Source organism: Bradyrhizobium sp. UNPF46, from assembly GCF_006658625.1.
Taxonomy (GTDB): domain Bacteria; phylum Pseudomonadota; class Alphaproteobacteria; order Rhizobiales; family Xanthobacteraceae; genus Bradyrhizobium; species Bradyrhizobium nitroreducens.
In genome coordinates this window covers 57672-111986 of record NZ_LFJB01000008.1, presented here as the reverse complement: position 1 = coordinate 111986, position 54315 = coordinate 57672, and the positions used below count along the sequence as shown (strand labels likewise).

The window sequence follows — 54315 nt, the reverse complement described above, 5'->3', positions numbered from 1 at the left end:
TCTTGGGATAGTCGACGCGCGCCCAGGTCGGCTCCTGCATGGTCAGCCAGCGCCGATAGGCCTCCAGCCGCCACTGGAGCATCCAGGCGGGCTCATTCTTCTTCTGCGAGATGAATTTGACGGTCTCTTCCGACAGCCCCTTGGGGGCCTTGTCGGACTCGATCAGGGTCTCAAACCCATAGCGATACTGGTCGACGTCGATACCGCGGACCCGCTCGATCGTTTCCTGAACCGCCGCCATCGACCTGCCCTCAGGCCGGGATGCAAGTGTCGGGCACCGGACAAACGGCCGCGCATTGCGCCGTGTCGAAATGCCCCTCGCACTCGGTGCACTTCTTCGGATCGATTACGTACATGTCGCGCTTGAGACTGATGGCGGCGTTCGGACACTCGAACTCACATGCGCCACAAACCGTACATTGCGAGGCGACAATCTTGTAGGACATGTGTTCCGGCTCCTTGAGTAGACGATGTCGTCGGACATCTCCTTTCAAGCGCCGTGCCAATCGGAAAACGTCGGAAATTCAACGACTATTTGCCGAGGGCGACTTGTCGTGGCCCCGACAGCATGTCGCATCTGCGACAGCTGCCGTCAGAGCCGCTTGACCTCGATGCCGTGCTTCTTCAACGCGTAGCCGATCTGCCGTGGCGTGAGGCCGAGCAGGCGCGCGGCCTTGGCCTGAACCCAGCCGGACTTCTCCATGGCGGCGACGACGCTGTCGCGGTCGGTCACGTTGCCGGCCAGCGACGCGGCCGCGCTGCCCGACCCCGCCGGCTCGGCCGCCGGCGGAGATCCGCCGGCAACCCTCTCGCGCGGAACATTCGTAGGAAGCACAGTCAGCGGCACGATCGGCAGCGAGCGCTGCTGCGTGCTCTCCGATGTCCCGTTCCACAACATCGCGGACAGGCACTGGCTGTGACAGCACGCGAAATCGTTCCGGACGATTTCCGGGCCCGGCGCCAGCGTCGCCGTGCGCTGCACGCAATTCTCGAGCTCGCGCACGTTGCCGGGGAAGCCGCAGCTCATCAGAACCTCGATCGCGTGCCGGTCGAAGCTCAGCGCGCGGCCGTTCTCGCTGTTGAAGTTCTTCAGGAACTCGTTGGCCAGCAGCGGGATGTCGCTGCGCCGCTCGCGCAGCGGCGGCAGCATCATCGGCACCACGCTGATGCGGTAATAGAGATCGGCGCGGAATTCGTTGCGCGCAACCGCCTCTTCGAGGTTGCGATTGGTCGCGGCGATGACGCGGACATCGACCTTGATGGTCTGGTTGCCGCCGACCCGTTCGAATTCCTGCTCCTGCAGCACCCGAAGGAGCTTGGCCTGGAACGAGGCTGAGATCTCTCCGATCTCGTCAAGGAACAGGGTGCCCTTGTCGGCGAGCTCGAACCTGCCCTTGCGGGAATTCAGTGCGCCCGTGAAGGCGCCCTTCTCGTGACCGAACAGCTCGGACTCCAGCACGGATTCCGGCAGAGCCGCGCAATTGATCTTGATGAAGGGCCGCTTTGCCCGCGGCGACAACTCGTGAATGGCCTTTGCGATCAACTCCTTGCCGGTGCCGGATTCGCCGCGCAGCAGCACCGTCGAGTTCGACTTCGCCACCACCGCAATCTTTTCCAGCAACCCGCGCAGGGCCGGGCTGTCACCGATGATGCCTTCGACGTGAACCCTGCGGCGGTCACGCGTCGGCTTGAGCTCGGACAGCTCCTTCTGGAGCCGATAGCTCTCGTGCATCAGCCGTTCGCGGTCCTGCGCGACGATGCGGTGCAGCTTCACGGTCTGGCCGACCAGATTGGCGATCATGGTCAGCAGGCGGACATCGGAATCCAGCCGGTACAGCGGCCGCTCGTCCCAGACTCGGTCGATCGTCAGCGTGCCGACGACCTTGGAATCGATGCGGATCGGCACGCCGATGAACGATACGCGCGTGGTGTCCGACGCCCCCAGGGTCTCCACGTCCGTCGGACTGAAGGCAGGATGGGTCGCGATGTTTTCCGCGACCAGCGGCATGGCCGTCGCAACGATCTGATCGACCGCCTTCTGCGGCAGTCGCCCGCGATAGCGCTCGTCGCTGCCCTCGCTCCAGCCGGCCCCCACCGCTAGATCGGGGATGCCATCGTCGGAGAGGAGCGCGACGACGCCGTGGCGCATCTGCAGAAACGATTGCAGGAGATTGATCACGTTGGCGAGTGTCGTCTCCAGGCGCGTCGGCGCCGTTAATATCTTGGAAATCTCGAAAATGCCGGTCAGCGCGATCTCGTTCAGCGGCACGAGTGGCGCGGTGTGATCGGCGGGCGAACGTTCAACCAAAGGAGCAGCATGCAGCATGACGGACTCTCCGTTGCCTGTTACTTCCTCCCGGCCGCGTTCTCTGGAATTGGTATTATTCTCATTCATGTGACGTCGAGAGTCGCGCTCAACTTGTCGGCACTGCTGCAAAAAGATTCCGTCGCGCTTGCATGCTTTGTCATCCGTTTCGCGGAATTTACCGTCGGAATGGGCGTCACGCGCGAAAGCGGGATCGCCGCATTGATCTAGCGCAAATCGGCAAGCTTTCTTTGGCGATCCGCGCCGGCCGCTCGCTCACACGTGCTGCCCTCCGTTGATCGGTACTTCCGCACCTGTGACGTAGCTGGCCGCATCCGAGCACAGGAAGAAGATCACCTTGGCGACCTCGTCGGGTGTGCCGACGCGGTGCAGCGGGATGATCGGCGCCAGTTGGGCCTCGGTCTCCGGCGAGAGGATGTCGGTCTTGATCTCGCCGGGCGCAATCGCATTGACGCGGATTCCGAACGGCGCGTAGTCGTGGGCCATCTCGCGGGTGAGGCACGCGAGAGCGGCTTTCGACGTCGCATAGGCCGTGCCGGCAAATGGATGCACCCGCGAGCCCACGATCGAAGTGACGTTGACGATCGAACCGGCTGACCGCTTCAATTCCTCCACGAGGCCCTGCGCAAACAGGATCGGCGCGAGCAGGTTGACGTGGAACACGCTCATCCAGGTCTCCACCGGCGTCGTCATCGAATTCAGCCGGGAGCCGTCGGCGGCCTTCGGCGAAATCCCGGCATTGTTGACCAACGCATGCAACGGTCCGCCGTCGAGCCGCTCCTTGATCTCGGCGACCGCGAGCGACAGGGCGCGGTGGTCGCTCAGTTCGACCTGCACATGATTGTCGGTCCCGGAATCCCAGGGACACCGCTCGCCGTCGAAGGGCTGCCGGGAGCAGGTGATGATCCGCCAGCCGGCCTCGTAGAACAATTTTCCCGTCGCATGGCCGATGCCGCGCGAGGCGCCGGTCAGCACCAGCGTCTTCCGTTCGCCGGCTTGCGCGCGCGACCTGTCGCCGTGAAACGGGCACAAGGCGACATCGGGCGCGGGCGCGCCACTCGGCGCAACATCGCGATCCAGCAAATCGAGCGTCACGTCAGCTCCTCACCGCGTCCGATCGGACGCCCGACAATTACGACACGACCAACTTTGCAGGATTTGGGCCACGTCCGATCGCTGCGGTTTTCCCGGCTTGATGTCGACTCTTCGACACGATGGAAGGTTTGCAACACGCTCGCGTGTGCTTTCGGACCAGACGGGCGCGCGACGGCTTCGTGAACATTGACCGGCAGTTGAGAGCTCTTTTCCAATCGTTCCAAATGGCCCGGCTCTTGCTCTTCGGGTTTCGGGCCAGCTCACGCCTTGCTGCACATCTCTCTGCAACCCTGGTTTCACATGTCCCAGCCGAACGACCAACGACTCTTTGCTGTTATCCTCGGCACCAACGAGATCGCCTCCGCGATCGGCATCCAGCTCGTCCGCGCAGGATATTGTGTGGTGCTGTCGCACGATCCCGATCCGCCGGTGATCCGCCGCAAGATGGCCTTTCATGATGCGCTCTACACCGACACCGCGCAGCTCGAGGAATTCGTGGCGGAACGCGTGGACGACGGCGTGCAGGTCTATCAGGCACTGGGCCGGCCTCCGCGAATCCTGATCACCTGGCTCGGCCTGCTCGACCTGCTTCCGGTTCGCCATATCGACCTGCTGATCGACGCGCGTCTGCAGAAGCGCCGGATCACGCCCGACCTCAGGCGGCTCGCCCGGCTGACGATCGGGCTCGGCCCCGGCTTCTCCTCGACCTTCAATTGCGACGTTGCGGTCGAGACCCGGCCCGGCAAGATCGGGCTCGTCACCGACACGCGCTGGACCGACGCGGCCGACGGCGTCGCAAGTTCGCTGGGCGACGTCGGCGCAGAGCGCTTTGTCTACTCGCAGTTTTCGGGACGCTGGCACACGCCGATCGAGATCGGCACCCGAGTCTACCGGGATCTCGTTCTCGGCCATCTCTCCGGCGTTCCGGTGCTAGCGCCCCGCGACGGCATCCTGCGCGGCGTCGCCCGCGACGGCAGCGAGGTCCCGGCAGGCGTCAAGCTTCTGGAGGTCGACCCGCGCGGCCGCGATGCGCAGTGGACCGGAACGGACCGGCGGGGGCGCGCCATCGCAAATGCAACGACCGCCGCCATCCGGCTCCAGACCGCTCGCTCCTCGACACATTGGAATTCCGCATGATCATCTGTTCCTGCAACGTCATCAGCGATCACGACATTAGGGGAGTCGTGTCGACCGACGATGCGCTTTGCTCGGCTGCGCAGGTCTACGACTGTCTGGGCTGCGCGGTCAGATGCGGCCGATGCTCGCAATCGGTGAGGCGGATTCTCGAGGAGCGGCCGGCTCGCGACATGCGATGTTCGCGGGACCGGCGCCGTAGCGGCCCTCACCGAGTTAAGGCCGGAACGAACGGATTTGAAAGTATTGGCGTACAATGAAAAATGGCGCAGCAACCTGGAAGTGACGTCTGACTTCAATGCGTCGCACGCTACGCGCCCTGCTCGCGGGCGCAAGCCGGTGAAACGGCCTTTCAACGAGACGGATTGGAGCGACTTCACCGGCGAAGTGGCTACCCAAAGGTCAATACGTGCCGTGGTCGACGTCCGCGACGTCGCGGACCTGTACTTTCGCGCCATGACCGCGCATGGTCGGGATCTCCTTGGCTTGAATTGTCAGAACGGCGTCACGACGATGCATTCAAGAGGACCGGCTGTCACCGCGACCGGCTAGACCGCTTTCGGTCGCCGACGATCAAGCTGCAATCTCCTCCGCCCTGCGCCGCCGACCACGCAAGATCGCACGATCGATCCTGACACCCGCGACAGGATCCATGCGACGATGCACAACCTATTCGTCGATAGAGTGGGTCCCATGTGCTGCACTCGGCCATTGTCTCGCAACGGTGATGCGCCAGCACGCGCTCTGCCGATCAGGCTGCCTACATATCCTGCGTAGGGATGATTTTCGGAAACGCCACCAGCCGAGCAGCGGCTCTCGCGAAGCGAATCTCCGCACGAGAACGCAATGGAGAATTGCTATGAATGCACTCAAGATCTTGATCGCTGGCGCGCTGATATCAACGGCGACGCTATCGTCGGCCTCCGCCTCATGGTCCTTCGCCGACCAGGAGCCCGCAGCTTTTGCTGCAATGTATCCCAACCGGGATGTCCTGAACGGCGGTGCGTTGACCCCGGCAGGACGAATGGGACTCGAGCGCGCCGGTGGTGCGGCCCCCGTGTTTGACGCGGGCCAAGTTCGCGATCCTCACTGGGGTCGGCCAGCGGCCGAAGGAGCGAACATGATGTCACCTGCCAGGCACCGTTGATCGTCTCGCCCCGAACGGAGTGCGGCCACGCGATGCGGCGCACTCCGCGGCGGGGATGTGCATGCATCACGTCAAGCAACGATGAAAATGATCGTTCGATCGATGCTGCCGAGCCCGGCGCTCGCATGAACAAGGCGATGCGGCATCGAGAAATAAGTGGCAGGCGGATGAGACTTCTGCAAGCTGCGTCGTCAGCAGCCCGACGGCAGGACCGGTGGAACTCCGGGTGTCGGCGCCGCACCTGAGGCGTTAGCCGGCAGAACCGTGGCAGCGGCCCCGAGGTTCATCGTCATTCCTTCCGTACAGGCCGAGGTGTTGGGGCTCGGCGCGACGGCGTTCGGATCAATGCCCGTGCCGACATCATCGCTGATGGCGGCCGGAATCGTACCCGGTGGCGGTCCCGCCGGCACTTGCGGAATCGAGAGCGGCAAGCTTGTCGCGCTAGCTACCGCGCTACCCGGCGTAGAGCTGCAGGCGGCCGCCACCTCCGTTCCCAACGGCGCAACCGCAACAATGGTCCCGATCGAACTCCCGCTCTGTCCCTGGGCCGGGATGACCGAAGGCACGCCAGCCGGCGCCGACAGTCCAGTGCTCATGACGATCGGTGTCGCCGGCACCGGCGAGGGAGACGTCGTTGGTGGGGCGCAGACGACGACCGTGCCTGGCGTCGTCGGGTCCATCGCAAGCGGAACGGGTGCCAGCGTGGTGTCGGGCGCCCCCGGCACTGTGGTTGAGGAAAACGGACCCGGGCTGTTCAGCGGCGAGGTGACGATCGCGCCCGGTACGGTCGGCAGACTCATCGCCGTGCTGCCGGTCGTCACGACCTGGGCCCGACCGGGAGAGCACCCCAGCAGCAGGACGGCAAATGCCCCGAACGCAATGCGGATCATGTCTGCGCCCTCTGGGTCCCGTCATTCTTGCGGATAGCGACCCGAGTGCCCTCTGTCAGATTGACCGCCGGATTGAGCACGACCTGATCGCCGGGCCGTATCCCGTCACGTACTTCGATCGAGGTGCCGAAATCCCGTGCGATCGAAACCGCCTGCAAATGAACGACGCCGTTGTGCACGACTGCGAGGTGAAGGCCATTCTGATCGAACACCAGCGCATCGGCCGGAACCGACATCGACGGAGTCCTGCGCGGGATCAACAGCTCGACCGTGCAATAAATGCCGGGATTCAAGGCGCCGTCTGCATTGGGGACGTCGATCTCGGTCAGCAGCGTACGGCTGCCCGGCTGCAACGCGGTCGCGATGCGCGTGACTTTTCCCGGAAACGTCCGGCCCGGAATTTCCGGGACGCGAACCTCGGCATCGATACCCGGCGCGACGCCGAAGGCCTCGTCCTGCGGCACGAACACCTGGGTCCTGATGACGTTTGAATGCATCAGCGTGAACATGAAGGTCGAGCCGGCCTGAACGAGGCTGCCATTGTCGACGTTACGCTGAGTGATCACGCCGTCGAACGGGGCGACCACGCGTTGATAGGCCTTCTCCTGCTGAAGAACGCGGATCTGCGCCTCCTGGGCCGTGATGTTCGACTGGGCAACGCTCACGGCGGCCTGTTGCGCGCGCAGGGTGAGCCGATCGTTGTCGCCCTGCTGGGCAGTCAGCCAGCCCTGCTTGACGAGGTTGCTGTCCCGCGAATTGGTGGTCTCGGCAAGCTCCCGGCTCGCCTCGGCCTGCTGCAACGCGGCCTGGTTCTGTGCCAGCGTCGCCTGCGCCTGCGCGATCTGCTGGTCGAGCTCGGGCGCGGTAATCTCGGCGAGAAGGTCGCCCTTCTTCACGCGATCCCCGATATCGACGTAGCGCTTCTCGATGTAGCCGCTGGCCCGAGCGAAGATGTTCGCTGCCTCGAATGCCGTCGTCGTCGCCGGCAGAGTGACTTTGATGAGGTCGCCGCCGGCGCGAACGGTCGCCACCCGAACCTCGGGAACGGCGGTCCTGCTCTGCTCGACCGACGCTGCCAGATCGCGCGCGGCCTGATAGTGCCGCCAGCCGCCGACGCCGAGACCGCCCGCCAGGAGCACAAGCACGGCGCCGCCGAGCCAGGCGCTGCCGGAGCGGCGTCGCGGCTGCACCTCCTTGCCCGGCATATCCACGATGCGGCAGGTGTCCGCGTCAGGCCGCTCGTTCGTGCCGTCGCTGTTGATCCGCGCGCGAACATCGCTCATTCCGGTTGCTCCTCGAATACGCCGTGGTGTGGCTTGCCGTCATTGCCCTTGCGCAGCCAGGCGAAGAGGTAGGGCACGATCAGCAATGTGGTCGGCGTCGCGAACAGCAGCCCGCCGATGACGGCACGCGCGAGCGCCGCGTTCTGCTCCTCGCCCGGGCCTCCGATCGCCATTGGGATCATGCCGACGATCATAGCGGCGGCCGTCATCAGCACGGGACGCATTCGGGTGCGGCCCGCACTCAATGCGGCCTCGAACGCGGAGTGCCCGTTCAACTGCGCGTCGCGCGCAAAGGTCACGAGCAGGATCGAATTTGCCGACGCAACCCCGACCGCCATGATCGCGCCCATCAGCGAAGGCACGTTCAGGGTCGTTCCCGTGATGAACAGCATCGTCACGATGCCGCAAAGGGTCGCTGGCAGCGCCAAGATGACGACAAATGGGTCGCCGAAGTTCTGGTAGTTCACGACCATCAGCAGATAGACAAGGATGGCGGCAAACAGCAGCCCGATCCCGAGGTCGCGGAACGATTGACGCATGCTCTGAATCTGTCCGAGGACCTGGATCGAGCTTCCCGGCTGGAGCTGCTTCTGAAGCGTCGACGTGACCTTGTCGATATCGGCCGAGACGCTGCCGAGATCGCGCCCTTGCACGCTCGCATAGACGTCGAACACCGGTTGGACGTTGGCCTGGTTCAAATTGGTCGGCACGGTCCCCCGTTTGAAGGTCGCGACGTTGCTGAGCAGGCCCGGGACCGTCTGCCCGCTTGCAGCCATCGAAGCCGACACCGGCGTGTTCTCCAGCGCGTTGAGTGAGTTGGCCCTGTACTCCGGCGTCTGAACGGCCAGATAATACGGGATGCCCGACGCCGGGTCGGTCCAGAAATTCGGCGAGACCTGAGCGGACGAACTGAGGCTGACATTGATGTTGGTCGCCACCGTGCTGGCATTGAGTCCCAGCTGCGCTGCCCTTGTGCGGTCGATATCGGCGTAGAATGCGGGAGCGTCGACCTCCTGCTGAAGATGTGCATCGACGATTCCAGGAATTGCCGCCAGGCTCTTCTGCAGCTCCTTCGCCACCGACAGATTGTTGGCGCCGTAACCGACGGTACGGACGTCGATCTGCGCCGGCAGGCCAAAATTAAGGATCTGGGTGACGATATCCGCAGACTGGAAATAGAAGACGTCTTCCGGGAATGCGGCCGGCAGAACCTGGCGCAGCTTTTTGACGTAGTCCGCGGTTGGCCTGTGGCCTTCCTTGAGCGATACGAGGATCGTGCCGTCGTTCACCCCGATCGTCGAGCCGTCGGTGAACGCCAGATTGTACGGACGCGCCGGCAGTCCGATATTGTCGACGATCAGCCCGCGATCGCGATCCGGAATGACTTCGCGGATCTTGTCCTCGACCGCCTGGAAGATCGCCTCGGTGCGCTCGATGCGGGTCCCGGCGGGCGCACGAACATGCAGCTGGATCTGGCCGCCGTCGACCAGGGGGTAGAAGTCCCTGCCCACGTAGACAAACATCACGGCTCCGAGCGCCAGCACCAGGGCGGCGACGACCGGCACGATGCTCCGACGCCGGAGCACCGTCGTCAGGAGCGCAGAATAGCCGTCGCGCACGCGCTCGAAGCCGCGCTCGAACGCCGCCGAAGCGCGCGACAACATGCCGGACGGGCTTTCGCCCAAGCCGTGACGGCGCTCGCTCTTCAGCAGCAGACCGATCGTGATCGGAGTGAGCGTCCGCGACAGGGCGTACGAGGCCAGCATGGCAAACACCACCGCGAGGCCGAGCGGCGTGAAGAGGTACTTGGCCGGTCCTTCGAGGAATACGACGGAGGTGAACACACAACTGATGGCGAGCGTCGAGACCAGCGTCGGAACGGCGATCTCGGCCGCGCCGTGCAGGGTCGCCTCCGACAGCGGCATCCCCTCCTCGGTCCAGAGCCGATGCGTATTCTCGATCGTCACCGTCGAATCGTCGACCAGGATGCCCACCGCAAGCGCCAGCCCGCCCAGCGTCATCGTGTTGAGGGTCTCGCCCAGGAAATGCAGGACGACGAGCGAGGACAACATCGCAAGCGGGATCGAGATCAGGACCACGAGCGTCGACCGCCACGATCCCAGAAACACCAGGATCATCAGCGCCGTGAGGCCCGCCGCGATCGCGCCTTCGCGCAGCACGCCGTTGACCGAATGCGTTACGAAGACCGACTGATCGAACAACTCGGTGATCTTCAGCCCGGCTGGCGCCGACGCTCGAATCGACTTCAGGGCCTGCTTGACCCCATTGACCACGGCAAGCGTCGAAGCGTTGCCGTTCTTGATCACGCTGAGCAGAACCGAGCGGTGACCGTCTTCGCGCACGATATTCTGCTGGACCTGAGATCCGTCCCGAACCTGGGCGACGTCCTTCAACAGGATGGTCGCGCCGTTCGCAAACTTGACCGGGATCATGTTGAGATCCTTGACCGAGGCTGGCGTCGCATTGGTTCGCACGGTGTACTGGGTGTCGCCGATCTTCGCCGTTCCGGTCGGCAGCGTCAGGTTCTGGGTATTCACCGCATTGACGATGTCGAGCGGCGTCAATCCGCGCGCCAACAATTTGTTCGGATCGATGTCGACCATGATCTGGCGATACTTGCCGCCCGCAGGCGTCGGCAGTGTCACGCCCGGAACGGGAGCCAGTTGCTGCCGGATCCGATAGATGCCAAAGTCGTACAACTGTTGCTCGTTCAACTTGTCGGACTCGAGGCTGAGCTGCAGGACCGGCACACTCGACGCGTTGAACTGCACGATGACGGGCGGCTGAATGCCCGGCGGCATCAGGGCACGGATCGCGTTCGTCGCCGACACGATCTGTGAGATCGCGAGATCGAGATTGACGTCCGGCTGGAAATAGATCTTCTGAACCGACAGGCCATTGAGCGTCTGCGCCTCGATGTTCTTGATCCCGCTGACATTGGCGCTGATCGAATATTGGCTGTACGTGCTGACGCGCTGTTCCATCTCGGGCGTCGAGAGGCCGGTATAGCTCCAGATGACCGTGACGACGGGGATGCGAATCTCCGGAAAGATATCCGTCGGCATCGACCAGACCGCGATGCCGCCGAGAAACAGGACCAGCGCCGCAAGCACATAGAACGTGTGCGGAAAGCGGAGCGCAAAGCGGACAATTCCCATGATGACGACTGCCTGGAGCAGGTTGCGCGAGATCTCTGGGCCAAGTGGCGATCGATGCGCTGCGCTGCAAATGAAAACGAGTTCAGATATCCCGACGTCAGTGCGGACGAACAGCCGCTCGATTCATCGCGGTGTCTTGGCCGTTCAGGGCGCGACAAGCAGCTCGGGCCGCGAACGCAGGACCCGGCCGGTACGGTTGCCCGGCGTCAGGGACCGCGATGCACTCCGCTCTCGTCCGCGAGCGAGCGCGGGATCCTGCGTGGCACGGATCGCGGCCTGCTTCACCTTCGCAAACGCGCGGATCTCGATCTGGCGGACGCGTTCGCTGGAGATCGAAAGCTCGCGCGCGAGTTGATCGAGAGTCGGGGGACACTCCGCCAATCGCCTTGCCTCGAGCACCCTCCGCTCGCGCCTCGTGAGGCCATTCAGCGCAATGCGCAGGGCGTCGGTCCGACGTTCCATCTGATCCTGATCGACGAGGATGGTCTCGGCGTCGCTCGCCTCGTCGACCAGCAGGGCCTCCCACTCAGTACCTTGCTCGTCCCCACCAACCCGCGCGTTCAGCGACAGGTCGCCATGCAGGCGTCTATCCATTTCGATCACCTCACGCGCCGAAACTTCAAGGTTGCTCGCGATTGCCTCGGCCACATCAGGCGTAAGCCTCTCCATCCCGCCCCTGTTGGCTTTTCTCATTTCGCCGCGAAGCCGGAAAAACAGCTTCTTCTGGGCAGAAGTCGTTCCGATCTTGACCAGCGACCAGGAGCGCAGGAGATATTCGTGAATGGCGGCCTTGATCCACCATGTCGCATAGGTGGAAAATCGCGAGTTTCTGTCCGGCTCGAACCGGGACGCGGCGATCACCAGCCCGAGATTGGCCTCGGCCATGAGATCGGCGAACGGCATGCCGTATCCCTTGTAGCTTCGCGCGACCTTTGCTGCGAGCCGGAAGTGGCTGGTCACGAGCGCGTTCGCGGCCTCGCCGTCCCTCCTCTCCTGCCAGCGACGCGCGAGCTCCTGCTCCTGCTCGCGTTCGAGCAGGTCGTACCGGCCAATGATCGCGGAATATGGATTGAACACACCGGCCGTCGTCTGCCGGCCCGACACGTGCATATTGATCTTGCTCGAACTCGCGTGGCGCGTTGACATGCTGTGCTCCTAATTTCTGACCGTCGAACGGACAGTAAGAGGCCTCCGAATGCCGGCACCAGTAAATTGGACTTAACAAGCCTGAATTTGCTTTCAGAGATCGAGGCACGATTTCCGTTTCGCACGCATCCCGGTTGGCTCGGCAGTCACATCGACGCGAGGCTGGCGTGAAGCACGCGACCGGTTTCAGATGCGGTGGCTTCTCGTGGCGCCTCCCGCTTCTCTGCGAATATCTCCACCCGTCCGCCGGGTGCCGGGCAGATGGTCAGGCAGAAGCCGTGCAGCTTGACGATGGCAGCAACGAGGCTCAGTCCCAGTCCCACTCCCGGCGTGTTGCGCATCTTGTCGGAGCGATAGAATCGACGCAGCACGGCCTCTCGCTCCCACTCGCCGATGCCGGGTCCGGTGTCGCTCACGCGCACGAGCACGGCCCTGTCGTCCGACACCAGCTCGAGCGTCACCGTTCCGCCCGCGGGAGTGAACTTGACGGCATTGTCCACGAGATTGGCAATCGCTTCGAACAGCAGGTCCCGATCGCCTCGCACCTGCACTTTGCGGTCGATCTCGACGTCGATCTCGATATCCTTGTCTTCGGCGATAGGTTCGTAGACGTCGCATACTTGTCTCAGTATCTCGTCGAGCGCGACGTCGCCGAAACCGGCCTTACGGCTGCTGCTCTCGATTTCGGCCAGGCGCAGCAGCGCAGTCACGATTGCGAGCGATTGGTCGATTCCGACCATCGCCTTGTCCACGATGTCCTGAAGATCCTCCAACGTGGCGGCGTGCGTGCGCCCGCGCTCCAGCGCCAGGCGGACCCTCGTGAGCGGCGTCCTGAGATCGTGAGCGATATCGTTGCCGACGCCGGCCAGAGCGTTGATCGTGGTCTCCATCTCGTCGAGCATGCCGTTGACGATAGTGGCCAGCCGCGCGAACGGATCGTCCGCATTGCTCTTTGGCAGCCGCTCGCGGAGATCGCCGGCCACGATACGCTGAACCGTCTCGTTCACCTGCTCTACACGTCTCTGGGCGCGGACGCTCAGCCAGGCCCCGGCCAGCAGGCAGAGGCAGAACGCCGGCAGCAGCCCCAGCACCAGCGCCTGCCCGACGACGCTCGATATCTCGCCCGTCTCGTCGACGTTCCTCCCAAGCACGAGGATATGGCCATTGCTCAGCCGCCTGGCGCCGGCCTTGACAACGGCATCGCGAACCGCCGACGACCCGACCTGGGCGAGCCGGACGCTCCGGACCCGCCCGCCGAGATCGAGATGCGGCGGCAATCGTTCGATGTTGCCGGCGAGCCGGGTCCCCGCCGCATCGAACAGGCCTGCATATTGCACGCCCCTGGAGTCCTGCTTGAGATGATCGTAAATCGCGTCATTCAGGCGACCGGGCGGCAGCTCGGCCATGAAGTTGAGCTGGGTTGCGATCATCCGGTCGGATCGCACGACAAGGTAGTCGTCGATCTTCCAGTAGATGAAGGCGAACAGCCCCGCGACGAACAGCGCCAGTGCGGCCGCCGCCGCGGCGGCCCAGAGGAACGTATTCGAACGAATGAACTCAACCTGTCGCATTGATCCGCCGACCTGTCAGCGAACCCGCAGGACGAATCCCGAGCCGCGAACGTTGTGGATGAGTTGCGTCTCACCGGGGCCGTCGACCTTATGGCGGAGACGGCCCATATGCACGTCGATGAGATTGGTCGTCGCCGGGACGAACTTGTAGTTCCAGACCTCCTCGAGCAGCATCGCGCGCGTCAGCAGCTGATCGCTCCGGCGCATCATGTATTCGAGCAGGCGGAATTCGCGCGGCAGCAGATCGATCTCGCGCTCGCCGCGCCGCGCCGTGCGCTCGATGAGGTCGAGTTCGAGCGGCCCAGCATGCAGCGTGGTCTCTCGACTGTCGGTCGGACGGCGCAACAGCGCCTCCACCCGCGCGACGAGCTCGATCAGTGCGAACGGCTTGGTGAGATAATCGTCTCCGCCGGCGCGCAATCCGCGCACCCTTTCATCGACTGCGCCGAGCGCGCTCAGCACCAGCACTGGCGTTCTGACCTGGTCCTTGCGCAAGGCCTCGATCACGGTGAGTCCGTCCATTCCAGGCAGCATGCGGTCGACGATCAGAGCGTCGGGAGACGATTCGCGCGCACAGTCGAGTCCCCCGATGCCGTCGGGCGCCCACCGCACTTCGAAGCCGCGCTCCGTAAGCTCGGACACGATCACGTCGGCGGTCTCGGCGTCGTCCTCGATCAGGAGAATTTGCGTCATTGTATTGGCCCAACGCGCTGCGAGACGTTGACGCTTGTGGCGAAGCATGGGTTCGCTGGTGCGCGCCGACATGTTCAATGCCTTCCCGGCCGGAACACGCGGAGCAGCACCGTCATGCGATGCGCCACAGGCTCGTAATCCAGATAATCCCCCGCGAGATCGAACTCCATTAAATAGCGTGTCAGGGAATCCGGACGCCACGCCGCCGGCAAGGTCGCGCGGGCGATCGAACGTGCCGTCGCAATCATCATCTCTCATCTCCATGCAGCACCACACCCGGATATATGTGCTTCGTGAGCCCGGCGTTACGCGCCGGCATCGCGAACATTGCCAATTTGCACGATCGTGCTTGTCGGCAAGGCCGCGATCACGGGCCGTTGAAGGCGAGTGAGCCATTTGTGCGTTTCGTTCGCGCCGGACCGTCCGCACCTCATATGCAGGCCGGCCTGGACTGCCTGCTGTTACATAAGGAGAATCCCAATGACCACTCTCAAGCTGTTGTCGACCGGACTGATCGCGGTCGCGATGCTCGGCGGACCTGTCGCGGCGCATACGAGCCATGCCGTCGCGCGATCGTCCGCCATGCAAGCCAATTCGGTCGCATCGGAGGGGCTCGTCTACCAGGGCGGCCGCGTCTGCGTTCCCGCGCCGCGGGTCGGCGCGTTCGCGACGGCACCGTGGACCGGCGACAACGTTCCCTGTGAGCCGGGCACCGCCGGTCTTCAGTTCTGATGACGACGCGGTCGGCCGGGCACCTCGCCCGCCCGCAGCCGTTCAACGATGCAGGCGGGCCGGTCTCGGGCCCGCCTGTCGCCATGAGGAACACGCCTGCCTTTGTCCGGATCATTTGCTGATGCGCCGCCCTCCGCGCCTGACATCGAATTCAGTGGGATTGTCGCGCGGGCTCTCCAACTCTCCTCACGATGGCGCTTGCCGACGGCACAACGCTGCAGCGATGGCAATCGGCCGGCCGGCATACGGACACGAAAGGAGTCTCCCATGAAAGCGGTATTGACGATCCTGGCAACGGTGGCGCTTGCCTCAGCGCTGACGGTTGGAACGGCTGAGGCACATGGCGGTGGCGGCGGCCACGGCGGGTTTGGTGGTGGCGGCTTCGGCGGCGGACACGCGGGCTTTGGCGGCGGCGCGCATTTCGGCGGCATGGGACATGCCGGCAGATTTGGCGACGGAGCCCGGTTCGGTGGCGAGCGCCTTGGCTTCGGCGGCCACGCCGGTGGCCTGCGCCAGCACGCGTTTCGTCGCTATGGCGGCGTCGGGACCGGATATGGTTTCTATGGCGTCTATCCGGATTGCTATGACTGGTATGAGCTACATCCGGCCCAACCGCGCCCCCTGAGCTGCGGGTAGGCCGCGTGCATAGTGTCGATCGGCCTGGACACAAAGAGGCGCAGTGCCAGCCGATCGCACATGCTGTCGATGTTCCGCCCTCGCTCCAGGCGATCTCTCCGCCCTCTTAAGCCAAAGGGCGTTGCGAGGCCATGGGTGGAGCCCGCATGAGAAGGCTCCGCCGGTGCGGGCCAGCTTGTCGAACACCACAGCCCTGCGAGCCAGATCTTGTCGGTTGCGTCGGGTCAAAGCGAGATCGGCTGTCCACGACGCCCAGTGCGGAACCTCGTCCTCGTGCGTTTTCACCGCGGCACGTGCATTCCGGAAATACCGGCGCTCCCGCAGCTTTCTATCTTCCTGCGAAGATCGGTTTCAGTCGGAGAACGCAGATGCGCGCACAACTCCATCCGGAACCCAGCGCCTCCTCGCACTTGGCCCTGCGCACCGTTGCAGTCGCCGTCCTCCTTGCATCCCTGATGATCGAGACTGCATGGCCGACGTCCTCCGGACAAGCGTAGCTGCGCCGGCCCCGGACCGAGTGCACCAATCAACACCGATCCGGCCGGTACGGCGAAGCCAGGCTTCGAAAAGGAAACATATCAGTGAAACGATTTGCCATCGCCGCGCTTGCCACCCTCGTCGTCGCTTCGCTGGCAGGCGGCGCCATCCTCTATCTCAAGCGATTGTCTCCGGCCGAGGCTGCAATGCCGGTGCCCGAGGCCGCCGTGCCGGTCGTCGCGAGTGCCGTAAGTGGAAAGGATGTTCCGATCTATCTGCACGGCATCGGCACGGTAGCCGCCTACAACACTGACGTTGTGCGCAGCCAGATCCAGGGCCAGCTGATCAGGATCACGTTCAAGGAAGGGCAGACCGTCAAGGCCGGCGATCTGCTGGCGGAGATCGATCCCCGTCCCTATCAGGCACAGATCGAGCAGTTCACGGCCAACCGCGCGCGCGATCAGGCCCAGCTCACAAATGCCGAAGCCAATCTGTCGCGGGACACCCAGCTTGGGGACAAGGGCTATGCGACGCCGCAACTGGTCGACACGCAGAAGGCGCAGGTCGCGCAACTGCAAGCAGCCGTCCAGGCGGACCAGGCCCAGATCGATCAGGCCAATGTCCAGCTCAGCTATACCCGGCTGACCTCGGCCATTTCCGGCATCACCGGTGTCCGGCAAGTCGACATCGGCAACGTGATTCATCCGACCGATCCGAACGGCCTCGTCGTGGTCACCCAGATCGAGCCGATCTCGCTGCTGTTCACGTTGCCGCAGGCTGATCTGACCGCCATCCAGGACCGGATGGCGAAAGGGCCGATGAAAGTCATCGCCTACAGCCAGGACAACGGGATGAAGCTGGATGAAGGCGACCTGCTGCTCGTCGACAACGAGATCGCGGGTACCACGGGCACTATTCAGCTCAAGGCCACATTTCCCAATCATCAGCACCGGTTGTGGCCGGGACAGCTGGTGAATGCGCGTCTTCTGCTGGAGACGCGCAAGGACGCCATCAGCATCGCCGGCTCGGCCGTGCAGCAGGGCCAGAGCGGCACGTATGTCTATGTCGTGAAGCCGGACCAGACTGCTGAATTGCGGACCATTCACGTCGCCCAGATCACCGACGGGCAGGCGCTTGTCGATCAAGGCCTCAAACCGGGTGAGGTCGTCGTGATAGACGGCCAGTACCGTCTCAAGGAGGGCAGCCGCGTCAAGCAACTGCATGGCAAGGCCGCGCAGGAAGCCGACCTGCAAAGCGCGGTGCAGGACGCCATCCCATGAACCTCTCCGCACCCTTCATCCTGCGCCCGATCGCGACCGCTCTGCTCATGGCAGGGCTGCTGCTGTGCGGGCTTGCGACCTATCCGCTGCTGCCGGTCGGAGCGCTGCCGAACGTCAATTACCCGACCATCCAGATCTCAGCTCAATTGCCCGGAGCCGATCCGCAGACCGTCGCGTCCTCGATAGCCACGCCGCTGGAACAGCAGTTGAGCCAGATTCCCGGCATCACCCAGCTCACCTCCTCCAGCGCGCTCGGCGTAGCGCAACTCACGGTGCAGTTCGAGTTGTCGCGCACCGTCGACAGCGCGGCCACCGACGTGCTCGCGGCGATCAATGCCGCAAGCCCCTTTCTTCCGCCGAACATCCCCTACCCGCCGACGATCAGGAAAGTGAATCCAGCTGAGACGCCGATCATGCTGATCGCACTGTCTTCGGACTCGCTGCCGCTGACGACGGTCGATGCCTACGCCGAAAACATACTGCTGCCGAAGATTTCGCAGATTCCGGGCGTGGGTCTCGTCGGAATCGGTGGGCAGCAAAAGCCTGCCATCCGCATCCGGGTCAACCCGCAGGCGCTGGCCGCACGCGGCATCAGCCTAGAGGACGTCCGCAGCGTGATCTCTGCGGCCAATGTTGATCAGCCCAAGGGCACGCTCAACAGCCCGCGTGTCACCTACACGCTCAACACCAACGACCAGCTGCTCAAGCCGTCGGCCTATGAAGATCTCGTCATCGCTTACCGCAATGGCTCGCCGGTGCGCATTCGCGATATCGGCTATGCCATCGACGCGCCCGAAAACGACCTATTGGCGGGCTGGTATGACAGGCAGCCCGCGATCATCCTGGCGGTGCAGCGGGTGCCCGGCGCCAATGTCATCGAGACCGTTGACCGCATCAAAGCATTGCTGCCGACGCTGCAGGCTTCCGTGCCGCCGGCAGTCAAGGTGGCAATCGCCGCCGACCGCACCCAAACCATCCGCGCTTCCGTCGCGGACGTCCGGTTCACGCTGATGCTGACGGTAGCGCTGGTGGTGATGGTGATCTTCGTTCTCTTGCGCAACTTCTGGGCCACGATCATTCCAGCGGTCACCGTCCCATTGTCGCTAGTCGGCACATTCGCAGTGCTCTATGCGCTCGGCTACAGCCTCGATAACCTGTCTTTGATGGCGCTTTCGATCGCGGTCGGGTTCGTGGTCGACGACGCCGTGGTGGTGATCGAGAATATCGTGCGTCACCTCGAGGAGGGCATGACGCCGATGCAAGCAGCGCTGAAGGGCTCGGAGGAGATCGGCTTCACCATCGTTTCCATCACGCTGTCTCTGATCGCGGTATTCATTCCGCTGTTCCTGATGGGCGGTTACGTCGGAAAACTATTCCAGGAGTTTGCCATCACCATCACGGCCTCGCTGCTGCTGTCGCTGGTGATATCACTGACATTGACCCCGATGATGTGCGCGCGCCTGCTCAAGGACGAATCGCGCAAGAAGCACAACCGGATCTATCTCGCGTTCGAACGCGGCTTCGACGCCCTGCTCGCGCTGTATGCACGTGGCCTGCGGATCGTGCTGCGTCACCGCTCCGCCACGCTGATGGTGATGCTCGGCACCATCGCACTGACCGGCTACCTCTACGTGATCATCCCGAAGGGATTTTTCCCGCAGCAGGACACCGGCCAGATCGTGGGCATCACCGAGGCCTCGCAGGACATCTCGTTCCCGGCGATGTCCGAGCGCCAGCAAGCGCTGGTCAATGTGCTGCTGCAGGATGCAGCGATCCAGTCCGTAGCGAGCTATATCGGCCCGGGTGGCCCAACGGCGACCCTCAACCAGGGGCGTGTCTTCGTCATCCTGAAACCCAAACCGGAACGAAAGGCGAGCGCGGACGAGATCATCAATCGGCTCAAGCCGAAGCTCGCCCGTATCCAGGGCATCACCCTCTACATGCAGGCGGCGCAGGACATCACCATCGGCGCGAGGCTGTCGAAGACACAGTATCAATTCACGCTGACGGACGCCGATTCCAACGAGCTGACTCACTGGGCAAACATCTTCCTGGAACGGATCCGCAAGATCGACGGCGTCACCGATGTTGCCAGCGACCAGGCCAATGCCGGCCCGAAACTGGACGTCACAGTCGATCGCGAGGTCGCTTCGAGCTTCGGCGTCCTGCCCTCGACGATCGACAACACGCTCGACGACGCCTACGGCCAGCGCATCGTCTCCACCATGTTCACCTCGTTGAACCAGTATCACGTGATTCTGGAGGTCGATCCGCGCTTCCAGTACGGCCCGGACGCACTGAAGGACATCTACGTGAATTCATCGAGCGGCAAGCAGGTCCCCTTGAGTGACCTCGTCCACACTGCGATCAGGCCGGCGCCGATTCTGATCAACCACCAGAGCATGTTTCCGTCCGTTACGATCTCGTTCAATCTCAGGCCCCGCGTGGCCCTGGGCGATGCGGTAGCCGCGATCCAGAAGATGGAAAAGGACACCGGCAAGCCGGCGTCGCTCGCGACCTCGTTCCAGGGCAACGCGCAGGCCTTCCAATCTTCGCTGAAGGGGACGCCGCTCTTGATCGGCTCGCACTGGTCGTGATCTACATCATCCTCGGCGTGCTCTATGAGAGCCTGATCCACCCCATCACGATTCTGTCGACCCTGCCGTCGGCCGGCATCGGCGCGCTATTGCTTCTGATGGCCGCGCATATGGACCTCAGCGTGATCGCCATCATCGGCATCATCCTCCTGATTGGCATCGTCAAGAAGAACGGCATCATGCTGGTGGATTTCGCGCTCGAAGTGCAACGACAACGTGGCCTGAGCCCTGCGGATGCAATCTACCAGGCCTGCACGCTGCGCTTCCGGCCGATCCTCATGACGACGATGGCTGCCCTGCTCGGCGGCGTACCGTTGATGATCGGCACCGGCGCCGGATCGGAGCTGCGCCAGCCACTCGGCTATACCATCGTCGGCGGCCTCATGCTGTCGCAGGTCCTGACGCTCTACACGACGCCCGTGGTCTATCTCTATCTCGACCAGCTCGGCGCGTGGTTCTCAAGAGCAAAGTCCCCAGCGCCGGGGCGTCCCCCTCAGCCATCGGCCGAACACGACCCGCGGTTGAATCATGAGTCTGCTTGACAAGGTGGCGCGTCGCGGAAAAGGTCGTAGTTCCCGACAAAGGCGTCCCATTCGACGCCCGTGCGGTCACCGAGCGTGGCCTTGGCGACGCCGGCGATGATCGCAACCTCGCTTTGCAAATGCTCGGAGGCCGGTTTGTTGCGGCCGCCCGAAGCGTGCATCATTGACATCGAATCTTCCACTGTAATCGACTCCGGGCCGCCAGCTGGGATATCGATCTCGGTGCGGCCAAGGCAAGGCAGGATCAATACGTTCTTGCCGTGGATGAGGTGGCTGCGGTTCAATTTGGTCGAGAATCCTCCAGCAGCACGGTGCCCTTGCCGACGCCGATCGATTGCGGCAGGCCGACACTCGTCCTCAACCGTTGAAGGCCGCCTGCGCCTCCGGCAGATCCCAGATCTTGCCGATCGCAGCCGAGCCGGCCGCCGCGATCGCGGCCTCGTCGCCGTGAACATAATGGCCCGCGTCGATCAGCACGCGCCCGTCGACGATGACCTGATCGATGTTGGCGCGGTTGGCGAGCGCGACCAGCGCGCGCCTTGGATCATAGAGCGGCTGCAGATGGGGATGAGTGAGGTCGACAATGGTGAGATCGGCGGTCGCGCCGGGCGCGATCGTGCCAAGGTCCGGTCGGTTGATGACGGCGGCCGCGGTCGCCGTGACCGACTCGATCAATTCGGGGGAGTTCGCCACTTCGGGCCGCTGCGACACGATCTTGGAGATCAGCGAGGCGGCGTTAAGCTCGCCGAGCAAATCCATGTTGTAGCCGTCGGTACCGACGACGGTGCACACGCCATGCTCGGCAAAGCGGCTGAACGCGGCCGTGACGCCGGCACGCGCAAAGACGCGCGGGCAGTTCAGCACGGTGGCGCCGCGCGCCGCCATCAATTTCAGATCGTCGTCGGTCGAGGCGATGCAGTGCGCCGCTAGCAAATCCGGAGCCAGGAGACCAAGCCAGTCGAGATATTGCGCCGGCGTGCGGTCGCCGTAGCGCTTGCCGATGGTCTCGACCTCGGCGCGGCTCTGCGCCAGATGCGTCGTGACGGGAACGCCAAGCTCGCGCGCCCGTGCGGCGCAGGCGCGCAGCAGATCCGGGCCACAGGTGTCGGTAGCATGCGGACTCATGGCGAGGCCGATGCGGCCGTTGCCCCGGCCGTTCCAGCGCTGATAGAGCGTGTCCCAGGTCGCCATATCGGCCGCGCCGTCGTCGCCGGCATAGCGGACCAAGCCGTCCGCGCCGGCCTTGGCGTCGGAGGTGGAGAACAGATAGGGCGCCCCGTAGAAACGGATGCCCATCTCCTCCGCCGCGTCGAACATTTCCGGAATCGTGTTGCGGAAAGGCTCCATCACCGTGGTAGCGCCCCCCTTCAGGAGCTGGAGGATGCCAAGCCGCGCCACCGCAAGCCGCTCCTCCTTCGTCAACAGGTCAGCGCCGCGCTTGGTGAGCGGCAAGAGCACCGTGTACACAATGCTCTGATTGTTGCGGCGGCCGTTGCCGTCCTCGGTGTGGCTGCGCGCTACCGCCTCGCTGAAGCAGTGATTGTGCAGGTTCAACAGGCCCGGCAACACGAAGCGGCCGGGCTTGTCATAAACCTGCTCCGCGGCGGGTCGGTCGCGCGTAACCGCAGCGATCTTCCTGTCCTCGATCAACACCCAATGGTCGCGCAGGACATCCTGCGCGCCGTCCTTGCGTGACAGCACATAGCTGCCGAAGATCGCGATCGTGCTCATGCGGGGCGTACGTTCCAGAAGACGGCGGTGCCGTCGAGAATGCCGGTGATGCTCTTGCGATAGGCGGTCGGCTGCTTGTACTGGCCGATCGGAATATACGGAATCTCCTCGAAGGCCAGCGCCTGGATCTCGCGGCAGATACGCTGCTGCTCGGCGAGGTCGGAGGCCGCCAGCCATTGGCTGCGCAGCGCGCCCATCTTGTCGCTCTTGTACCAGCCGGCCACCTTGCCCTCGCCGCGCAGATTGGTATTGCCTGCCGGATTGAGCCAGTCGATGCCCTGCCAGTTGGCGACCGCCGCGCTCCAGCCGCCCTGCCCGATCGGATCCTTCTTGAGCTGCCGTTGCAGTACCACGGCGAAATCGAGGCCGGCATATTCGACGTTCATGCCGGCCTTTCGCAAGCTGTCGACCGCGATCTCGCCGAGCGGCTTTTGCGCCAGCGAATTGGTCGGGACGAGCAGCACGATCTTCTCGCCCTTGTAGCCGGCGGCCGCCAGGTCCGCCCTGACCTTGGCGTAGTCGCGCAGCCCGCGGAAGACATCGAGCCCGACGTCACTCGCCATCGGCGTATCCGGCGCGAAGAAACCGATCGGCGAATACTGATGGGCGGGATCGCTGCCCGCGACAGCCGTCATGAAGTTCGACTGATCGATCGCGCCCAAGAGCGCGCGGCGGACGGCGGGATTGTCGAACGGCGGCTGCAGATGATTGAGGCGCAGCATGCAAGTGTAGCCTCTGGGATCGAGGATCCGCGTCTCGATATCCTCGGCCGCGCGCAACACCGGCAACAGATCATGCGGCGTGGTTTCCTGCCAGTCCTGCTCGCCGGTCTGCAGCGCGGCGACGCCGGTGCCGGCGTCGGGCGTGGTCGTCCACACCACGCGGTCGTAGTGAACGATCTTGGGACCCGCGGTCCAGTCCGGCTTGCCGTCGCTGCGCGGCTGATAGCGGTCGAACTTCGCATAGGCGTTGCGCGCGCCCTGCACGCGCTCGTCGGCGAGGTAGCGGAACGGACCGCTGCCGATCACTTCGGTCAATGGCTTGAACGGATCCTGGCTCGCCAGCCGCTCCGGCATCATGAAGCAGGCGTTGATGGCGGCCTTGCCGAGTGCCTGCGGCAGGAGCGGAAACGGCCGCTTGAGGCGGAAGCGGATGGTGCGGTCGTCCGCCGCCGAGAGCTCGTCGGTCGCCTCCATGAGCTCGCCGCCAAAGCCGTCGCGCACCGCCCAGCGGCGGATGCTCGCGACGCAATCGCGCGCCAGCACCTTTTCGCCGTCGTGCCAGAACAACCCATCGCGCAGGGTGAGATCCCATTGGCGGCCGTCGCCGGAGACGACATGGCCGGACAGCATTTGCGGCGAAACTTCGAGCGATGAGCCCATGCCATAGAGCGTGTCGTAGACCATGAAACCATGGTTTCGAGACACCTGTGCGGTGGAGTAGATCGGATCGACGAAGGCGAGATCGATCACCGGAATGAAGCGCAGCGTGGTCTGCGCTTCAGCGCGCACAATCCCCGGCAGCGACAGCGCCGGCACGGCGGCCGCGGCCTTGAGCAGCGAACGACGGGACAAGGGCATCGAAACAAGACTCCTAGGACGCGAAGCGGGCGAGGCGGCCGATCGGCGCGCCCAGCACCTCGTCGTCACGCATGACGGTGTGGCCGCGCACGATGGTGGCGAGCGGCCAGCCGGTGATCGGCTTGCCGGCGAACGGCGTCCAGCCGCAGGGCGAAACGATCCAGGACTCTTCGATGGTGCGCTTTGCCTTCATGTCGACCAGCGTGAAGTCGGCGTCATAGCCGGCCGCGAGCCGCCCCTTGCCGACGAGGCCGTAGACCCGGGCAGGACCGGCCGCCATGAGATCGACGAGCCGTGACAGAGACAGCCGTCCGGCATTGACGTGGTCGAGCATCACGGGAACCAGCGTCTGCACGCCGGTCAGCCCAGCCGGGCAATCCGGCCACGGCAGTTCCTTAGCGGCACGCGAATGCGGCGCATGATCGCTGCCGATCGTGTCGACGACGCCGTCGCGCAGCGCGGCCCAGCTCGCCTCGCGATGCCGCTCGCCCCGGATCGGCGGGTTCATCACGCCAAAGCCCTTGAGTGTGTCGTAGCAGTCTGGGGCGACCTGCGTGAGGTGATTGACCAGCACCTCGACCGTCGCGACGTCGCGGTGGTCGCGCAGATAACCCAGCTCCTCCGCGGTCGAGACGTGGAGAATATGCGCGGGGCGGCCGGTCTTGCGCGCCAACGCCATCAGGCGGCGGGTGCCGAGGAAGGCGCATTCTTCGTCGCGCCACTCCATATGCGAGCGATGCGGCATGCCGCGCGAAAACATGGGCTTGCGCGCCTGGAGACGGTATTCGTCCTCGCTGTGGAAGGCGATGCGGCGGCGGCCAGCGCGCATGAGCTTTTCGAGGTGCTCGTCGTCTTCCACGAGCAGTGACGCGGTCGAGGAGCCGGCGAACACCTTGATGGCGCAGACTCCCGCCTCGCTTTCGAGATGGGCAAGCTCGCCGATATTGGTCTTGGCGCCGGCAATGTACAGGCCGATGTCGCACCAGCTCTGCTGCTCGGCGTAGCCGCGCTTCCAGTCGAGCCGCTCCTGATCGACGATGGGCGGATTGGTGTTGGGCATGTCGAATAGGGTGGCGATGCCGCCGAGCACCGCGGCGCGAGTGCCCGTGCCGAGCGTCTCCACCTTGGCATCGCCGGGATCGCGCAGATGGACATGGCTGTCGATCAGTCCGGGCAGCACGTGAAGTCCGCTGGCATCGATCACATGATCGGCAGTGTCGGCCGATGTCGCCGACAGCGTCGTGATCAGGCCGCCGGTGATGCCGACATGGGCTGCCTCCTCGCCCCAGGGCGTGACGCAGGTGCCGTTCCGGATCAGGAGATCAAAATGCATCATTTGCCTTTCATTGTCTCAACAGGACCGCGCCGATGGCTGCGGCGACGGCCTGCTGCGACGGCTCGACCACGGGCACGCCGATCGCCTGCTCGATCGCGGCGCGATGCGAGGCCATGCCGGCGCAACCCATCACCACGACGTCGGCGCCGCGCTGAGCGACCAGCGCGCGGCCCGCTTCGATAAGGCGCTCACGGATATCGGCACTTGCGGTTTCCACGGCGCTCGCGCCCACCGACCAGCTTCCGGCATAGCGGGCCTCTACGCCCATCTGCCGCACCATGCGCTGCTGGCGGCGGATGCTCTGCGCCGACAGTGCGATGATGCCGAACCGCTCGCCGAGCGTCAGCGCGCGCAGAATGCCCCACTCGGCGATGCCCATGACGGGACGTCCGCCGGCGGCTTCGCGCACCGCATGCAGGCCGGGATCGCTGAAGCAGGCGATCACGAACGCATCCGCATCGTCCCTCGCGACGCGGTTCACCAGCGGCATGACGACACTGTCGGCATCGCGCTGCGAGGCGATGCCGGGCGGACCTTCGGCAAGACCAACAACCGTGATCTCGGGCCCGCCCACAATCCGCAACGGTGCCACCGCTTCATCGATCGCCGCCGTGACCGACGCCGAGGAGTTCGGATTGATGGTCAGGATGCGGCGAAAGGACGATGTCATGGCTCGGTTCACCTGACTTGGCTCAAAAGACTTGGTTCAAAAGACTTGGCTCACATGACTTGACTCAATGATTGCCCGACTCGTGGCGCTGGAAGTTTGCGGCGATCTCGCGGCCGGTGGTGATCCAGAGATCGGGACAGGATTTTGAGTAGGTCAGGAATTCGCGCAACAGACGAAGCCGCATGGGACGTCCGCTGCATTGCGGATGCAGCACCGTCGTCACCATCGCTCCCCAGTCCCTGACCTCGTCGAGTTCGTCCTTCCAGAGCGAGAGCACGTGCTCCCTGGGGAAGATCGAGCGCGGGCTGAAGCGCGCGGAGAGACCATGCATCCAGTCGTCATAGCTCGCAGTGACCGGCAACTCGATCGTACCCGGCTTACCGTCGGCGAGACGATGGCGATAGGGCCGCACGTCGTCGCGGAACGACGAAGTGTAGACGATGCCGTGGCGCACCAGCGCCTTGCGCAACTCCTCGGTGAACTCGCCATAGGGCGCACGGTAGCCGATCGGCTTGACGCCGAGCCGGCGCTTCAGCACCTCGAAACCGCGCTCGAGCTCTTCCTCGATCCAGGGGTCGCCGGGATCGGGCAGGAGATGATGGTAGCCATGATGGCCGATCTCGTGGCCGGCCTTGAGGATCGACTCGGCCATTGCCGGGTGCGCATCCACCGACCAGCCCGTAACGAAGAACGTCGCCTTGAGATCGAGCTGGCCGAGCAGCTCCAAGAGCTTCGGCGTGCCGACGCGCGCTTCATAGCCGCCATAGCTCATGGTGATCAGGCGCTGGGCGTGGACCGCGTCCTTGCTGGTCCAGGCGCTCTCCGCGTCCACGTCGAACGACAGGAACATCGCCGACGTATAGGGTTTTGGCCAGGGATAATCCGGTGCAGGGTCCGCCGTATTGGCCGGGACGAGCGGGATGCTCGCGAGTGCCTTACTGTCCAGCATTGATGGTCGCCTTCTCGATTCCGTTGTCGGTCAACTTCCATTTTGCAAGCAGAGCACGATAGGTGCCATCCGCAATCAGCGCATCGACCGCCTGCGCCATCGCCTCTTGCAATGTCTTCTCCTTGACCGGCAGGGCGATCCCGGTGAACTGCTGCGCGATGGTCTCGCCGACTGGCGCGTAGACGCCAGGTTCGAGATCCATGAGATAGGGCAACGTCTCGTTGCCCTGCACGGCGGCGTCGATGCGGCCCTGCCTGAGCTGGTTGCGGGCGTCGCCCGAGCCGTCGGTGCCGACGAAGACGATCGGGTTGCTGACGCAATTCTTCTCGCTCCATGCCGCGATCTGCGCCGGAAATGAGGTGCGGCGGCTGGCGCCGACCTTCTTGCCGCAGAGCGCGGCCATGTCCTTGAACTCAGCTGCGCGGGACTGCTGCACGAAGAAACGCGGGCCGCTGCGCAGGTAATCGACGAAAGTCGCCGTCTCGTGCCGGCTCGCATAGTCGGTGAAGCCCGACAGCACCGCATCCACCCGGCCGGTCGAAATCGACGGCATGAATTCGGCAAAGCTGGTCTCCTGCCATTCGATCTTGACGCCGAGCTTGCGGCCGAGCGCCTCGCCGAGTTCGACGTCGAAGCCGGACAGCGCATTGGTGGCGGGATCGCGGAACTCCATCGGCGGATAGTTCGGCACGACTGCGACCTTGAGGCTGCCGCGCTTGACGATCTCCGCCGGCAGCTCGCCCGCCACCGCCGATACACCCGTGGCCAGCAGCAGCACCGCCACAACAACAGCAACCCTCTTCATCAAAACGCCCCCATGTCAGATCACCGCCGAGAGAAAAGCCTTGGTGCGCGCCTCGCGCGGCGCGCCGAGAACTTCCGACGCCCGCCCCTGCTCGACGATCGCGCCATGGTCCATGTAGACGACGCGGTCGGCGACTTCCCGCGCGAAGCCGAGCTCATGCGTCACCACCATCATGGTCATGCCGCTCCGCGCGAGCTCCTTCATGACCGCCAGCACCTCGCCGACGAGCTCGGGGTCGAGCGCGCTGGTCGGCTCGTCGAACAGCATCAGCATCGGCTTCATGGCGAGTGCGCGGGCAATCGCCACGCGCTGCTGCTGGCCGCCGGAAAGCTGCGCCGGATAGGACTCCGCCTTCGCCGACAGGCCGACGCGCCTGAGCAGCTCGATCGCTTCAGCGCGCACCTCGTCCGGCTTGCGGCCCTGCACCTGCACCGGGCCTTCGGTGATGTTCTCGATCGCCGTCTTGTGCGGGAACAGGTTGAAGCGCTGAAACACCATGCCGGTCTTCAGCCGCTGCTGCGCGAGCTGCCGTTCGGTCAGGCGATGTAACCGCCCGCCCTCTTCCCGCACGCCGAGCAATTCGCCGTCGAGCCAAATGCCGCCGCTGTCGATCGCGGTAAGCTGATTGATGCAGCGAAGCAGCGTGGTCTTGCCCGAACCGGAGGCGCCGATCAGGCACATCACCTCGCCGGCCCACACATCCAGCGAAACACCCTTGAGAGCCTGAAACTCCCCGAAGGCCTTGCTGACGGATCGGATCGCGACGAGGGGTTTTGTCATCGGGCGAACTGCAGCGTACCGCGGGCAAAGCGTCGCTCGAGCAGCATCTGGAGCGGCGTCAGGATCGACACCACGAGAAGGTACCAGAGACCGGCGACGATCAGGAGCTCGATCACGCGCGAATTGGCGTAATAGATGTTCTCGGCGTTGTGCAGCACCTCCGGATACTGGATGACGCTGGCGAGCGAGGTGGCTTTGACCAGGCCGATGAATTCGTTGCCGATCGGCGGGATCACCACCCGCATCGCCTGCGGCAGGATGATCCGGCGCAGCGCACGCAGCCGCCCCATGCCGATCGCCTGCGCGGCCTCATATTGTCCAATGTCGACCGACAGCATGCCTGCGCGCATGACTTCGGATGTGTAGGCGCCCTGATTGATGCCGAGGCCGAGCAGCGCCGAGAGGAATGGCGTCATGACGTCGACGGCGCGCGCCGACCACAAGCCGGGAATGCCGATCGTCGGAAACACCAGTGCAAGGTTAAACCACAACAGCAATTGCAGGATCAGCGGCGTGCCGCGGAACAGCCAAGTATAGCCCGTAGCGACCGATTTCAGCACCGGATTAGGCGACAACCGCATGATCGCGACCACGACCCCGAGGAAAATGCCGAGCGCCATGGCGAGCACCGCCATGACCATGGTGTTGACGATGCCTTCCAGGATGACCTTGGCGGTCAGGAAGCGGCTGACATAGGACCATTCGATCTGGCCGTTGGCGAAGGCGCGCGCGACGGCGGCGAGCACCAGAACGATCAGAGCCGCGCTGAACCAGCGGAACCAGTGCGGCTCACGCGCGACATGCATCCCGGAGAGATCGGGAAATCCTTCCGCGAGTGCGGGTGCCGCCTTCATTGCGGCGCCGCGTTCATCAGGGGCTCGGCGACCGCGTTCGAACCCAAGCCCCATTTGTCGAGGATGGCCTTGTACGAGCCATCGGCGATCATGGCCTTGAGCTTCTCCGCTACTGCCTCGCGCAAGGCCGCGTCATCCTTGCGAAACATGATGCCCTGATAGCCTTTCGCGAAGGGCTCGCCGACGATACGGTATTTGCCGGCCTCCTGCGATTGCGCATAGGGCAAGGTCTCGCTGCCCTGCACCGCGGCGTCGATCCGTCCTTGCTTGAGCTGGTTGCGCACGTCGATCGAGTTCTCGCCGGGAACGTATTGGATCGCAGGATTGCCGACCGCCTCGCAGTTCTGCTTGCTCCACTTGTCGATCTCGACGGGGAAGCTGGTGCTGCGCGTCGTGCCGACCTTCTTGCCGCAGAGATCGGTGGCAGCCTTCGCCTCGCTCCCGGCCATGACGAAGAACTGCGGCCCTGTGGTCAGGTAATCGATGAAGTCGGCCGTCTCGCGCCGCGAGCTGCGGTCGGAAATGCCCGAGATGATGAAATCGGCTCGCTTGGTCTGGAGCGAGGGGATCAGCTCGGCGAAAGGCGTCTCGCTCCAGACGATCTTGAGACCCCCGAGCCGCTTGGCGAGCTCGCCCGCGAGATCGATGTCGAGCCCCACGAGCTCGTTGGTCGCGGGATCGCGATACTCCATCGGCGCGTAAGTCGAGTTGACCGTGAGCCGCAACGTGCCGGCCTGCTTGATCTCTGCCGGCAGCTCGGCCGCCTGTGCCGAACCGATGGCGAGAAGCGCCGCGAAACCGGAGAACATCGAGAGGCGTGTCATGTCAACTCCCTGCCCGCACCGTGACCGGCGTTTCAAATCAATCCGCATCGAGAACGGCCGGCTCGATGACGCCGGCACGCTCCGTGATCACTCTGTATTGCTCCGGCCGCCGGTGAGCGGCGAAGTTGAACATCTTGTCCTTGCCCTGGCGGCAGAGATCGAGATCGATGTCGGCGACGATCACCTCGTCCGCCAGGCTCGCAGCTTGCGCCACGATGCGACCGTTCGGGTCGACGATGCAGGAACCTCCGATCAGCCCGGAGCCGTCCTCCTCGCCCGCCTTGGCTACCGAGATCGCCCAGGTCGCATTCATGTAGGCGTTGGCTTGGGTGACCAGCGTCGAATGGAAGGTACGCAAGGACGCATCTTCCGTGCTACCGCCATTGGGATCATAGGCCGCGGAATTGTAGCCGATGCAGACGAGCTCGACGCCCTGAAGGCCGAGCACGCGCCAGGCTTCCGGCCAGCGGCGATCGTTGCAGATCATCATGCCCATGATCGCATTACCCCAGGCCGAGCCGGCGCGAAACGCGGGAAAGCCGAGGTCGCCATATTCGAAGTAGCGCTTCTCAAGCTGCTGGTAGCGCGCGCCCGGCCGCGGCTCGACCGAACCCGGCAGGTGCACCTTGCGATAGCGACCGAGAATCTCGCCGGCGCGATCGACCAGGATCGCGCAATTGTAGCGCCGGCCATCTGCGGTCTGCTCGGCATAGCCGACATAGAAGCCAACCCGTAGCGCGCGGGCACGATCGAACAGCGCTGCGACGGCCGGGTTGGGCATGCCGCGCTCGAAATACGCGTCGAGCGCGGCGCCTTCGAGCAACCAGCGCGGAAAGAAGGTCGTGAAGGCGAGTTCGGGAAACACCACGAGGTTCGCGCCCCGACCGGCGGCCTCCTCCAGCAACGCCAGCATCCGGGACAGCGTATGCGCGCGCGTATCGGCTCTTTGCGTCGGCCCCATCTGGGCGGCGGCGGCGCGAAGGACACGAACCAAGATTGCCTCCAATCTGTGCGCGCTGCTGCCTCAATAGGCGAAGGAACTCTTTGATCCAGCGAGCAAATCCATCGCCATTACGCGGAAACCAAGCAGCAAAAGCAATCATTCGTGCTATGATTTTTTGGCCTACAGTATAATTGGTAATTATATGAATCTGCGCCAACTCGAGATCCTGCGAGCGGTCATTCGCCACCGGACCACGGTCGCGGCCGCCGATGAACTCGCGCTCTCGCAACCTGCGGTCAGCAATGCGCTCAAGACGATGGAAGCGCAGGCCGGCTTTGCGCTGTTCGAGCGCGTCAACAACCGGCTGTTTCCGACCATGGAGGCGATGGCGCTCTACAAGGAGAGCGAGGCGATCTTCGCGCTGCACGCCAAGCTCGAAAATCGCGTGCGGGACTTGCGCGACAACCGATCCGGACATTTGTCGATCGTGGCGACGCCGCCGCTCGCCTACAGCATCATTCCCTCCGCATTGTCGGGCTTTCTGCATCGCCGGCCGGAGACACGCGTGTTCTTCGACGTGCGCCGCTATGAAGGTATCATCGAGGGCGTCCTTAGCCGCGTTGCCGAACTCGGTTTCGCACTCGGCCTCAGCTACCATCCGGGCATTGCGCATGAAGTGGCCCATACCGGCGAGATGGTCTGCGTGCTGCCGCCGCAGCACCCGCTTGCCGCGCAACCCGTCATCTCGGCGTCCGACCTGGTCGGCCTGCCCTTCATCGGGCTCGAGCGCGGCACGCGCCTTGGCGAGGCTGTGCGGGCCAGTTTCGCACAGGCCGGCGCGTCCTTTCAGCCGACCGTCGAGGTTCGCTACTGCAATACGGCCTGCGTGCTGGCGGCTGCGGGTGTTGGCGTTGCGGTCGTCGATCCATTCTCTCCGCGCCAGAACAGCGGCAATGGCCTGATCGTCAAACCCTTCGCGCCCACGACACTTGCGGTCGCCTATATGCTGTGGTCCGAGGCCGCCCCTCTCTCGCGTTTGGCAAAGGCCTTCCTGGACGAGGTCCGCGCGGCGAGCCAAATGCTCACCAAGGGGTAAGTCGTCCTTGATGGTCTTGGGCGCTTCGATCCCTGAAGTGAGACCTTGCCGATGACTTCGAATTTTTCTCTTGCTGCCGGCTTCCACGCCGTCGTGATCGGCGGCGCCGGCGACATTGGCGCGGCGATCAGCAACCAGTTCTGCGATCTCGGGGCGACTGTCACGGCGACCGGCACCAACGATGCCGACCTTGCCCGGACGCAGCTGAAGCCGCGCGCGGGCCTCACGCTGGCGACGCCGGACGTCACAGATGATGCGGCCGTCACGTCCTTCGCCGGAAGACACACGCGCGTCGACGCGCTGGTCAATTGCGCCGGCATCCTGGCGCGCGACTAGGAATTCGAGGATATCGCCGGCGCGGTTGCGTTCCTCTGCATGCCGGCGTCGCAATATGCGACCGGCACTGTCGTTGCTGTCGATGGCGGGTTTCTCGCCGGCTGACGTCGCGCGAGCATCCGCGGCCGCAAGTCGGCTGACGTCAGTCGACGCATCGCACAATGTCGCCGGAGATGTCTGGGAATGGTGCCAGGACCATTTTTCGCCGAGCTATCACCGCCTCACGCCATCGAGACCCGTTGAACGGCGAGCCAGCGCCCAACCGATCGATGCGTGGCGGATCCTTTCTCTGCCACGAATCCTACTGCAATCGCTACCGCGTCGCGGCGAGAAGCTCCAATACGCCCGATTCCGCGTCGAGCAATATCGGCTTCCGCGTCGTGCGCACCGAGCCGCTGCGGGATCCTTCATAGGATGGAGCCGGCACTACATCCCGCGAGGCCTGCCGCTGCCCCCGGCATCCGGCTGCTACCGCTGTTCCTGCGCAATTTCGCGCGCAATCGCGAGACCGGCCTCGTGCTGGTCGCCATCGTCGTCGGACTGCTCAGCGGCGCGCTCGCTGCTGCGATCCCGAGCCTGAGCCAGGTCTCTCACGCGCTGACGTTGGACATTCCTTTCGACGCCCCACCTCAGTGCCACCGGCGTGATCTCGTGGCAGCCCTTCAGGCGGACGATCAGCCGGGCCTGATAATGGTCCTGTAGATCGGCGCCGACATCAGGAGAATCGGCAATGACGGGAATGCCGAGCTTGCGCAGCAGCTCGGCCGGACCGACGCCGGAAAGCTGAAGGGATCTGCGGCGACTGCAGCGCGCCATCTGACAGGATGACCTCACGATCAGCCGTCGCTTTGTGGACTTGTCCCTTGCTGATCCACTCGACGCCGGTGGCGACGCGACCGTCGAAAGCCACCTTGCTGGCTTGCGCGTGGGTGACAATGGTGGGCGCACCAGGGCTCGAACCTGGGACCCGCTGATTAAGAGTCTTATCTTTTCGCAGGAAGTACAGCAGCTTAGCTGTAAAAGGCCGCCACAACAGCGCCATTGAAATCAATAGGTTACAGACGGATTGTAAATCGCTCGCTGCGCTTTCGATCACCTGCGACCTCTGCGTCCCGAACGTAAGTAACAGTCAAAAATTCAACAAGAACAATGAATTCTGGTTGCGATGGAACATCTTTATTGCCGTACGTTCGGAGGGTTTCGGTGGTCAATCGGTGGTCCAGCTGACGCCAGATCAGCCTTCTGGGAGCAGCCTGGATCGGTTAGCCCCCGCCGTCGTTTCAGCGCCGAGGCTTTCGTTCATGCCTACGTGGCTTACCCCTTTGCAGCATCGACTTTGACCATGAGATACTCCGTCCGGTACTGCGTGCCATCGGCACCATAGATATCACTGATAGCGACGAGTTCCTGGCCATTCAGGCAGAAGCGATCATTCCCGTCATAGTTGACGCCTCCGGGCGCTCTATCCTGGGCCAGCGTACCTCCGCACCGCCCGATCATAGGCCCCCCCCCACCAGAGCCCGACCCGAGCCCAAGGGCCCATTGCCACTTTGGCTGCTATAGACCAACGGCAGGGCCGGCATCATACCCGTCTTGCCCGGCGCCACGCTTATCGGGATTGAATAGTAGCTTGGCACCGCGTCCTTCACGAACAGGGCTATCGCTGTCACGAGCGACCCCCGAGCGCGCTGTAGCTAGTACCGCCGCAAATTCTTCTTGGCCAATTCCAAATTCCCGCAGGGCTTGAGACCGATTGAATTGCCACGAGAGCCAAGCGAACTCAGCTACCCGGTCGCCCGCTTTCGCGAGCCCGCAGCGTCAATCTTAAACCGGCTGCTGCGCTCCCGATAGTGCTTGCGAGTAGATCGGCGATTTCGTTCAGATACGTTAAGGGCTGTCAAGGAGTCCTCCTCGGCGAGCCAGCGATCCAGGAGTTCGCTCAGGATCTTCTGTTGACCCCACCGGCATGATCATCTTCGCTCCCGGATTGCCACTCCCAGCACAAACAAGTAAAACCTTTAGTTGTCTCAACCTCCAGCACCCCTACGCGGAGTTCTCCACAACCTTGAACCGAAAGCAATGAACTGCACCAAGCCGCATCATTGCAGCCACTTCCTGCAGACAGCATTTGCTCATCGAGTTGTCTGGGCGCAATGTTCTCACCTCTCGCGACGCGCCTGTAAAATTCGTATGAAAGGAAAGATCGGAAGCAAAGGCGCAACGAACACGCGATTGTCCACAGTCGCGCAATTTGCTATCGACCATCGCCTTGCAAGTCGAGGCGCCATAGCGCATTTGAGTGTGGCGGCGGCCTTCGCAACCAGACGTGAGGACAAGCTGAGCGTGGGTCCATCTGCGTTGCCTGTCTTGTCTCTGCGCCCCGCCCTAGAATTGATGCCGAAAAATGAAAATAGAACAATGATCGCCGGCTCTTCGATCAGCCTCCTACATCCCATCAAGCCCGCAACGAAATCAGAACTCAGCCTTTGGCGATTTTACGGCTATGCCGTGTGGGGGGCATGTGTTGGCGCTCTCGCGGCTGGCATACTCGCTTATCTAATCTTGAATGTCACAAGGCTGGATTTGGGTGCAAACCTCGCGCAGGACTTCCCGGTTATCCAATCGAACTTCTCGGATAGCGCGGCCATCAAGCGTGCCGAGAAACTCTTCTACGTCTTTTTCTACCTCTTCGGTGCCGTCTCGGCCTTTGCAGCCATCAGACTCCAGGAATGCTTCCACGGCCGCTCACCAGTTCTATTCTACGTTTCGGCGTTGGCAGTTGTCTTGGCCCTGGAGACATTTCTGCAGGATGCATTCCAGCAACAGCTGAATGTGCTCGCGTTGGTCGCCGCGGCCTGCGCGATCTTCGTGCCCTTCCTGAAGCATGTCCGGACGCAAACAAGCTTCGAGGGCATCCCCGAACTTCGGCCGATCACCTTTTCCGAATTTCGACGGATTGACGCGGCACTGGTGGTTGCGCTACTCGCCCTAACTTTGCCGCTGAGCGTGCAACGCCTGGCCAGTGAGGCTTCTGTCAATCCTCACGCCGTCTCATTCCTCGTTGGACCGGCCCTCTATCAATTTGCTCACGGTCTGGTACCTGGCCGCGATTTCCTGTCCTTCTATGGATACGGACCGCCCTATTTGTTTGGTCGGTTGCTCAGCGCGGACACGAACGCGCTATATTTGCGTTACATTGGTTTCGTTGCTGCCACGCTCGCAATCTTTCACCTGTCGGCCTATTGGGTGCTACGCGACTTCTTTCAAAGCCGGATGCTGCCATTTTTCCTGGCTGCCGTATTTCTGGCGCTCTGCCAGTACGGCGACGGCGAAGCGTTCAATGGACCATCCGCCCTCGCCATCAGGTACATGTTCGTGTTCATTGCGACGGGCATCCTTGCGCGTTACCTGGCACAACCCTCCCGCTGGCTGCTGGTGGCGATGTCTGCCGTCTGCGCGGGCTCGATCTTCTGGAATACCGAGACGGGGATCTATACATGGGCCGTTGGCTGCGCGGCCTTGTCAGTGCGGCTGCTCGAAAGACGGTGGCCTTGGGAGGCCGCGGCGTTCACCGGACTGTCTGTTGCGATCCTGGTCGCGTTGCTTGTCGCGGCCTTCGGCTCGGCTGTTCTCTCGACCGACTTCTTGCACGCCTTTCTTGCGCCAATCGGATTGCACAGCGTTTCGAATTGGGTCGGCGTGCCAATAGACTGGCAGCCAGGACTTGGCACATTTTACCAGTTGATACTTCCGGCGATGGCCATCGCCACCGCCATTAGCGTCGGCACGACGTGGGCCAACTGCCGTACGATCGAACGTGCGTATCTTCTGGTCCTGTCTCTTGTTGCACTGGTTTTCATGGCCAAGTGGATGAATCGGTCGCTTGACGCGGTGTGGCAGCAAAACGCGTTTGCTTATCTTGCTGTTTGCGCCTGGTGGGGCCGCTCGGCATTTCGCGTCGTCCTAGGGCGAACGACCTCGCGAATCGTCCCTGCCTTATCGTTGACAGCAACAGCGGCGCTTTCGGTCGCCGTGCTTCTGAGCGCGCAGGATCGTCAACAGAAGGTGATGATCGGGCTGCGATCATACTTGAAATATCCGAGCATCACCAGTCTGAGGTTGGGTCGAGGAGCAGGACACGTCAAGGTTCAGCTTGATAGCAGCGACATAGACCTAGTCAACAAGGTCGTGGCGCGTGATGGCCGTATGTTGCTGTTGTCTGATCAGGATTGGCTTGTTCTTGCGACCCTTGGCAGAGCTCCCAAGAGCTACTTCCTCCCGTTCCGAGACATCTTCAGTCCTGAACATGTTACGAGAAGCTTTGCTGGGACAAACCATTTCATTTTGGATCGCGGAGCGACCTATGAATATGCTTGGCTGAAGGAAATGACCGAAAAAACCTTGTCGGAGGATTTCGAACTTACCGACGAATCGACCCGGTTTGTCCTCTATCGAAGGAAATCGTGATCACGAGAAATGGACTTGCGATGCACTGGCCTGCACTCGCCCGGGGGGCGATGCCGTCGGGATTGCGCTGCTTGTCCGTGGAGGTCCCAGCTGAGCCGCTCGACGACGACGCAGGCCTCTATGATCCGACGACGCGGCATTTCGGCTGGGATAAGCAACCGAGACCGACCTCCGCGAGGGAGATCTCGGCCTATCTGCTCGACCGCGCTGCGCTCGCAGGGCTAGATCTGCCACTTCGATGCACCGAGAAGGCGGTCGCGGGTCTGATCGTCGCGCGCGTCCGACGAGGCGAGCTCGTCCCTGTCGCGATCGACGGTGCCGGCAAACAGGAGCATTGGGCCACGCCTGCGGCGCTGGAAGCGAACGGCGAGGCGTCGCAGGATCTCGTCCACATCCTCTCGCCGTTCGATCCCCTGATCATCCAGCGCAAGCGGACCAACCTCATCTTCGGCTACAACCATCTGTTCGAGGCCTATGTGCCGAAGGCCAAGCGCAAGCTCGGCTATTACGCGCTGCCGGTGCTGGCTAGTGACGAGATCGTCGCCGCGCTCGACCTCAAGACCGACCGGCCATCAGGCTTTCTCGTCGTCCCCAATCTGATCCGCGGCCTGGGCCGTCCGCACCCGACCAGATGTGGGGCGCGGACATTACCTATGTGCATCTGGCCAAAACCTTCGCCTATCTCGCCGTTATTCTCGACGCGTTCTCGCACAAGGCTGTTGGCTGGGCCTTCGAGGACACGCTCGATGCTTCGCTTGCCATCGCCGCGCTAGAAAAAAGCTATCGCGGCTCGGGGACCGGCACCGGGCAGCCTCCATCACTCCGACCGCAGCGTGCAATACGCGTCCATCGTCTATCGCGAGCGGCTCGCCGACATCACCATCAGCATGAGCAGGCCGGGCAATCCCTTCGACGACGCCAAGGCTGAAAGCTTCATGAAAACGCTCAAGGCTGAACAGATCAACAGCAAGGCCTTTGCCGACTTGGTCGACGCCCGCCGCCACATCAACAGCTTCATCGCGGAGGTATACAACAAAGAGCGCCTGCACTCGGCGCTCGGATACCAGTCGCCTATTGAGTTGGAAACCGCGTTCGCGCAAAATAAAGTGCGGCAACCCCACTGTCACTGTTATTATCGTGTCTCACTTCAGGGGTGCAGTCCACCACTGTCACCGCAATTCATGTGCTCACCGCGCCGCCCGACTCGTCTGCACTATGCCGTCGCGTGGTAAGTAAGGGTCTTGGCCAGGGCATCAGGGCCCATCGTAGACGTCAGCCCGCTCGCTCGACTAAGCTGATCTCACTGCAATTTCCCCGTCCAAAAACCTCCGCTAGCCCTTAACTCGTTTGATCTCATTCACTACATTGGGATCTGCTAAATCTCTATGCCACCAATGATTTTCTAGATCTAAGGGCTTCTCCTCGCGTCGCCTCTTGTCAGCGACCGCAAGCAATTTGATAAGCAGTCGAAACGATTGGGTTAACTCCGGCTCAGGAAGAGTCGCGAGCTTTGCCAACTGAACTTTGAGATTGGGCCTTTTGACTATTACGCACGGTGTAAGTGTCGTCTTCAATTGCGCTTTGGAAATCGCAGTTGCAGCATCTTCCTCGCGCGGACTCGCCTGTAAAATAACAACATTTAGACCGCGAAGCACCCTACGCTTTTCATCTAGGCTATGCGCCTGAAACCATACCTCGCCTTCCCGATCGCTCACGATGCCTTGCGCCAGTTGGTTTAGCAGTATCTCTTCGTCTATGTTCAGCATCGGGCAATCCTACTGCGGTTCGAAGATTACATGAGGAAGATCTTTTCTGAGCAAGTTGTAGCTTGGGGCGTTGGGGTTATATGTCTGAAATATGTCGATACCGGTCTCTCGTCCTGATGCATTCACTCCTCCACCACTTGTGCCTCGCGGAACTGAACCGCTAGCGGAGTGCCGCGCTCTCGAAGAGCCACTCATAATATAATCCCAGTCAGAGGTAGGTTTGGCTGTTCCGGCTGCTCGGCTACCGACCACGGTGATCTGCTGCTGTGTTCTATTAGCCGCATTTTGAATCCGCAACGCGTCCCCGGACGAGATACCAGCCTGCGCTGGCGTCCGAGCACCACTGGCGCCTGCCCCGTTAGGTAGAGGGTCGACAGGTCGGACTTGTGGAGCCTTAGGACTTGGGAGTCTCCCAATAAACCCTCCTCCTGCGCCTCCTCCTCCCGCGCAAAGGCAAGGGATTAAGAACCCGGGCATATCTGCCAATTGAAGGTTGCCTGTGTTCGTACCGCGGGGCTGAGACGCAGGAGACGTCGGTGTCGTTGGAGGGCTTGGCGTCGACACCTGTGAAACTTGCGTAGGAATATACGCAGCATTGTTCCAGGCATCCAAGGTAGCTTGAAACATCGCCGCTGCTCGAGCCGCGTCCGCCGCATTCGCGGTCTGGATCATCGCGCTTGTGGATGCAGCCATGGCATTCATGGCTGCTACGGCGTCGTACTGGGGAAGCACAGTCGGCGACGGCAGAGGCGAGTAACCACCATAGCCGCAGCTGCAGCCGATGTTCGGGGACGATAGTCCGTACAATGGCTGCGGCGAATATTTTAGCCAGTCTGGCGTACCAGCTTCTGTCAATCCATTGGAGGTCACGCCGAGATAATCATAGTCGCCGAACCCATCCGGGTCGATATTCCGCAGAGGCCTATTGCTGGCATACGCGTATCGATTCCATCCCTGTGTGCTGAGCGGGCGTGGAATGGTCGGATCCGCACTCGTCATGCGCGCCACGATGGGATCGTAGACACGTCCATTGAGATGGACGAGCCCGGAGACCGAGAGCTGCTCCTGGCCGGTGAAGCCGCGGCTGCTCTGGCTGGTGATGCTACCGGTGGTGTCGTCGGTGCCGCTCGGATTGCGCCGCTTGCCCCACGCGTCATAGCTGAGCCGCTCGACCACGGCGCCGGCCTCGTTGGTGATCACCGCGATCGAGCCGAGATGGTCGCTGTGGAAGTAACGCGTTGCGACTGTCTCGGACGCCGTCTGGATCGTGCGCATGCCGAACATGGCATCGCCGACTGAGAGATAGTCGGTCCAGATCTGCGAACTGGTGCCGGGATTGGTAACCTCAGCCTCCACCCCGAACGCCGACAGGTACAGCTTGGTCCCCTCCGGCGTCACCTGCTTGAAGCGCTGGTGATCGGTGTCGTCGACAAAGCTGATCGTTCGCGTGCCCTGTGTGATGCTCGCCGGCTTGTTGTAGGAGGTCCAGGCGATGGTGCGGCCGAGGCCCGAGGTCTGGTTGCCGTTCAGGTCATAGGTGAAGGTGGTCGAGATCAGCCCGGCACTGATGCTGGTCACCGCATGCGGCTGCGCTTGGCCCGCCGCCGGATAGGTGTAGCTGCCGACATCAGACTTCGACAGCAGATTGCCGATCGGGTCGTAGGAGAACGTCTTCGCCAGCGGCGTCGGCGTCAGATTGACCGTCGACGACAGCAGGCGGTTGAGGCCGTCATAGGTGAAGGTCTCGCTGAGATTGGTGGTGGCATCGCTCCGCGACAGCGGATTGCCGCGCTTGTCATAGGTGACGCTGAGGTTCTGCACCGTCCCGCCGGCGCCGGTCGCAACGCTGGTCAGCCGCCCGGTGAGGGCATCGAAGCCGTTGGTGGTGACGAGGCCGTTGCCAGTGGTCTGCTGCGTCAGGTGCCCTTCCGCGTCCATCGCATTCGCGGTCCATTGGACCTGGCCGGTTGCATCATCGAGCAACTGGTTGACGTCGCCGAGGCTGGTATAGGTGTAACGCGCCGTGAAGCCGGAGGCGTAGCCGACCTTGCTGAGCTGGCCGTTGGCATCGTAGATCGCACTCATGTTGTAGGTCGCGCCATCGATGACCGTCGCAACCTGGGTCGCCCGGCTCAGCGCGTCATAGCTGACGCTGCGCGAATAGCCGGCGCCCGCTCCTGCCGTGATGCCGGTCGAGGCGAGCTTGCCGATGCCGTGCGCGGCCGTATCGTAGGTCCAGGTACTGGTCTTGTCCGGCTCGACCCGTTGGATCACGCGATCGAGCTTGTCATAGGTCAGGGCAACAGTCTGGCCCTTGGCGTCGGTCTGGCTGACCGGCAGCCCGAGCGTGTTATAGCTGTAGTTCCACGATCCCATGTCGGGATCGGTATCGACGATCTTCGCGCCGCGGGAGTCGTAGGTCGCCGTGCTCACATTGCCCGAGGGATCAGTGGTCCTGGTCAGGTTGCCGAAGGCGTCATAGGCATAGGTGATGGTCTTGCCGAGCGCGTCGGTGACCGAGACGATATTGCCCTGACTGTCCCTGACGGTCGCGCGGGTCTGGCCGAGCGCATTGGTCTTGGTGACGGACAGGCCGTGATAGGAGACCTGGGAGACGCTGCCGTCCGGCTTGGTCTTGGTCAGCGCCCGTCCCAGCGCGTCGTAGGTGAAGCTGGTGTATTGCGGCGTGCCGCCATTGACGAAGTACGGCCGGCTGGTCTGCGCCACCCGCCCGAGCGCGTCGTAGGCGGTGCTGACACGGATCGTGCTACCGTCAAAGCCTTGCGTGTCATAGACGACTTCCCGGTCGAGCGCATCAAAGTAGACAGTCTTGAGCGGACCGTTTGGGGTGGTGCCGTCGGCGGCAAGCGACTTGGCCTGAACCAAATAACTCGCGCCGGACGGACAGGGGGCAGTGCCGCCATTGACGCCGCTGCAGAACGAGTAGGTCCACTTGGTCTGGGCACCGTCGGGACGGACTTCCGTGATCTTGCGGCCAAAACCGTCGTAGCTCCAGGTCGTGGTCAGGCCATTGGGGCCGGTCTGGCTGGTGGGCGTGCCGAACCGGGCGTCATATTGCCAGCTCTCGCTCTGGTTAACGGCGTTGGTATTGCCGGTGTTGAACTGACCCTTGGCATCGAAGCTGGAGGCAGAGCTCCGCGTCGCGATATCGGCACCGCTGACCGTCACCGTCAGCTTGTTGCCGAAGCTGTCATAGGTGTAGTCGGTTTGCAGCCGCAGCGCCGGCGTGTCGGGCTCGACCACCTCCTGCACCAGAAGACCCGAGGCGCCGTCGTAGGCGAACGACGAAGTCCGCGTGACGCTCGAGGCCCATGCCGCGCTCGACATCGCCGCCACGAGCCCCGCCGCAACCGACAGCTTCCTGATCGTATCCATTGCCATTCCCCAAGCCCCAGATTCCAACAGTCTCGGCCGGCACAGCAGTGCCGATGCCGGCCCACGCCAGCCTCAAACTCACGCAGATTGTTACGCAAACGCGGGCACGTCCGGCCGGAGCAGCTCCGGCCGCGGCAGATTCTGATCCGTTAGGGAGCGACACCTGTGACTGACGATCTCGTCAGCCGCCCCAGGTACCAGGCGCTCGTATCATTACTGTAGGTACTTACGGTCGTCTTGCTGAAGCCGTCAGAGGTCGAGGTCACGACCTGCGTCGGGTTCAGATAGGCGTCGTACTGGTTCGTGGTCGTCACCGATGGCAATGCCGTTCCATCGAGATCGGACCCGCTGGAGACGCTCTGCGACAGCGACACCTTGTATGGCGCCGAGTTGATGCTTGGCGTGCTCACGCTCGCCGCACCAGACGCATTGCTGAACTGGTACGTGTTCGACGATTGCGACAGCGTCATCGCCTGAGCCGCAGCACCTCCCGGCGGCGTGGCAGGCGTCAGGCTCTTTACCATCGAAGCGACCGAACCGATGTAGGGAAAGTCCTTCCGATACGTCGTCGTACTCACGATGCCGGTCTGCAGGTCCTTCACATTGGTCTGGGCAAAACCCAGAAAACCTCGCCTTCGAATGTCGATCCGCCCGCCCGAGTAGGTATAAGACGCGCTGACGGTACCGCCGACGCCGTTGCTGCGATCGACCTGCGACACGACATGCGCGGGCGACACAAGGTCAAGTAAGGGAAACACCGTGCCCGTTCCCTTGGTGACAACCGAGGTGTTGGTGCTGGGCTGGTACGTAAGCATGGTCGAGCTGCCGATGCCATTGGCAATGTTCGTTGTCACGTCTGGAGCAGGGCCGCTTGAGATATTAGTCGCGACGTACACACCTGAGGCGGCAAAGCCCACGATGTCCGGAAGGCCGTCACCGTTTACGTCCACGATCATGCGTGGATATTGATTGTTGTCGGTCCATCCGCTCGAAACACCCCACGGATCCGACGTCCAGAGCTGGCGACCGCCGAAGCCCGTTCCGGTGTTCAGCGCGACATAGACCCCCGACGCAGCAAAGCCTACGATGTCCGGAAGGCCGTCGCCATTCAGGTCGGTAACCCTGCGCGGGTACTGATTGTTGTCGGTCCAACCGCTCGAAACACCCCACCGATCAGAGGTCCATGCTTGGCGACCGCCGAAGCCGGCCGTCGCATTGGTCCAATTCAGACTTGTCGAGGGCAAGCATGACCCGCTCGCACCGCAGACCGAAATTTCCGTCACGCGGCTGCGATTGGCCGGACCGCTTTGCTCGTATGCGAGCCGATAGTCCGACACAAAGGTAGACCCCGCGCGGGCCTGGACATTTGTCAGACGAAAGGCGGTCGTGATCCGAGATCCTGCCTGGTACTGCGGAAGGGTGTCCGGACGCGTCGCATAAACGAACTGCACCGAGTTCGACGCGCTGACTTCCGTTGCCGTGTTACCGGTGTAGTCGATCCTGCTCGGATAGAATTGTCCGTTGGTGAGATCGCTGGTGTAGGTGACCGCATAGAAATTCGACTTGCTGTCGCTCACTTTGTTGACGCCCCAGACCCGCGCTGAGGCCTGCCCCTCCGCCAGCAGACGCGAATCGGCGGTGTTGCCAAACTCCATCGTCTGGCCGGACTTGGTGCGGACCTCGAACCAGGCCGGCCCGCTGCCTGCGCTGCCGTGCGAGATGATCTTGGAGAACGATTCGATCTCGGTGCGATACTGCGTGCCGTCGCCACCGTAGGCACCGCTGGTCGCCACAAGCCTCTGCCCATTCATGCAAAAGCGGTCATTTGCATCGAAATTGACACCGCCAGTCCCGCCGTCTTGCGCCAATGTCCTCGCACACCGCCCAATCGAAGGTAGGCCTGCGAGAGCCCATCCCATTCCCAATGGGCCGTTTCCACTCTGGCTACTATAACCCAGCGACAATGCTGGCATCATGCCCGCTAAGCCCGGGGGCACACTGATCGGGACCGAATAGGTCGCAGCCCCCGTTGGGCTTACCGTGAAATTGCCAGGAACAGACATCGTCCCGGCGAATCCAGACTCAGAACCTCCAACAAACACAATTGCGGACATCACGACCGCAATAGCTGGACGCGCCAACGCCCGAGAGGGAGAACCAAAAGCCGGTCTGATCATTCGCACTCTCTTCTGACAATCTGGAAATCGGACGACCGCTCCAACAACGAGCAGTTCGTCTGCTTAGACGCTCACTGCGTAAGCTGGAGACAAATTTGGTAAGGAGGTGGTGGTGGATGCGCCGTTCTCACGACAAGCGCAGCCGCAATCTTCTCACGGTGCGCTGTAGGCGAGCCGCCAAAAGCTGAAACGCGACCAAGTTCGCTCGAGTGCCATCAATATCTTCGAAGTAATCAAGAATCGCCCCTGCATTCCCATTCCAAGGCGCAGCGAAATAAACCTTTAGTTGTCTCAGCCGTCAACGTGCAGCAGCACTTCTCCACAACTCCAGGACTCAAATGCAGAGCTGCATGGAAATGCGTCAATGCAGCACCTGTTGTAGACACATCGGCCGATCAACGCCCGGCAAGAATGGCAGCAAGCACTTATTAGAAGCATTCTTTTCCGCGTGACGGATCCATGATGCTCGTGTGAAGACCCGAGAATGATGAGACCAGCCGGCGCGATTGTTCGCAGCGTTGCGCGGCCGGCCCGAGCTCAGCTCTTCGACACGATCTGAAAATCCAGCAGCCAGTACGGCTTCGCGGGATCATCGGTGAAACGGATGGCTGCGCGATAAGCCCGCTTGTGACGGCCGTCGGTGGCCTCGATCGCAAGCGAAAAGGCGCGCCCTTTCAGCGATGGCGCAACGTCCGCTCCAAGCGTGCTTTGCGCGCGACGGGCCAGGGTTTGGACGACCTGATCGCGCGTCGCGCCGGGCAATGCGAGCAGGGCTTCGAGCGGCGCGAGTTGAGGGTCGAATGTCGGGCGTTGCGAATAAACCGTAAGGGCCGGCTCGATCCTGGCGAACAGGTCCTGCGACACACCAGGAACGAGAAGCAATTCGTTGACGGCATGAAACAGGCGCCGTTGCGGCTGGCCACTTGCACTCACGCCAGGGACCGGCATCATCCGCCACTCGATGATTGACACCGCGAGCGCGGTAGCCTTCTGTGGCTCGAAGCCAACAGACCGAAGCAGTCCGAACAGTAGATCCTGATCCGCAAAATTGAGGTCTATGCGACCGAGCTCGTCCTGGATCCGGACAACTGCGCGCCATTTCCGAAGCTCGAATTGCCGCGGCCGGCCATCCGCGCGCCAGCCCGTTCCCGATGTGGGATCGGACAGGCCGATGGCCGCCCGCACGATAGCCGCCTCCGCCAAGGCATCGGCCTCGGCAGCGTAAAGGCCATTGTCAGCCAGCTTTCGCGACGTTCCGGTTGCATCCATGACTGTCGTGGCGATGACGGCGAGAAGAGCTAATCCCCACAAGACCGAGAGCAGCGGCATGACCCATCTTTCCTCGCTAGCGACCGCGGCAGCGCTTGGTGAGATCATCGAGCACGCAGCCGACGTCGACGTCGATGCGCGGCACGATCAGCAATTCCGGCCAAACCCGCTGATCACCCGATGGAAACCGAACATTGACCCGAATGGCCGCAGGCAGTGCTGTCCCCGCATCCCAACGATCCGCCCACCGCGCCTCGCCGGACGCGACCTTCGGAAGATAGGAGAACGCGACGCCGGCAACGTTTGCGAGCAGCACATCCTTGCGGCCGTTAGTGGCCGCGCGGGGATCGTCGATATCGACCACCAAAGCCGGTGGGCTGGACGAGTTCATCGCAATTGAGAAATTGGATCGGTCGCCACGGCCTCCGGACTGCATCGCAGGTGCCACGAAACGGATCGAGGTCGGCGTCCCCTCGAACTCCAGGCGGCCCGTTCCGTTAGCCTCGCCGATGAGCCGGGGATAGGCCAGGGTGAGACTGTTGCGCAGGAAATCCTGAGCGGCGACGACCCTGTCGAGGGCCGTGGCCCGGAGCGCGGTTCGCTCCCGAATTGTGAGGCCGTAACGGATAGCACCAAGCAGCATGACTGCAAGCAGGCTGGTCAGGACGAGGCCGACCAGCATTTCGACCAGCGTGAACCCGGCCTCGGACGCGTTCTTCTCGACCGGGAAACCATCGGTCATCGCGGCCGCGCGCCTCCAGCGAGACGAAGCGTTGTGAGGCGGATCGATTTCTCGGCTGCCCCCTCGCCCCAGGAGACCTCGGCCGAGACCTCGATCGCAGCGACCGCCGCCCGTCCGTTACCGGGTCCATCCCTGAAGGCCTTGCGGCTCAGGCGCCAGCGCAGGCCATGACCATCGTCGCCCGACGTTTCCCCGGCGCTCGCGGGAATATCAGTCCCGACCCTTGCGACCAGCCCTTGCGCAACCAGCCGCGCCCGGTTGACCGTCTCGGCGTAGCTTTCATTCCCGAGTGCATTGGCGAGAACGTGATAGATCACGCCGAGCGAGAGGGACAGGATTGCGAGCGACACGACGACTTCGAGCAGGGTAAAGCCCTCGGCCGCCAGACATCGTCGCGCCAGCGCGGCGGGCGATCTAATCGCAATCATCGCGCGGGAGCCCCGTCAGCCAGTGAACACAGAGGCGCGCGGTACGGTCCTCAAGTTTGAGGGTCAGGTCGCCACCGGTCGATGAGCCATCAGGATAGAAGCGGATTTCGGCATGGGACCTATCGGTGGTGTCGAGGCCTGCAACCTTCAGTGCGAGCTCGACCTTCTTCGGCAGCATCGTCACGGGAAGTGCCGGCGATCGGAACGTCCGCGCGTTCAGATCGATCACCAGCGAGGCTTCAGTGCCTCTGATGATGGCTGCCGCGCGCGTCGTCTTGAGCGCGTTCAGAAGCGCAGTCTGCGCAGACTCCAGCCGGAGACGGTCAGCCGTCCTGCCGATGAGGGGTTGCGCCAGGGTAAGCCCCAGCGCCGTGATGGCCAGCACGACGAGCAGTTCCAGAATGGTGAAACCATCATCTTGATGCGACCGGGAACGCATCAGCGGCCAACAACGTCGTTGATGCTGAGAATCGCCATCATGACGGTCAGCACCAATCCACCAACGACAACGGCAACGCCCAGAGTGAGCGTCGGCGTCAGGAGCGCCATCGCGCGGTCGATGTCCTTAAGTGCCCTGTCCTCAAAGACAGCGGCAGACCTGAGTAGCATCTGATCGAGTTTGCCGGTCTCCTCGCCGATCGCCATCATGCGGATCGCGGCAGGTGGAAACACACCCTCGTCGCGCAAGGCAACCGCGAGCGGCCGGCCCTCGCGGATAAAACCGACGGCCCTCTCGACCTTGGTTGCCAACAGCCTGTTGCGGATCACCGCCTGCGCGGACATGGATGCCTCGAGCAGAGATACGCCGGCCCGCAGCAGGGTTCCGAGCGTTCGCTGAAAGTTTGCAGTGTCCTGGCTGAGCGCGATCGTGCCAACGACTGGAAGCCTCAATCGATACGCGTCGAAGGCAAGGCGACGTACCGGGGACCTTCGGATCGCCATCCAGCCCGAAAGTCCCATCCCTGCCAGCACAAGCATCCCTAGGACAACAAATACCCAATTGTCGGCCAGTGCCACGAGCAGCAGGAGGGCCCCGGGCATGGGCTTGCCCCCCTCCTGAAAGATAGGTGCAATGCTCGGCACCAGGGCTCCAATGACAACGGCGATCGAGACCACCGCGAGCCCCAGCAGGATTGCCGGATAGGTCAAGGCGGACTTTATCTTGGCGTCCAGCTCTTGCCGTCGCTCGAGCAGGCGGGCGAGCTCTTCGAACGCCGGTCCCAACGTTCCGCTTGTCTCACCTGCACGCACAATATTGATGAAATCACCGGGATAAGTCGAGGGTCGCTCAGTCATGGCGCCGGATAGCGTCGCGCCATTTAGAATGTCCTCCAACAGGCTGTCGCAGGCTTGCCGAAGCTCCCGGGCGGTCGATTGCTCAGCAAGGATGCGCAGACAATCGTCCAACGCCACTCCCGACTTATAGAGATCCGCAAACTCGCGCGCGAAAGCCGCCAGGTAAGCGGGATTTGGACCGGTCTTCGAAAAGAGATCGCGCTGCCACCAGGGCTGCGTGTGCTGTGACACTTCGGTCAGCTTGAATGTCGTCAATCCACGTCGACTAAGAAGGGCATCGGCCGCATCAGCGGACAGCGCCTGGACGCGACCCTCAGCCAATTCCCCTCCACTGCCGTAAGCCTTGTAGAGAAACGACGGCATATCGTCTCACTCCAGGGTCCGACGCATCTTCTGTTCTGGCGTTCGAGGTGGTACCGGCCGCCGGCCATACGGCATGAGGATCGCCAGTTCCCGCCTGAATTCATCGGTCATCTGACGGGCTTCGTTCAGGTTCCGGATGACGTGGGGTGCAATCATGATGACGAGCTCAGTCTTGCCGATGAGATCGTCCTTCATCCTCACTGCGTTTCCGAGAATGGGGATATCTCCGAGGACGGGAATCTGCGTCCTGGTCTTGGTCCTCTTATCCTGGATAAGCCCGCCCAGAGCGAAGGCTTCGCCGTCGTTGACGACCACAGTTGTCCTCACCCGGCGTTGACTGATCGTCGGGGAATTGATCGACGATGTGGTCGTCTCGGAAACGGTCGAGACCTCTTGCTCGATATCAAGTGTGACGCGCCCGCTCTCGCTGATTCTCGGTGTGATCGAGAGAATGACACCGGTGTCCTTGTAGCTGACCGAGTTCACGACCGGTGCCCCGGGCGTCAATACGCTGACGGCCGATTGCGTCGTGATCGGCACCTGATCGCCGACCTGAAGGGCTGCGGTCCTGTTGTCGGCAACCGTGAGTGAAGGAGATGAGATCACATTGACGTCGGTGATCTGGTTGAGCGCCGTCAGTGTCGTCGAGATATTTGCAGCGCGCAACGCATACGAGAAGCCCGGGAACACCGAGCCGATCGATCCCGAGAGATCATCGGTGAAGGTGGCGCTCTGGTTCCTGTTGTTCAGGAACCAACGCAACCCAAAACGCAATTCATCCTTCAGGGTCACCTCGGCGATCATCGCCTCGATCAAGACTTGGTTGGGGATGACATCAAGCGTGCCGATCACGCGGGCAACGCGCCGATAATCGGCGGCGGATGCCTCGATCAGGACGGTGTTCTTGGTCTCATCCGCAACGACTTTGATGCGCGGGCCGCCGGTGCTGTCGTCCTTACCGATCTGAAGGGAAGACGTCGTTTCAGGCCCGGCGGCATCTACGGCTCTTGTGGCTGGAGGTGTTGAGGACTGCGAGCCGCCCACGCCACCAGATTGCATTGACGCACCCGAAGGCTGCTTCATGCCCGAGGTCTGGGCGCTGACCTCGGTATATTGGGGAGCGACGCTGCGGGTACCGCCAGTTTCGCTCGCGCCATCCTTGCCCTGGGTAAACATCGATTGGAGGACGCTGACCAGTTCTGTGGCGCGCCGATTTTGCACCGCGTAGGTATAGAATTGCTTTTCGGTGCCCTCGCCTCGATTGTCCAGCCGGCGGATCCAGGTCGTTGCCCGCGACAGATATTGGGGTTGCGGTGTGATGACGAGAATGGCCCCCATCCGTTTGTTCGGCAAAAAACGGACCATGCCTGCCATCGGGCCTTCCCGCTCGGAGTCAAAAACCTTGCGAAGCTCGTCCGTGATGGCCGCCGGATCACTCATTTTGACGGGCACAATGCCAAAGGACATGCCCTTCATCACATCGACATCGAAAACACTGATGGCGTCGAGAACGCCACTGATATCCTTGTCGTTGCCTGATAGCGTGATGGTATTCCGTGCATCGTCCGTCCGGACGATTGTGCCGCGGGGAGAGATCGGCTCCACTACGCGACGGATCTCCGAAGCGGCGACATATTTGAGCTGGACAACACGTAAGCTCGACGCAATGGCGCCGGTGCTGTCCAGATCACCGTCGATCTGGAGGTTCGCTCCTACCGCAGCCTGGTCCAGCGCAACAATCTTGTAGGTGCCACCCGCATAAATCAATGCGGCGTTGTTGGAGCGCAGGGCGGTCTGGAACAGGCTGAGAGCGGCCGAGCGAGCGACCGGTCCGGGCGTTTGGAGCGTGATCTTTCCGTCGATACCCGGATCGATCGTATATTTCGCGGCAAGCAGGTCGCCGAGAACCGTTTTCGCCGCCTGTGGCACAGATGCATTGAGAAGGTTCAGTGTGACGCCCTCACCGGTTTCTTCCGGCGCTGAGCCCGTAGAACCCGTCGGCTTGGTCCCGAGAAACCGCCCCGAACCATTAAAGAAGGCCGGCTCTCCCGCCGATTTGGGGCCGAGCGGAGACGGGATGGCCTGATTGCTGTAGCTACTGACGGCAGCAGTCCGCGCCGCAGGTGGCGGCCCGTTCCAAGCCTCGCGTACAGTATCCGAAGCACTTTCGATCTGGGTGGTCTGACAGGCCGCAAGCCCGAGCAGAAGGCTGACGGCTGCCAGTCTACCCAAACGCTTGTGACAATTTGCTGACACCGACAACTCCGCTGACTCAAAAACGCCAGCGGCTTCGCGATCTGTCCTCGGCCGCGCTGGGGGGCTGTTCCGAACGCCGCGACGATCGGCTGGGCCAACGGCTCCCGACAACGCAAACCGGGGGCAACGATAGCGCTTGGGTTTGGTCCGACGAAACTATAGCCGAGCGACTTCACACCGCGTGGTTGGATGCTGCTTTTTCCACAACTATCGACCGGTCTGCACAGAATGACATCTTGGTCCCTGCCTTATTTGGAGATACGAGAATTGAAACAATGTCAGGTTGAGTAATGCGCAAGCGTCAGCAGCGTCTGAACCGGTCCGAACGCCCCCTCCGTCGGCTTTTGTTACAGCAAGACGGCTTCACGCTCGTCGAGATGCTCGTCGTGATCACCATCATAGGCCTAGTCGTTGGCCTCGTTGGCCCCCGTGTTCTCAATCATCTCTCGGAATCGAAAACCAAGGCGGCCAGGATTCAGATCGAAGGCTTCGCCCAGGCACTCGACCTCTATTATCTCGATAATGGCACTTACCCGGCTTCGAGCGTTGGACTCACCGCACTTGTGCAGAAGCCAAGCAATGTGGAGCGCTGGAACGGCCCATACCTGAAAGGCAACCTCGTTCCCAACGATCCCTGGGGCAAACCATACGTGTACGCATTTCCGGGAACCCATGGGCTGGCCTACGACCTCGCATCGCTCGGAGCCGATAGCCGCGAAGGGGGTACCGAACAAGCGGCCGATATCGCCAACTGGCAGAAGTAGTGCTTTCTAACAGCTTCAATCTCGACCGGACGAAGAACGACACGTCGACGCTGCTCGATCTTCTCCGCGCACTCGCAGCCCAGATGGTATGCGTCGGACACACCTGGAATCTGACGTTCGCGCCCTTCGGCGGCGCCAGGCCGACCCTGATCCCTGATATCGGCGTTCTCCTGTTCTTTGTCCTCTCAGGTTTCGTGATAGCTTACACACTTCACGACCGCACCGGATACGGCAGCTATTCGTTGCTGAATTACAGCGTCGAACGTTTCGCCCGCATCTATTCCGCTTACGCGCCGGCTCTCTTCCTCATTGCAGCGCTTGACTATGTCGCGTTCACACTCGGCGTGCCGTTGTTCCAGCTCGACAGTCTGACCAGCTTCGTCAGAAATCTCTTCATGCTGCAGGGCTACCCCGGCGAGTGGGGCGGAGGGACGTTCGGCTCAGCAGGTCAGCTGAGCAGTCTCGCGATCGAGTTTCACATCTACTTCTTCGTCGGCGGCCTGTTTTTCTTCTGCAAGGGGCGCAACCGAATTGCCGGCCTTTTGCTTGCAATCGCCGCCGCTGCCCTTCCGTTATTCCATTTTGCGGAGAGGCCGGACGCTTCCCACAGCCTCTTCGTCCTTTGGTTACTCGGCTTCGGTGGCTACTTTGTCGCAATCAACATGAAGATCGATAGGCTCTCGACCGTCGTCAGCGCGGCTCTTTCGTTTCTTCTATTCTGGCGGTGGCGAGTCGCACACGTGCGCGGCGACGAATATGCGCTGGCGGCGCAACCCTACTTTGCGATGTGGTTCGTGAGCCTTGCTATTGCTGCGCAAGGGCAGAACTGGCTCCTACGGTCCAGACCGGTGATCGAGTTCTTCGCTGGGTATTCGTACACCCTCTTTCTCGTACACTATACCATCGTAAAGATCGTCGTGGGGCTCAAGCCGGCACCGCTGTGGATGACGTTCACGATAGCGATTGCCGTCTCGAACTCGGCCGCCTGGCTGTTCGCCCTCGCCACGGAGGCAAAGCACAAGCGGTTCGCGGGCTGGATATTGCGGAAATTTGACTGCTTCCGAATGCCTGTTCGGTAGCGAAGCGTGTGCGATCGAAGAGTAGTCTGTGAGCGCTGGATGCGGTGCCCGAATTCGGGCCGGCCGCGGCCTGACAATGCAGCCTTCCGGGAAGATCGTCGCGAGGCAAGTCAAAAGCAAATGCAGACCGGCTTGAAACAGCTCGGAAGCTGGCCTTACTGTTGAATTTTGATGACAGCGAGTGCATCGTCACCACCGATGGCGGCAATGATGGCCAATGCTCTTATTGTTCGCAAGAACCAGCGTCCACGCTTCCGCGTCGGCCAATATGTCCGCATGTCCACGGATTATCAGTGTTACTCTATCGCGAACCAGCGATGCGACGATTGCGCCTTACGTTGCAAGCCCTAACTTATCGATAGTCCGAACTTAAACAGGCAAAGCGCAGAGCAGCTCGAAAATCGAGAACCGGGCAGCCCCGACCACCAGGGTAGCCCGAACTGATAAGGTTTCGTATGAAACCTTATCAGTCGATGAGCTAACTCCGTTTTGCGACCGAACCTCATCAGTCAATCCCCCTCCGTTTGCGGCGACCCATCCCATCGTTGATCGGCCGCACCGTCGACGCTCCCGACAGGCTATGCGTTTTCCAGGGTGAGATGTTTCGCCAGGATATCGGTCGAAGAAGACAGGCTCGCCGTGCTCCCGGTCCAGACGACCCGGCCCTCGTCCAATATCGCGTGGACGTCGGCGACGGCGCTGCACACCTGTATGCTCTGCTCGACGAGGAGGATGGTGAGCCCACGGGCCTTTAGGTTGAGCATGAGCTCGACCAGCTGATCGACGATTACCGGCGCCAACCCCTCCGTCGGCTCGTCCAATAGGAGCAGATTCGGGTTCGTCATCAAAGCTCGCGCAATCGCAAGCATCTGTTGCTCTCCTCCGGAGAGTCGGCCGGCCGCCGACTTCCATCTCTTTCTGAGCACTGGGAATAGTTCGGCTGCCGCGTCGGGCGTCCAGGGGGAATCCTTCCGATGAGCGATACTGAGATTTTCTCTGACGTCCAACGTGCTGAAGATCGCCCTGTTCTCGGGAACCAACGCCAGACCACGACCGGCGATTTCGTGCGTCGGAACCCCAACTACCGATCTACCGTCGAAAGTGATCGTTCCTTGGGTACGAACTAACCCCATGATCGAGCGAAGCGTGGTCGTCTTTCCGGCACCATTGCGGCCAAGAATGGCAACCGTCTTCCCCCTCTGTACCTCAACATCCACGCCTTGCAGGATGTGACTCTTCTCGTACCAAGCGTGAAGATCGCGAACGAGGAGCGCGGTCATGCGGCTGATCCAAGGTACGCGCTCTTAACGTCGGCGTTCGTTCGAATTTGTTGGGGTGATCCTTCGGCAATCTTCCTACCCTGCGCCAGCACCGTGATCTTATCCGATATATCGAGCACGACGCTCATATTGTGTTCGATTAGAACAACGGTGCGCTCGGGCGCGAGGCTCTTGATGAGAAGCTTGGTTTTATGCACGTCATCCAGCCCCATTCCGGCCAGCGGCTCGTCCAAGAACAGCAGCATGGGATCGGCGGCCAAAGCCATGGCTATCTCGAGAGCACGTTGTGCTCCATGAGATAGATCGCCTGCACGCGCTTCGAGGCGCTTTGCCAGACCGACCTGATCCGCCAATTCCGCCGCGCGCTGACGCGATACTTTCGAAGGATCCCGGCTCCGCC

General features: G+C 62.5%; 48 protein-coding genes and 4 pseudogenes (1 of these 52 cut by a window edge). 17 read left to right on the top strand and 35 right to left on the bottom strand.

Annotation, left to right across the window (positions count from 1 at the left end):
* The 3 genes and pseudogenes from UNPF46_RS04955 to nifA form a co-directional block, all read right to left on the bottom strand.
* Window positions 1-241 (bottom strand): annotated as a pseudogene (locus tag UNPF46_RS04955) (Fe-S cluster assembly protein SufB); the annotation flags it as partial.
* A gap of 10 nt (window positions 242-251) precedes the next feature.
* Complete coding sequence (locus tag UNPF46_RS04950) at window positions 252-494, bottom strand: 4Fe-4S dicluster domain-containing protein (protein WP_161497198.1); 243 nt, start codon at window positions 492-494, stop codon at window positions 252-254.
* Window positions 495-592: 98 nt separating this feature from the next.
* Complete coding sequence (gene nifA, locus UNPF46_RS04945) at window positions 593-2326, bottom strand: nif-specific transcriptional activator NifA (RefSeq protein ID WP_100176005.1); 1734 nt, start codon at window positions 2324-2326, stop codon at window positions 593-595.
* Between nifA and UNPF46_RS04940 the strand changes: the two genes are divergently transcribed.
* Window positions 2318-2536 (top strand): hypothetical protein, encoded by a 219-nt coding sequence (locus UNPF46_RS04940; protein WP_142249251.1) that lies wholly within the window; start codon window positions 2318-2320, stop codon window positions 2534-2536. The two genes, nifA and UNPF46_RS04940, sit on opposite strands and share 9 nt — an antisense overlap.
* Before the next feature lie 45 nt (window positions 2537-2581).
* Here UNPF46_RS04940 and UNPF46_RS04935 read toward each other — a convergent pair whose 3' ends face one another.
* On the bottom strand, window positions 2582-3421 hold the full coding sequence (locus UNPF46_RS04935; protein WP_142249250.1) for an SDR family NAD(P)-dependent oxidoreductase: 840 nt from the start codon (window positions 3419-3421) through the stop codon (window positions 2582-2584).
* A 300-nt stretch (window positions 3422-3721) separates the two neighbouring features.
* On the opposite strand from UNPF46_RS04935, the gene UNPF46_RS04930 reads away from it, so the two are divergent.
* On the top strand, window positions 3722-4558 hold the full coding sequence (locus UNPF46_RS04930) for a xanthine dehydrogenase (RefSeq protein WP_142249249.1): 837 nt from the start codon (window positions 3722-3724) through the stop codon (window positions 4556-4558).
* 234 nt (window positions 4559-4792) lie between these two features.
* Window positions 4793-5107 (top strand): hypothetical protein, encoded by a 315-nt coding sequence (locus UNPF46_RS04920; RefSeq protein WP_142249247.1) that lies wholly within the window; start codon window positions 4793-4795, stop codon window positions 5105-5107.
* A gap of 786 nt (window positions 5108-5893) precedes the next feature.
* Here the strand turns inward: UNPF46_RS04920 and UNPF46_RS37305 are convergent.
* From UNPF46_RS37305 to UNPF46_RS37300, 7 genes are all read right to left on the bottom strand, one after another.
* Entirely contained in the window at window positions 5894-6592 is a 699-nt protein-coding gene (locus tag UNPF46_RS37305; RefSeq protein ID WP_181769788.1) for a hypothetical protein, read from the bottom strand.
* On the bottom strand, window positions 6589-7875 hold the full coding sequence (locus tag UNPF46_RS04905) for an efflux RND transporter periplasmic adaptor subunit (RefSeq protein WP_142249244.1): 1287 nt from the start codon (window positions 7873-7875) through the stop codon (window positions 6589-6591). Before UNPF46_RS04905 ends, UNPF46_RS37305 begins: the two co-directional genes overlap by 4 nt.
* Window positions 7872-11054, bottom strand: coding sequence for an efflux RND transporter permease subunit (locus UNPF46_RS04900; RefSeq protein ID WP_142249243.1), 3183 nt, complete (start codon window positions 11052-11054; stop codon window positions 7872-7874). Before UNPF46_RS04900 ends, UNPF46_RS04905 begins: the two co-directional genes overlap by 4 nt.
* Window positions 11055-11198: 144 nt before the next feature.
* Entirely contained in the window at window positions 11199-12200 is a 1002-nt protein-coding gene (locus tag UNPF46_RS04895; protein ID WP_142249242.1) for an RNA polymerase factor sigma-32, read from the bottom strand.
* A gap of 146 nt (window positions 12201-12346) precedes the next feature.
* A complete protein-coding gene (locus UNPF46_RS04890) occupies window positions 12347-13771 on the bottom strand; it encodes a sensor histidine kinase (protein WP_142249241.1) in 1425 nt (474 codons plus the stop codon).
* A 15-nt stretch (window positions 13772-13786) separates the two neighbouring features.
* Window positions 13787-14464 carry a response regulator transcription factor gene (locus UNPF46_RS04885; RefSeq protein ID WP_142249240.1) on the bottom strand — a complete coding sequence of 226 codons (678 nt, stop codon included), beginning with the start codon at window positions 14462-14464 and terminating at the stop codon, window positions 13787-13789.
* A 74-nt stretch (window positions 14465-14538) separates the two neighbouring features.
* Window positions 14539-14715: a hypothetical protein gene (locus UNPF46_RS37300; RefSeq protein ID WP_181769787.1), complete on the bottom strand. Its 177-nt coding sequence runs from the start codon at window positions 14713-14715 to the stop codon at window positions 14539-14541.
* A gap of 229 nt (window positions 14716-14944) precedes the next feature.
* On the opposite strand from UNPF46_RS37300, the gene UNPF46_RS04880 reads away from it, so the two are divergent.
* The 4 genes and pseudogenes from UNPF46_RS04880 (at window position 14945) to UNPF46_RS04865 (ending at window position 20728) form a co-directional block, all read left to right on the top strand.
* Window positions 14945-15196, top strand: coding sequence for a hypothetical protein (locus tag UNPF46_RS04880; protein ID WP_100176014.1), 252 nt, complete (start codon window positions 14945-14947; stop codon window positions 15194-15196).
* A 267-nt stretch (window positions 15197-15463) separates the two neighbouring features.
* Entirely contained in the window at window positions 15464-15832 is a 369-nt protein-coding gene (locus UNPF46_RS04875) for a hypothetical protein (protein WP_142249239.1), read from the top strand.
* 581 nt (window positions 15833-16413) lie between these two features.
* Entirely contained in the window at window positions 16414-17589 is a 1176-nt protein-coding gene (locus UNPF46_RS04870; RefSeq protein ID WP_246668598.1) for an efflux RND transporter periplasmic adaptor subunit, read from the top strand.
* Window positions 17586-20728, top strand: a pseudogene (locus UNPF46_RS04865) (efflux RND transporter permease subunit). Before UNPF46_RS04870 ends, UNPF46_RS04865 begins: the two are co-directional and overlap by 4 nt.
* Before the next feature lie 8 nt (window positions 20729-20736).
* Here UNPF46_RS04865 and UNPF46_RS04860 read toward each other — a convergent pair.
* The 11 genes and pseudogenes from UNPF46_RS04860 to UNPF46_RS04810 all read right to left on the bottom strand — a co-directional run.
* A pseudogene (locus UNPF46_RS04860) lies at window positions 20737-21021 on the bottom strand (FdhF/YdeP family oxidoreductase); the annotation flags it as partial.
* A 64-nt stretch (window positions 21022-21085) separates the two neighbouring features.
* Window positions 21086-22459 carry an amidohydrolase family protein gene (locus UNPF46_RS04855; RefSeq protein ID WP_142249238.1) on the bottom strand — a complete coding sequence of 458 codons (1374 nt, stop codon included), beginning with the start codon at window positions 22457-22459 and terminating at the stop codon, window positions 21086-21088.
* Window positions 22456-24039: an ABC transporter substrate-binding protein gene (locus UNPF46_RS04850; RefSeq protein ID WP_142249237.1), complete on the bottom strand. Its 1584-nt coding sequence runs from the start codon at window positions 24037-24039 to the stop codon at window positions 22456-22458. The genes UNPF46_RS04855 and UNPF46_RS04850 overlap by 4 nt, the downstream gene beginning before the upstream one ends.
* A 13-nt stretch (window positions 24040-24052) precedes the next feature.
* Complete coding sequence (locus tag UNPF46_RS04845) at window positions 24053-25372, bottom strand: dihydroorotase (protein WP_142249258.1); 1320 nt, start codon at window positions 25370-25372, stop codon at window positions 24053-24055.
* Window positions 25373-25382: 10 nt separating this feature from the next.
* Window positions 25383-26045, bottom strand: coding sequence for an aspartate/glutamate racemase family protein (locus tag UNPF46_RS04840; protein WP_142249236.1), 663 nt, complete (start codon window positions 26043-26045; stop codon window positions 25383-25385).
* Between the two features lie 64 nt (window positions 26046-26109).
* Window positions 26110-26994, bottom strand: coding sequence for a polysaccharide deacetylase family protein (locus UNPF46_RS04835; protein ID WP_100176020.1), 885 nt, complete (start codon window positions 26992-26994; stop codon window positions 26110-26112).
* Window positions 26981-27799 (bottom strand): ABC transporter substrate-binding protein, encoded by an 819-nt coding sequence (locus tag UNPF46_RS04830; RefSeq protein ID WP_100176021.1) that lies wholly within the window; start codon window positions 27797-27799, stop codon window positions 26981-26983. Before UNPF46_RS04830 ends, UNPF46_RS04835 begins: the two co-directional genes overlap by 14 nt.
* Window positions 27800-27814: 15 nt before the next feature.
* The gene (locus UNPF46_RS04825; protein WP_100176022.1) at window positions 27815-28579 is read right to left on the bottom strand and encodes an amino acid ABC transporter ATP-binding protein; all 765 of its coding nucleotides are present in this window, start codon (window positions 28577-28579) and stop codon (window positions 27815-27817) included.
* On the bottom strand, window positions 28576-29433 hold the full coding sequence (locus UNPF46_RS04820; protein WP_181769786.1) for an amino acid ABC transporter permease: 858 nt from the start codon (window positions 29431-29433) through the stop codon (window positions 28576-28578). Before UNPF46_RS04820 ends, UNPF46_RS04825 begins: the two co-directional genes overlap by 4 nt.
* A complete protein-coding gene (locus UNPF46_RS04815) occupies window positions 29430-30257 on the bottom strand; it encodes an ABC transporter substrate-binding protein (protein ID WP_142249234.1) in 828 nt (275 codons plus the stop codon). The genes UNPF46_RS04820 and UNPF46_RS04815 overlap by 4 nt, the downstream gene beginning before the upstream one ends.
* Window positions 30258-30294: 37 nt before the next feature.
* Entirely contained in the window at window positions 30295-31251 is a 957-nt protein-coding gene (locus tag UNPF46_RS04810; protein ID WP_142249233.1) for an N-carbamoyl-D-amino-acid hydrolase, read from the bottom strand.
* A 151-nt stretch (window positions 31252-31402) separates the two neighbouring features.
* Between UNPF46_RS04810 and UNPF46_RS04805 the strand changes: the two genes are divergently transcribed.
* The 4 genes from UNPF46_RS04805 to UNPF46_RS38600 are packed head-to-tail and all read left to right on the top strand — an operon-like array spanning window position 31403 to window position 33045.
* Window positions 31403-32296: a LysR family transcriptional regulator gene (locus UNPF46_RS04805; protein ID WP_142249232.1), complete on the top strand. Its 894-nt coding sequence runs from the start codon at window positions 31403-31405 to the stop codon at window positions 32294-32296.
* A 51-nt stretch (window positions 32297-32347) separates the two neighbouring features.
* The gene (locus UNPF46_RS04800; RefSeq protein WP_245448164.1) at window positions 32348-32632 is read left to right on the top strand and encodes an SDR family NAD(P)-dependent oxidoreductase; all 285 of its coding nucleotides are present in this window, start codon (window positions 32348-32350) and stop codon (window positions 32630-32632) included.
* Between the two features lie 12 nt (window positions 32633-32644).
* Window positions 32645-32737: a hypothetical protein gene (locus tag UNPF46_RS38515; RefSeq protein ID WP_283811653.1), complete on the top strand. Its 93-nt coding sequence runs from the start codon at window positions 32645-32647 to the stop codon at window positions 32735-32737.
* Between the two features lie 56 nt (window positions 32738-32793).
* Window positions 32794-33045 (top strand): formylglycine-generating enzyme family protein, encoded by a 252-nt coding sequence (locus tag UNPF46_RS38600; protein ID WP_210248327.1) that lies wholly within the window; start codon window positions 32794-32796, stop codon window positions 33043-33045.
* A 247-nt stretch (window positions 33046-33292) separates the two neighbouring features.
* On the opposite strand, the pseudogene UNPF46_RS04785 reads toward UNPF46_RS38600, so the two are convergent.
* Together UNPF46_RS04785 and UNPF46_RS38185 are read right to left on the bottom strand one after the other, a co-directional pair.
* Window positions 33293-33572, bottom strand: a pseudogene (locus UNPF46_RS04785) (GMC family oxidoreductase N-terminal domain-containing protein); the annotation flags it as partial.
* Window positions 33573-34128: 556 nt separating this feature from the next.
* Entirely contained in the window at window positions 34129-34215 is an 87-nt protein-coding gene (locus UNPF46_RS38185) for a hypothetical protein (protein ID WP_246668599.1), read from the bottom strand.
* 607 nt (window positions 34216-34822) lie between these two features.
* On the opposite strand from UNPF46_RS38185, the gene UNPF46_RS04775 reads away from it, so the two are divergent.
* From UNPF46_RS04775 to UNPF46_RS04760, 4 genes are all read left to right on the top strand, one after another.
* Complete coding sequence (locus tag UNPF46_RS04775; RefSeq protein WP_142249230.1) at window positions 34823-37099, top strand: hypothetical protein; 2277 nt, start codon at window positions 34823-34825, stop codon at window positions 37097-37099.
* 77 nt (window positions 37100-37176) lie between these two features.
* On the top strand, window positions 37177-37872 hold the full coding sequence (locus tag UNPF46_RS04770) for a DNA glycosylase AlkZ-like family protein (protein WP_502705481.1): 696 nt from the start codon (window positions 37177-37179) through the stop codon (window positions 37870-37872).
* Window positions 37755-38027, top strand: a complete 273-nt coding sequence (locus UNPF46_RS38670; protein WP_181769785.1) for a hypothetical protein — start codon at window positions 37755-37757, stop codon at window positions 38025-38027. The genes UNPF46_RS04770 and UNPF46_RS38670 overlap by 118 nt, the downstream gene beginning before the upstream one ends.
* Window positions 37933-38331 (top strand): integrase core domain-containing protein, encoded by a 399-nt coding sequence (locus tag UNPF46_RS04760; RefSeq protein WP_181769784.1) that lies wholly within the window; start codon window positions 37933-37935, stop codon window positions 38329-38331. The genes UNPF46_RS38670 and UNPF46_RS04760 overlap by 95 nt, the downstream gene beginning before the upstream one ends.
* 99 nt (window positions 38332-38430) lie before the next feature.
* On the opposite strand, the gene UNPF46_RS04755 is transcribed toward UNPF46_RS04760, so the two are convergent.
* The 9 genes from UNPF46_RS04755 to gspD all read right to left on the bottom strand — a co-directional run bounded on the left by UNPF46_RS04755 (window position 38431) and on the right by gspD (window position 50792).
* Window positions 38431-38865 (bottom strand): DUF5958 family protein, encoded by a 435-nt coding sequence (locus tag UNPF46_RS04755; protein ID WP_142249227.1) that lies wholly within the window; start codon window positions 38863-38865, stop codon window positions 38431-38433.
* Between the two features lie 9 nt (window positions 38866-38874).
* The gene (locus tag UNPF46_RS04750) at window positions 38875-42261 is read right to left on the bottom strand and encodes an RHS repeat domain-containing protein (RefSeq protein ID WP_142249226.1); all 3387 of its coding nucleotides are present in this window, start codon (window positions 42259-42261) and stop codon (window positions 38875-38877) included.
* 149 nt (window positions 42262-42410) lie between these two features.
* Window positions 42411-44324: a toxin TcdB middle/N-terminal domain-containing protein gene (locus UNPF46_RS04745; protein ID WP_142249257.1), complete on the bottom strand. Its 1914-nt coding sequence runs from the start codon at window positions 44322-44324 to the stop codon at window positions 42411-42413.
* Window positions 44325-44975: 651 nt separating this feature from the next.
* Window positions 44976-45767 carry a type II secretion system protein GspK gene (locus UNPF46_RS04740; RefSeq protein ID WP_181769783.1) on the bottom strand — a complete coding sequence of 264 codons (792 nt, stop codon included), beginning with the start codon at window positions 45765-45767 and terminating at the stop codon, window positions 44976-44978.
* Between the two features lie 16 nt (window positions 45768-45783).
* The gene (locus UNPF46_RS04735; RefSeq protein ID WP_142249224.1) at window positions 45784-46449 is read right to left on the bottom strand and encodes a type II secretion system protein GspJ; all 666 of its coding nucleotides are present in this window, start codon (window positions 46447-46449) and stop codon (window positions 45784-45786) included.
* A complete protein-coding gene (locus tag UNPF46_RS04730) occupies window positions 46446-46877 on the bottom strand; it encodes a type IV pilus modification PilV family protein (protein ID WP_142249223.1) in 432 nt (143 codons plus the stop codon). Before UNPF46_RS04730 ends, UNPF46_RS04735 begins: the two co-directional genes overlap by 4 nt.
* On the bottom strand, window positions 46864-47316 hold the full coding sequence (locus UNPF46_RS04725; RefSeq protein ID WP_142249222.1) for a GspH/FimT family pseudopilin: 453 nt from the start codon (window positions 47314-47316) through the stop codon (window positions 46864-46866). The genes UNPF46_RS04730 and UNPF46_RS04725 overlap by 14 nt, the downstream gene beginning before the upstream one ends.
* Window positions 47316-48536, bottom strand: coding sequence for a type II secretion system F family protein (locus UNPF46_RS04720; protein ID WP_142249221.1), 1221 nt, complete (start codon window positions 48534-48536; stop codon window positions 47316-47318). The genes UNPF46_RS04725 and UNPF46_RS04720 overlap by 1 nt, the downstream gene beginning before the upstream one ends.
* Before the next feature lie 6 nt (window positions 48537-48542).
* Window positions 48543-50792, bottom strand: a complete 2250-nt coding sequence (gene gspD, locus UNPF46_RS04715; protein WP_246668596.1) for a type II secretion system secretin GspD — start codon at window positions 50790-50792, stop codon at window positions 48543-48545.
* A 290-nt stretch (window positions 50793-51082) separates the two neighbouring features.
* Here gspD and gspG point away from each other — a divergent pair, with 290 nt between their 5' ends.
* Window positions 51083-51556 carry a type II secretion system major pseudopilin GspG gene (gene gspG, locus UNPF46_RS04710; protein WP_142249220.1) on the top strand — a complete coding sequence of 158 codons (474 nt, stop codon included), beginning with the start codon at window positions 51083-51085 and terminating at the stop codon, window positions 51554-51556.
* On the top strand, window positions 51556-52635 hold the full coding sequence (locus UNPF46_RS04705) for an acyltransferase family protein (RefSeq protein WP_181769782.1): 1080 nt from the start codon (window positions 51556-51558) through the stop codon (window positions 52633-52635). Before gspG ends, UNPF46_RS04705 begins: the two co-directional genes overlap by 1 nt.
* 578 nt (window positions 52636-53213) lie before the next feature.
* Here UNPF46_RS04705 and UNPF46_RS04700 read toward each other — a convergent pair.
* Together UNPF46_RS04700 and UNPF46_RS04695 are read right to left on the bottom strand one after the other, a co-directional pair.
* Window positions 53214-53915, bottom strand: coding sequence for an ABC transporter ATP-binding protein (locus tag UNPF46_RS04700; RefSeq protein ID WP_142249219.1), 702 nt, complete (start codon window positions 53913-53915; stop codon window positions 53214-53216).
* Window positions 53912-54315, bottom strand: partial view of an ABC transporter ATP-binding protein gene (locus UNPF46_RS04695; RefSeq protein WP_142249218.1) — the 3' portion only. 349 nt of this gene lie beyond the right edge of the window; 404 of the gene's 753 nt are visible here — the last part of the coding sequence; the start codon falls outside the window, past its right edge; its stop codon occupies window positions 53912-53914. The genes UNPF46_RS04700 and UNPF46_RS04695 overlap by 4 nt, the downstream gene beginning before the upstream one ends.

What these genes read in the sequence shown, in the direction of transcription:
- UNPF46_RS04940 (WP_142249251.1), top strand. Translation starts at nt 2,318, where the DNA reads ATGCAGCATGACGGACTCTCCGTTGCCTGTTACTTCCTCCCGGCCGCG.
- nifA (WP_100176005.1), bottom strand. Translation starts at nt 2,326, where the DNA reads ATGCTGCATGCTGCTCCTTTGGTTGAACGTTCGCCCGCCGATCACACC.
- UNPF46_RS04930 (WP_142249249.1), top strand. Translation starts at nt 3,722, where the DNA reads ATGTCCCAGCCGAACGACCAACGACTCTTTGCTGTTATCCTCGGCACC.
- UNPF46_RS37305 (WP_181769788.1), bottom strand. Translation starts at nt 6,592, where the DNA reads ATGATCCGCATTGCGTTCGGGGCATTTGCCGTCCTGCTGCTGGGGTGC.
- UNPF46_RS04905 (WP_142249244.1), bottom strand. Translation starts at nt 7,875, where the DNA reads ATGAGCGATGTTCGCGCGCGGATCAACAGCGACGGCACGAACGAGCGG.
- UNPF46_RS04900 (WP_142249243.1), bottom strand. Translation starts at nt 11,054, where the DNA reads ATGGGAATTGTCCGCTTTGCGCTCCGCTTTCCGCACACGTTCTATGTG.
- UNPF46_RS04895 (WP_142249242.1), bottom strand. Translation starts at nt 12,200, where the DNA reads ATGTCAACGCGCCACGCGAGTTCGAGCAAGATCAATATGCACGTGTCG.
- UNPF46_RS04890 (WP_142249241.1), bottom strand. Translation starts at nt 13,771, where the DNA reads ATGCGACAGGTTGAGTTCATTCGTTCGAATACGTTCCTCTGGGCCGCC.
- UNPF46_RS04885 (WP_142249240.1), bottom strand. Translation starts at nt 14,464, where the DNA reads ATGACGCAAATTCTCCTGATCGAGGACGACGCCGAGACCGCCGACGTG.
- UNPF46_RS37300 (WP_181769787.1), bottom strand. Translation starts at nt 14,715, where the DNA reads ATGATGATTGCGACGGCACGTTCGATCGCCCGCGCGACCTTGCCGGCG.
- UNPF46_RS04880 (WP_100176014.1), top strand. Translation starts at nt 14,945, where the DNA reads ATGACCACTCTCAAGCTGTTGTCGACCGGACTGATCGCGGTCGCGATG.
- UNPF46_RS04875 (WP_142249239.1), top strand. Translation starts at nt 15,464, where the DNA reads ATGAAAGCGGTATTGACGATCCTGGCAACGGTGGCGCTTGCCTCAGCG.
- UNPF46_RS04855 (WP_142249238.1), bottom strand. Translation starts at nt 22,459, where the DNA reads ATGAGCACGATCGCGATCTTCGGCAGCTATGTGCTGTCACGCAAGGAC.
- UNPF46_RS04850 (WP_142249237.1), bottom strand. Translation starts at nt 24,039, where the DNA reads ATGCCCTTGTCCCGTCGTTCGCTGCTCAAGGCCGCGGCCGCCGTGCCG.
- UNPF46_RS04845 (WP_142249258.1), bottom strand. Translation starts at nt 25,372, where the DNA reads ATGCATTTTGATCTCCTGATCCGGAACGGCACCTGCGTCACGCCCTGG.
- UNPF46_RS04840 (WP_142249236.1), bottom strand. Translation starts at nt 26,045, where the DNA reads ATGACATCGTCCTTTCGCCGCATCCTGACCATCAATCCGAACTCCTCG.
- UNPF46_RS04835 (WP_100176020.1), bottom strand. Translation starts at nt 26,994, where the DNA reads ATGCTGGACAGTAAGGCACTCGCGAGCATCCCGCTCGTCCCGGCCAAT.
- UNPF46_RS04830 (WP_100176021.1), bottom strand. Translation starts at nt 27,799, where the DNA reads ATGAAGAGGGTTGCTGTTGTTGTGGCGGTGCTGCTGCTGGCCACGGGT.
- UNPF46_RS04825 (WP_100176022.1), bottom strand. Translation starts at nt 28,579, where the DNA reads ATGACAAAACCCCTCGTCGCGATCCGATCCGTCAGCAAGGCCTTCGGG.
- UNPF46_RS04820 (WP_181769786.1), bottom strand. Translation starts at nt 29,433, where the DNA reads ATGAAGGCGGCACCCGCACTCGCGGAAGGATTTCCCGATCTCTCCGGG.
- UNPF46_RS04815 (WP_142249234.1), bottom strand. Translation starts at nt 30,257, where the DNA reads ATGACACGCCTCTCGATGTTCTCCGGTTTCGCGGCGCTTCTCGCCATC.
- UNPF46_RS04805 (WP_142249232.1), top strand. Translation starts at nt 31,403, where the DNA reads ATGAATCTGCGCCAACTCGAGATCCTGCGAGCGGTCATTCGCCACCGG.
- UNPF46_RS04800 (WP_245448164.1), top strand. Translation starts at nt 32,348, where the DNA reads ATGACTTCGAATTTTTCTCTTGCTGCCGGCTTCCACGCCGTCGTGATC.
- UNPF46_RS38600 (WP_210248327.1), top strand. Translation starts at nt 32,794, where the DNA reads ATGTCGCCGGAGATGTCTGGGAATGGTGCCAGGACCATTTTTCGCCGA.
- UNPF46_RS38185 (WP_246668599.1), bottom strand. Translation starts at nt 34,215, where the DNA reads ATGCCGGCCCTGCCGTTGGTCTATAGCAGCCAAAGTGGCAATGGGCCC.
- UNPF46_RS04775 (WP_142249230.1), top strand. Translation starts at nt 34,823, where the DNA reads ATGAAAGGAAAGATCGGAAGCAAAGGCGCAACGAACACGCGATTGTCC.
- UNPF46_RS04755 (WP_142249227.1), bottom strand. Translation starts at nt 38,865, where the DNA reads ATGCTGAACATAGACGAAGAGATACTGCTAAACCAACTGGCGCAAGGC.
- UNPF46_RS04750 (WP_142249226.1), bottom strand. Translation starts at nt 42,261, where the DNA reads ATGGATACGATCAGGAAGCTGTCGGTTGCGGCGGGGCTCGTGGCGGCG.
- UNPF46_RS04745 (WP_142249257.1), bottom strand. Translation starts at nt 44,324, where the DNA reads ATGTCTGTTCCTGGCAATTTCACGGTAAGCCCAACGGGGGCTGCGACC.
- UNPF46_RS04740 (WP_181769783.1), bottom strand. Translation starts at nt 45,767, where the DNA reads ATGCCGCTGCTCTCGGTCTTGTGGGGATTAGCTCTTCTCGCCGTCATC.
- UNPF46_RS04735 (WP_142249224.1), bottom strand. Translation starts at nt 46,449, where the DNA reads ATGACCGATGGTTTCCCGGTCGAGAAGAACGCGTCCGAGGCCGGGTTC.
- UNPF46_RS04730 (WP_142249223.1), bottom strand. Translation starts at nt 46,877, where the DNA reads ATGATTGCGATTAGATCGCCCGCCGCGCTGGCGCGACGATGTCTGGCG.
- UNPF46_RS04725 (WP_142249222.1), bottom strand. Translation starts at nt 47,316, where the DNA reads ATGCGTTCCCGGTCGCATCAAGATGATGGTTTCACCATTCTGGAACTG.
- UNPF46_RS04720 (WP_142249221.1), bottom strand. Translation starts at nt 48,536, where the DNA reads ATGCCGTCGTTTCTCTACAAGGCTTACGGCAGTGGAGGGGAATTGGCT.
- gspG (WP_142249220.1), top strand. Translation starts at nt 51,083, where the DNA reads ATGCGCAAGCGTCAGCAGCGTCTGAACCGGTCCGAACGCCCCCTCCGT.
- UNPF46_RS04700 (WP_142249219.1), bottom strand. Translation starts at nt 53,915, where the DNA reads ATGACCGCGCTCCTCGTTCGCGATCTTCACGCTTGGTACGAGAAGAGT.